Annotated in this window: 49 protein-coding genes and 1 pseudogene (1 of these 50 cut by a window edge); 29 read left to right on the plus strand and 21 right to left on the minus strand. The window is 71.1% G+C overall.

Annotation, left to right across the window (positions count from 1 at the left end):
• Positions 1-36: 36 nt before the first annotated feature.
• Complete coding sequence (locus AB0E94_RS24730; protein ID WP_360329906.1) at positions 37-837, plus strand: RICIN domain-containing protein; 801 nt, start codon at positions 37-39, stop codon at positions 835-837.
• An 852-nt stretch (positions 838-1,689) separates the two neighbouring features.
• Here AB0E94_RS24730 and AB0E94_RS24735 read toward each other — a convergent pair.
• Entirely contained in the window at positions 1,690-2,757 is a 1,068-nt protein-coding gene (locus AB0E94_RS24735; protein ID WP_360329909.1) for an alkene reductase, read from the minus strand.
• An 85-nt stretch (positions 2,758-2,842) separates the two neighbouring features.
• Between AB0E94_RS24735 and AB0E94_RS24740 the strand changes: the two genes are divergently transcribed.
• Positions 2,843-3,295 carry a MarR family winged helix-turn-helix transcriptional regulator gene (locus tag AB0E94_RS24740; RefSeq protein ID WP_360329912.1) on the plus strand — a complete coding sequence of 151 codons (453 nt, stop codon included), beginning with the start codon at positions 2,843-2,845 and terminating at the stop codon, positions 3,293-3,295.
• Here AB0E94_RS24740 and AB0E94_RS24745 read toward each other — a convergent pair.
• The 3 genes from AB0E94_RS24745 to AB0E94_RS24755 form a co-directional block, all read right to left on the minus strand.
• Entirely contained in the window at positions 3,240-3,848 is a 609-nt protein-coding gene (locus AB0E94_RS24745) for a DivIVA domain-containing protein (RefSeq protein WP_360329915.1), read from the minus strand. The two genes, AB0E94_RS24740 and AB0E94_RS24745, sit on opposite strands and share 56 nt — an antisense overlap.
• A gap of 164 nt (positions 3,849-4,012) precedes the next feature.
• Entirely contained in the window at positions 4,013-5,575 is a 1,563-nt protein-coding gene (locus AB0E94_RS24750) for a methyl-accepting chemotaxis protein (protein WP_360329918.1), read from the minus strand.
• Between the two features lie 88 nt (positions 5,576-5,663).
• Complete coding sequence (locus tag AB0E94_RS24755; protein ID WP_360329921.1) at positions 5,664-6,341, minus strand: NUDIX domain-containing protein; 678 nt, start codon at positions 6,339-6,341, stop codon at positions 5,664-5,666.
• Between the two features lie 62 nt (positions 6,342-6,403).
• Here AB0E94_RS24755 and AB0E94_RS24760 point away from each other — a divergent pair, with 62 nt between their 5' ends.
• Positions 6,404-7,462, plus strand: coding sequence for an SPFH domain-containing protein (locus AB0E94_RS24760; RefSeq protein ID WP_360329924.1), 1,059 nt, complete (start codon positions 6,404-6,406; stop codon positions 7,460-7,462).
• The gene (locus AB0E94_RS24765; RefSeq protein WP_360329927.1) at positions 7,459-8,343 is read left to right on the plus strand and encodes a hypothetical protein; all 885 of its coding nucleotides are present in this window, start codon (positions 7,459-7,461) and stop codon (positions 8,341-8,343) included. Before AB0E94_RS24760 ends, AB0E94_RS24765 begins: the two co-directional genes overlap by 4 nt.
• A 12-nt stretch (positions 8,344-8,355) precedes the next feature.
• Here the strand turns inward: AB0E94_RS24765 and AB0E94_RS24770 are convergent, their stop codons facing one another.
• On the minus strand, positions 8,356-9,042 hold the full coding sequence (locus AB0E94_RS24770; RefSeq protein ID WP_360329930.1) for a hypothetical protein: 687 nt from the start codon (positions 9,040-9,042) through the stop codon (positions 8,356-8,358).
• Between the two features lie 158 nt (positions 9,043-9,200).
• Between AB0E94_RS24770 and AB0E94_RS24775 the strand changes: the two genes are divergently transcribed.
• A complete protein-coding gene (locus tag AB0E94_RS24775; RefSeq protein ID WP_360329933.1) occupies positions 9,201-10,160 on the plus strand; it encodes an alpha/beta hydrolase in 960 nt (319 codons plus the stop codon).
• 45 nt (positions 10,161-10,205) lie between these two features.
• Here the strand turns inward: AB0E94_RS24775 and AB0E94_RS24780 are convergent, their stop codons facing one another.
• The 3 genes from AB0E94_RS24780 to AB0E94_RS24790 form a co-directional block, all read right to left on the minus strand.
• Complete coding sequence (locus tag AB0E94_RS24780; protein WP_360329936.1) at positions 10,206-11,132, minus strand: ATP-binding protein; 927 nt, start codon at positions 11,130-11,132, stop codon at positions 10,206-10,208.
• A gap of 114 nt (positions 11,133-11,246) precedes the next feature.
• Positions 11,247-13,742: a tetratricopeptide repeat protein gene (locus AB0E94_RS24785; protein WP_360329939.1), complete on the minus strand. Its 2,496-nt coding sequence runs from the start codon at positions 13,740-13,742 to the stop codon at positions 11,247-11,249.
• Positions 13,739-14,095, minus strand: a complete 357-nt coding sequence (locus tag AB0E94_RS24790) for a hypothetical protein (RefSeq protein ID WP_360329942.1) — start codon at positions 14,093-14,095, stop codon at positions 13,739-13,741. The genes AB0E94_RS24785 and AB0E94_RS24790 overlap by 4 nt, the downstream gene beginning before the upstream one ends.
• Positions 14,096-14,197: 102 nt before the next feature.
• On the opposite strand from AB0E94_RS24790, the gene AB0E94_RS24795 reads away from it, so the two are divergent.
• From AB0E94_RS24795 to AB0E94_RS24805, 3 genes are all read left to right on the plus strand, one after another.
• Entirely contained in the window at positions 14,198-14,800 is a 603-nt protein-coding gene (locus AB0E94_RS24795; RefSeq protein ID WP_360329945.1) for a hypothetical protein, read from the plus strand.
• Positions 14,801-15,047: 247 nt separating this feature from the next.
• Positions 15,048-16,583, plus strand: a complete 1,536-nt coding sequence (locus tag AB0E94_RS24800; protein ID WP_360329948.1) for an altronate dehydratase family protein — start codon at positions 15,048-15,050, stop codon at positions 16,581-16,583.
• A gap of 128 nt (positions 16,584-16,711) precedes the next feature.
• Positions 16,712-18,889, plus strand: coding sequence for a carbohydrate-binding protein (locus AB0E94_RS24805; protein WP_360329951.1), 2,178 nt, complete (start codon positions 16,712-16,714; stop codon positions 18,887-18,889).
• Between the two features lie 25 nt (positions 18,890-18,914).
• Here AB0E94_RS24805 and AB0E94_RS24810 read toward each other — a convergent pair whose 3' ends face one another.
• The gene (locus AB0E94_RS24810) at positions 18,915-19,889 is read right to left on the minus strand and encodes a LacI family DNA-binding transcriptional regulator (protein WP_360330274.1); all 975 of its coding nucleotides are present in this window, start codon (positions 19,887-19,889) and stop codon (positions 18,915-18,917) included.
• A gap of 91 nt (positions 19,890-19,980) precedes the next feature.
• On the opposite strand from AB0E94_RS24810, the gene AB0E94_RS24815 reads away from it, so the two are divergent.
• Positions 19,981-21,180 carry an NAD(P)-dependent alcohol dehydrogenase gene (locus AB0E94_RS24815; protein WP_360329954.1) on the plus strand — a complete coding sequence of 400 codons (1,200 nt, stop codon included), beginning with the start codon at positions 19,981-19,983 and terminating at the stop codon, positions 21,178-21,180.
• Positions 21,181-21,447: 267 nt separating this feature from the next.
• On the opposite strand, the gene AB0E94_RS24820 is transcribed toward AB0E94_RS24815, so the two are convergent.
• Both AB0E94_RS24820 and AB0E94_RS24825 read right to left on the minus strand, forming a co-directional pair.
• A complete protein-coding gene (locus AB0E94_RS24820; protein ID WP_360329957.1) occupies positions 21,448-23,280 on the minus strand; it encodes a protein kinase in 1,833 nt (610 codons plus the stop codon).
• Positions 23,281-23,449: 169 nt separating this feature from the next.
• Entirely contained in the window at positions 23,450-23,680 is a 231-nt protein-coding gene (locus AB0E94_RS24825; protein WP_360329959.1) for a hypothetical protein, read from the minus strand.
• A 96-nt stretch (positions 23,681-23,776) separates the two neighbouring features.
• Between AB0E94_RS24825 and AB0E94_RS24830 the strand changes: the two genes are divergently transcribed.
• On the plus strand, positions 23,777-24,832 hold the full coding sequence (locus AB0E94_RS24830) for a hypothetical protein (protein ID WP_360329962.1): 1,056 nt from the start codon (positions 23,777-23,779) through the stop codon (positions 24,830-24,832).
• A gap of 529 nt (positions 24,833-25,361) precedes the next feature.
• Here the strand turns inward: AB0E94_RS24830 and AB0E94_RS24835 are convergent.
• Both AB0E94_RS24835 and AB0E94_RS24840 read right to left on the minus strand, forming a co-directional pair.
• Positions 25,362-26,429 carry an LCP family protein gene (locus tag AB0E94_RS24835; protein ID WP_360329965.1) on the minus strand — a complete coding sequence of 356 codons (1,068 nt, stop codon included), beginning with the start codon at positions 26,427-26,429 and terminating at the stop codon, positions 25,362-25,364.
• 9 nt (positions 26,430-26,438) lie between these two features.
• The gene (locus AB0E94_RS24840) at positions 26,439-27,455 is read right to left on the minus strand and encodes an LLM class flavin-dependent oxidoreductase (RefSeq protein ID WP_360329968.1); all 1,017 of its coding nucleotides are present in this window, start codon (positions 27,453-27,455) and stop codon (positions 26,439-26,441) included.
• A 72-nt stretch (positions 27,456-27,527) separates the two neighbouring features.
• Here AB0E94_RS24840 and AB0E94_RS24845 point away from each other — a divergent pair, with 72 nt between their 5' ends.
• The 4 genes from AB0E94_RS24845 (at position 27,528) to AB0E94_RS24860 (ending at position 30,568) form a co-directional block, all read left to right on the plus strand.
• A complete protein-coding gene (locus tag AB0E94_RS24845; RefSeq protein WP_360329971.1) occupies positions 27,528-27,983 on the plus strand; it encodes a MarR family transcriptional regulator in 456 nt (151 codons plus the stop codon).
• A 149-nt stretch (positions 27,984-28,132) separates the two neighbouring features.
• Positions 28,133-28,603 carry a QsdR family transcriptional regulator gene (locus AB0E94_RS24850; RefSeq protein WP_360329974.1) on the plus strand — a complete coding sequence of 157 codons (471 nt, stop codon included), beginning with the start codon at positions 28,133-28,135 and terminating at the stop codon, positions 28,601-28,603.
• A 61-nt stretch (positions 28,604-28,664) separates the two neighbouring features.
• Positions 28,665-29,825, plus strand: a complete 1,161-nt coding sequence (locus AB0E94_RS24855) for an alkaline phosphatase PhoX (protein WP_360329977.1) — start codon at positions 28,665-28,667, stop codon at positions 29,823-29,825.
• A 17-nt stretch (positions 29,826-29,842) separates the two neighbouring features.
• Positions 29,843-30,568, plus strand: a complete 726-nt coding sequence (locus AB0E94_RS24860; protein ID WP_360329980.1) for a hypothetical protein — start codon at positions 29,843-29,845, stop codon at positions 30,566-30,568.
• On the opposite strand, the gene AB0E94_RS24865 is transcribed toward AB0E94_RS24860, so the two are convergent.
• The gene (locus AB0E94_RS24865) at positions 30,540-31,193 is read right to left on the minus strand and encodes a hypothetical protein (protein ID WP_360329983.1); all 654 of its coding nucleotides are present in this window, start codon (positions 31,191-31,193) and stop codon (positions 30,540-30,542) included. The two genes, AB0E94_RS24860 and AB0E94_RS24865, sit on opposite strands and share 29 nt — an antisense overlap.
• 49 nt (positions 31,194-31,242) lie before the next feature.
• Between AB0E94_RS24865 and AB0E94_RS24870 the strand changes: the two genes are divergently transcribed.
• Positions 31,243-32,004, plus strand: a complete 762-nt coding sequence (locus tag AB0E94_RS24870) for a hypothetical protein (RefSeq protein WP_360329986.1) — start codon at positions 31,243-31,245, stop codon at positions 32,002-32,004.
• A 177-nt stretch (positions 32,005-32,181) separates the two neighbouring features.
• Here the strand turns inward: AB0E94_RS24870 and AB0E94_RS24875 are convergent, their stop codons facing one another.
• Positions 32,182-32,808, minus strand: a complete 627-nt coding sequence (locus tag AB0E94_RS24875) for a phosphatase PAP2 family protein (RefSeq protein WP_360329989.1) — start codon at positions 32,806-32,808, stop codon at positions 32,182-32,184.
• Between the two features lie 443 nt (positions 32,809-33,251).
• On the opposite strand from AB0E94_RS24875, the gene AB0E94_RS24880 reads away from it, so the two are divergent.
• The 4 genes from AB0E94_RS24880 to AB0E94_RS24895 are packed head-to-tail and all read left to right on the plus strand — an operon-like array spanning position 33,252 to position 37,135.
• Positions 33,252-34,403 carry an MFS transporter gene (locus AB0E94_RS24880; protein ID WP_360329992.1) on the plus strand — a complete coding sequence of 384 codons (1,152 nt, stop codon included), beginning with the start codon at positions 33,252-33,254 and terminating at the stop codon, positions 34,401-34,403.
• Positions 34,403-35,422, plus strand: a complete 1,020-nt coding sequence (locus tag AB0E94_RS24885; protein ID WP_360329995.1) for an alcohol dehydrogenase catalytic domain-containing protein — start codon at positions 34,403-34,405, stop codon at positions 35,420-35,422. The genes AB0E94_RS24880 and AB0E94_RS24885 overlap by 1 nt, the downstream gene beginning before the upstream one ends.
• 37 nt (positions 35,423-35,459) lie before the next feature.
• Positions 35,460-36,398: an ATP-binding cassette domain-containing protein gene (locus tag AB0E94_RS24890; protein WP_360329998.1), complete on the plus strand. Its 939-nt coding sequence runs from the start codon at positions 35,460-35,462 to the stop codon at positions 36,396-36,398.
• Positions 36,395-37,135: an ABC transporter permease gene (locus tag AB0E94_RS24895; RefSeq protein WP_360330000.1), complete on the plus strand. Its 741-nt coding sequence runs from the start codon at positions 36,395-36,397 to the stop codon at positions 37,133-37,135. Before AB0E94_RS24890 ends, AB0E94_RS24895 begins: the two co-directional genes overlap by 4 nt.
• A 39-nt stretch (positions 37,136-37,174) precedes the next feature.
• On the opposite strand, the gene AB0E94_RS24900 is transcribed toward AB0E94_RS24895, so the two are convergent.
• Both AB0E94_RS24900 and AB0E94_RS24905 read right to left on the minus strand, forming a co-directional pair.
• A complete protein-coding gene (locus tag AB0E94_RS24900) occupies positions 37,175-40,429 on the minus strand; it encodes a BTAD domain-containing putative transcriptional regulator (RefSeq protein ID WP_360330003.1) in 3,255 nt (1,084 codons plus the stop codon).
• 12 nt (positions 40,430-40,441) lie between these two features.
• Positions 40,442-43,321 (minus strand): DUF4132 domain-containing protein, encoded by a 2,880-nt coding sequence (locus tag AB0E94_RS24905; RefSeq protein ID WP_360330006.1) that lies wholly within the window; start codon positions 43,319-43,321, stop codon positions 40,442-40,444.
• Positions 43,322-43,351: 30 nt separating this feature from the next.
• Here AB0E94_RS24905 and AB0E94_RS24910 point away from each other — a divergent pair.
• A pseudogene (locus tag AB0E94_RS24910) lies at positions 43,352-44,008 on the plus strand (carbon-nitrogen hydrolase family protein); the annotation flags it as partial.
• A gap of 202 nt (positions 44,009-44,210) precedes the next feature.
• Complete coding sequence (locus tag AB0E94_RS24915) at positions 44,211-45,293, plus strand: proprotein convertase P-domain-containing protein (RefSeq protein ID WP_360330009.1); 1,083 nt, start codon at positions 44,211-44,213, stop codon at positions 45,291-45,293.
• 1,019 nt (positions 45,294-46,312) lie between these two features.
• Here AB0E94_RS24915 and AB0E94_RS24920 read toward each other — a convergent pair.
• The 3 genes from AB0E94_RS24920 to AB0E94_RS24930 all read right to left on the minus strand — a co-directional run bounded on the left by AB0E94_RS24920 (position 46,313) and on the right by AB0E94_RS24930 (position 48,833).
• Entirely contained in the window at positions 46,313-46,831 is a 519-nt protein-coding gene (locus AB0E94_RS24920; RefSeq protein ID WP_360330012.1) for a GNAT family N-acetyltransferase, read from the minus strand.
• Between the two features lie 34 nt (positions 46,832-46,865).
• Entirely contained in the window at positions 46,866-47,228 is a 363-nt protein-coding gene (locus AB0E94_RS24925) for a DUF2203 domain-containing protein (RefSeq protein ID WP_360330015.1), read from the minus strand.
• A 69-nt stretch (positions 47,229-47,297) separates the two neighbouring features.
• Entirely contained in the window at positions 47,298-48,833 is a 1,536-nt protein-coding gene (locus AB0E94_RS24930) for a S8 family serine peptidase (RefSeq protein ID WP_360330018.1), read from the minus strand.
• A gap of 181 nt (positions 48,834-49,014) precedes the next feature.
• Between AB0E94_RS24930 and AB0E94_RS24935 the strand changes: the two genes are divergently transcribed.
• The 7 genes from AB0E94_RS24935 to AB0E94_RS24965 all read left to right on the plus strand — a co-directional run bounded on the left by AB0E94_RS24935 (position 49,015) and on the right by AB0E94_RS24965 (position 54,478).
• Positions 49,015-50,568, plus strand: coding sequence for an AAA family ATPase (locus AB0E94_RS24935; protein WP_360330021.1), 1,554 nt, complete (start codon positions 49,015-49,017; stop codon positions 50,566-50,568).
• Between the two features lie 34 nt (positions 50,569-50,602).
• On the plus strand, positions 50,603-51,049 hold the full coding sequence (locus tag AB0E94_RS24940) for a hypothetical protein (protein ID WP_360330024.1): 447 nt from the start codon (positions 50,603-50,605) through the stop codon (positions 51,047-51,049).
• Entirely contained in the window at positions 51,046-51,264 is a 219-nt protein-coding gene (locus AB0E94_RS24945) for a DUF2997 domain-containing protein (RefSeq protein WP_360330027.1), read from the plus strand. Before AB0E94_RS24940 ends, AB0E94_RS24945 begins: the two co-directional genes overlap by 4 nt.
• Before the next feature lie 28 nt (positions 51,265-51,292).
• Positions 51,293-51,898, plus strand: coding sequence for a helix-hairpin-helix domain-containing protein (locus tag AB0E94_RS24950; RefSeq protein WP_360330030.1), 606 nt, complete (start codon positions 51,293-51,295; stop codon positions 51,896-51,898).
• Positions 51,876-52,493 carry a 4Fe-4S single cluster domain-containing protein gene (locus AB0E94_RS24955; RefSeq protein WP_360330033.1) on the plus strand — a complete coding sequence of 206 codons (618 nt, stop codon included), beginning with the start codon at positions 51,876-51,878 and terminating at the stop codon, positions 52,491-52,493. Before AB0E94_RS24950 ends, AB0E94_RS24955 begins: the two co-directional genes overlap by 23 nt.
• A gap of 55 nt (positions 52,494-52,548) precedes the next feature.
• Positions 52,549-53,394, plus strand: coding sequence for a helix-turn-helix transcriptional regulator (locus AB0E94_RS24960; protein WP_360330036.1), 846 nt, complete (start codon positions 52,549-52,551; stop codon positions 53,392-53,394).
• A 517-nt stretch (positions 53,395-53,911) separates the two neighbouring features.
• Positions 53,912-54,478: a GNAT family protein gene (locus AB0E94_RS24965; protein WP_360330039.1), complete on the plus strand. Its 567-nt coding sequence runs from the start codon at positions 53,912-53,914 to the stop codon at positions 54,476-54,478.
• A 202-nt stretch (positions 54,479-54,680) separates the two neighbouring features.
• On the opposite strand, the gene AB0E94_RS24970 is transcribed toward AB0E94_RS24965, so the two are convergent.
• Positions 54,681-55,886 (minus strand): MFS transporter, encoded by a 1,206-nt coding sequence (locus AB0E94_RS24970; RefSeq protein WP_360330042.1) that lies wholly within the window; start codon positions 55,884-55,886, stop codon positions 54,681-54,683.
• A 357-nt stretch (positions 55,887-56,243) separates the two neighbouring features.
• On the opposite strand from AB0E94_RS24970, the gene AB0E94_RS24975 reads away from it, so the two are divergent.
• Positions 56,244-56,545 carry the 5' portion of a DUF6232 family protein gene (locus tag AB0E94_RS24975; RefSeq protein ID WP_360330045.1) on the plus strand. It continues 37 nt past the right edge of the window, so only the first 302 of its 339 coding nucleotides appear in the window; its start codon is at positions 56,244-56,246; the stop codon falls past the right edge of the window.

Below are 56,545 nucleotides of genomic sequence, written 5' to 3' on the forward strand. Positions count from 1 at the left end.
TCTCCTTCGTGATCTAGACAATCCGAAGGATCTGCGGTGGCTGCCTCCTTTGTCCCGGAAGTCCGGTTCATACACCACTTCCGTGGACGTGACCCCGATGCCATCAACTCAACGCATGCCATCAACTCAACCGATGCCGTCAGCTCAACGCGTGCCATCAACTCAACGCGTGCCATCAACTCAACGCGTACCGTCAACTCAACCGATGCCGTCAAGTCAACGCATGCCATTAAGTCGACGTATGCCGTCAAGTCAACGCGTGCCGTCAAGTCAACGCATGCCATCAAGTCGACGCGCGCCGTCTCGACGCGCGCCGTGCACCCGCTCCGCGCTCTGGGCCGGGTTGAGGTTGAGGTCGGGAGTTCAACCAATTGGGCCGATTTCGACAACCGGATGATCGTGAACCGGCTGCACCAGAAGTGCCTGACCACCGGCGGCGGCAAGGGCGACCGGATCACCCAGGCGGTCTGCGACCCGAACGACAAGCGGCAACTGTGGGACTTCGACGGCGAGCACGAGGACCAGCGATTCGTCAACGCGGCCACCAAGCGTTGCCTGACCGTCGCCGGCCGGGTCGACAGCCAGCCCGTCCGCGACCGGGCATGCGGCCTGTCCGGCGTCTCCAACCACTGGACCTGGGTCTGGACCTCAGACGACGAGGCCTACGAGTTGCAGCCCATCGACATTCGCACCTACTGCCTGGACGCGAACTCCAGCAACACCATCCAGCTGCGCAAATGCGGCGAACCCGACAAGAACCTAAACCAGCAGTGGATCTTCCACAGCCCGTCGTGGGGCCTACGTCGATCCGCCGCAGCGACGGCTAGCCGTCGCTGAGCCATCGAATCCCGCCCCCATGACCTGGCTGAGCTACGGCTGGTGCGGCACCCACCCTTCGCCGGGTCCCGCGCCCCCGATCTTGGCCGGTTCGACACCACTTCAGAAGCTTCTTCAAGGCTTTCGCTGCATCCGAGCTCAATCCCTCTGCCGGGCGATGACTTCGCGCCCGGCCTGCGGACTGTCGCACCGGTCACGCAGGCAACCGGGCCCTGGGAAGAAATGCCATGCTTGCAGTGGTTTCAGCCCCCGGCCAGCCGCTCGCCGGCCGCATAGATCTTGCACGGTTCTCCGCCTTCGCAGCGATCTTGCAACGGTTCTTCACGTCTGAGCATGGTTTGTCGTGCAAGGTCTACTGCGCCGCGGAGACCTTGCAGCCTTCTTCCCGTCGGGACATGGAGAAAGCTGCAAGATCGGCGCGAGGGTGAAGAATCGTGCAAGATCCGCGGCTATCGAGCGGCGAGCCACGGGCGACGAACCGGAGCGCCAAGCCGGAGCACCAAGCCGAGACGCCGAGCCGGGGGAAGCGTCACGGACCCCAAGCCGAGAAAAGCGCCACAGACCCCGAGCCGAGGGAAGCGTCGCGGGCGAGGAGATGTCGTCCGCCTGAGGGCTGTCCTTCTCAAGCTGAGGCGGCTTCGCAGAGGTCTCTTTCGGGTGGTCGATCGCTCAAGAACGGTTGGCGCGGCGGGCGCGGATGTGGTCGAGCAGGTAGGTGTTCATCTCGCGGATGGCCGACGCGACCCGGTTCATCGTGACCCGGCCGGCTTCCAGGACCGGATCGGACGGGCCGACGTCGTTCTGGTCGCTATTCCCGCTGGTCCCGCCGTTGCCGGCGGGACCACGGCGGGGTCAGCCCTCGAGGGCCGGGTAGTCGGTGTAGCCGCGGTGGTCGCCGCCGAACGCCGCCGCGAAGTCGGGGGTGTTGAACGGGCCCTCGGCGGCCAGGCGGGCCGGCAGGTCCGGGTTGGCCAGGAAGAGCGCGCCGTACGAGACCAGGTCGGTGGTGCCGTCGGCGATCAGGGCGAGCGCGTCCGGGCCGGTCGGCTGCGGGTGGGTGGCCGGGTTCAGGATGAAGGTGCCCGGCCAGGCGGCGCGCAGCGTGCGGGTGAACTCGCGGTCGCCCTCGACCAGGTGCAGGTAGGCGAGGCCGAGCGGGGCGAGCGCGGCGACCAGGGCGGGGTAGACCTCTTCGGCGCCGGTCTCGGTGATGTCGTTGTACGGGTTCGCCGGGGAGAGCCGGATGGCGGTCTTCTCGGCGCCGATGGCGGCGGCGACCGCGGTGGCCACCTCGACGGCGAACCGGATCCGGCCGTCGACCGAGCCGCCCCAGGCGTCGGTGCGCTGGTTGACGTTGTCGGAGAGGAACTGGTGGACCAGGTAGCCGTTGGCGCCGTGGATCTCGACGCCGTCGAAACCGGCCGCGACGGCGTTGCGGGCGGCGGCCGCGAAGTCGGCCACGGTGGCCCGGATCTCGGCGTCGGTGAGTTCCTTGGGCTCGACGAAGTCCTGCATGCCGTCGAAGGTGTGCAGTTGTCCGGCGGCCTTGACGCTGGACGGGGCGACCGGGATCAGGCCGTCCGGCAGCAGGCTCGGGTGGCCGATCCGGCCGCTGTGCATGAGCTGCGCGAAGATCACGCCTCCTTCGGCGTGCACGGCGTCGGTGACCTTGCGCCAGGCTTCGACCTGCTCGTCGGAGTGCAGGCCGGGGGTGTTTGTGTAGCCCTGGCCGACCACGGACGGCTGGGTGCCCTCGGTGATGATCAGGCCGGCCGAGGCGCGCTGGGCGTAGTAGGTCGCCATCAGGTCGGTGGGGGTGTTGCCCGTGCCGTACGCGCGGCTGCGGGTCATCGGCGCCATCGCGATGCGGTTGGCCAGTTTGGTGCCGGCCAGGTCGTACGAGTCGAAGGCGTCAGCCATCACAAAGCCCTTCCGAAAAGGAGAAGTTCGCGGCACGAACCAAAGTAGTTCGCGGCACGAACATACGCAAGGTAGGATGACGCTCATGACAGAGGGCCCGGGATTCGGCAACACCCTGGTGTGCCTGTCCGTGCTGATCCACCGGCGCTATGTCCAGATCTGCGCCGACCATGACCTCACCACCGCCCAGGCTCAGCTGCTGTGCCTGGTCAAGGACCAGCCGCGCGGCATGTCCGAGCTGGGTCATCTGCTCGGCCTGGCCAAACCCGGCATGAGTGGCCTGGTCGACCGCACCGAGCGGCGCGGCCTGGTGCAGCGTGGCACCCCCGAGCACGACCGGCGGGCCTGCACGATCTCCTGCACCGCGCTGGGCAAGGAGATCGGCGACGCGCTCTACGCCGACGTGTCGGCCCGGCTGCCCGACATCGTCGACCACCTGTCCCCCGCCGACCAGCGCCTGTTCCAGGAGCTGGCCGGCATGGTCACCGGCGGGACGGTTTCGGGTCCATGCCGTGGAGACGATCCTCCAGAACAGTGATCAGCGCGGCCCGGCGCTCGCGGGCCTCGCTGCACAGCGCGTCGATCCGGGCCAGGGCGTCGCGCCGCCGGACGACCAGCCCGGAGATCCGCTCGGCGTGCGCGTGCCGGGCGTCGGCCACCACCGTCGACGCGCGCAGCTCGGCGTCGCTGGTCAGGCGGGCTGCCTCGACCGACGCCTTGTAGAGCAGCTCCTCGGCGACCTGCCGGGCCTCGGTCATGTGCACCTCGGCGGTCTGCTCGGCCAGTTCGAGCAGGCGGGGTGCCTCACCGGCCAGCACCGGCGTCTCGGCGCGGGCCTTCTCCAGCTCGATCCGCAGCGACTCGACGCGCTCCAGCACCCGGTCCCGATCACGTTCCAGCCGGATCAGGTGCCCGGCCAGGTCGGAGTGCTGGAGCTGCTCGGCCAGGGCCTGGTTCTCGGTCTCCAGCCGGCGCATCTCCTCGGCCACCTCGGCCAGGAAGGCGTCGACCTGTCCGTCGTGATACCCGCGCGCGCCGTCGGCCGGCTCCGTGAAAACCGTGCTGCCGACCTGCGCTGCGGTAAGAGACATCGCGTACCTGTTACCTTCCCGGGCGGCTCGGACGGCCGGACTGTGCACGTTCCCACAGGCCCCGGGGAACGGGTCCGATCGACGTCAGGAAGTAGACGCGAACGCCCGTTCAATGTCAACACCGCGCTACGGTACGGACGTCCGACAGTAATCGGGCACCCGGATCAGGACAGCCGGAACGAGCTCACCAGGGCCCGCAACTCCTCGGCCGTACGCGCCACCTCGGCGCTCGCCACGTTGGTCTGACTGGTGCCGGCGTTGGAGATCGAGCTGGCCCGGGCCACCTCGGCGATGCTCACCGCGATCCGGCCGCTGCCCGCCGCCACCTCGCTGATGCTGCGGCTCATCTCGGCGGTCGTCGCGGTCTGCTCCTCGACCGCGCTGGCGATGGTCGTCTGATAGTCGTTGATCTTCGCGATGACCTCGCTGATCCGGCTGATCACCTCGACCACGCCACCGGTCTCCTGCTGGATCGCGGTCACCCGGCTGCTGATGTCCTCGGTCGCCCGGGCCGTCTCCTGCGCCAGGTCCTTGACCTCGCTGGCCACCACGGCGAAGCCCTTGCCCATCTCACCGGCGCGGGCCGCCTCGATGGTGGCGTTCAGCGCCAGCAGGTTGGTCTGCTCGGCGATCTGCGTGATCAGGTTGACCACGTTGCCGATCTCCTCGGACGACGCGCCGAGCTGCTCGATCTGCTTGGTGGCGAGCGCCGCCTCGGACACCGCCTCACCGGCGATCTGCACGGCCCGGTTGGTGTTCTCCGAGATCTCCCGGATCGAGACGCCCATCTCCTCACTGCCGGCCGCCACCGTCTGCACGTTGCGGGAGATCTCCTCCGCCTCGGAGGACGCCGCCGACGTCTGCTGGTCGGTCTGGTCGGCCGCGCCGGCGATCTCCTGACTGGTGGCGGCCAGCTCGGTGGCGGCGCCGGCGAGTGTGCCCGCGTTCTCGGCGATCCGCTGCATCGTCGTGCTGATGCTCTCCACCGCGGCGTCCAGCTCGGCGGCCATCACCCCGAGCTCGTCCTTGGCCGCGATCCCGGTCCGCTGGGTCAGGTCGCCGTGCGCGAGCGAGCCGACCACCGAGGCGACCCGGCGGACCGGGCCGAGGATCGAGCGGACCAGCGGCACCGACAGCGCCACCAGCAGAACCAGGCCGATACCGGCGACGGCGAGCATCCACCACATGGCCGCCGACTTGGTCGCCTCCATCTCGGCCTGCCGCTCGAGGATCTGGGCGTCCAGGGTCTCGTGGATCGCCCCGATCGCGTCGTCGACCACCCCGTTCTGCTCGGCGATCGAGTCGTACTCCTCGGCGGTGACGCTCTTCGGGTCCTGCACCGCGGCCTTCACGAAGTCGACGACGAAGACGTTGAACGCCTCGACCTTGCTGCCCAGCGCGTCGATCGCGTCGCTGATCGCGCCGATCTCCTGCTCGCTCGCCGCGGCCAGGGCCTCCTGCGCCGACACCACGTCGTCGTCGGCGTCCCCGATCACGTCGTCGCCGTGCGTCGACCGGTAGGCGTCCACCTTCAGCTCGGCCTCCCGGGTGTCCAGGTGGTTGAGCGCCGCCTTGGTGAGGGTGTAGCTGTTGAGCAGGGCCTGCTTGGCGCTCAGCTGATTCTGCGACCAGAGCCCGATGGCGGTCAGGGAGCCGGCGACGAGCACACCGGTCACCACGATCGACGACAGTCGCTGGGTGACGCTGAGGTCAGCTAGACGAGGCATGGGGACACTTCCCGGGCAGGTGGAATCGGGCGGGTGGAATACGGCCTTCACCACACGCTTCGGCCCGAACGTGCCGCGACTGAGGCAATCAGCTGGAAGCGGACCGCAACAGGGGCGGATGCAACAGGGTGGCCGGGCCGCGGCGGAAGAGCTGGGCCGGGCGGCCCCGGTCGCGGATCACGGTGCCCCCGGTGGGCTCGACGAAGCCGTCGGCGCCGGTCACCTTGCGGTGGAAGTTGCGGGGGTCGAGGCGGGTGCGCCACACCGTCTCGTAGACGGCACGCAGCTCGGCGACGGTGAACTCGGGCGGGCAGAACGCGGTGGCCAGCGGTGTGTACTCCAGCTTGGCGCGGGCACGCTCGATGCCGTCGGCGAGGATCCGGTCGTGGTCGAAGGCCAGTTCCAGGTCGTCGACCGGCTGCCAGGAGGCGCCGGCCGCGTCGCCGCCGGCCACCGGGGACGGCAGATCGGGCAGCAGCGCCAGATAGGCGACGGTGATCACCCGCCCGCGTGGGTCGCGGCCGGGTGCGCCGTAGGTGGCGAGCTGTTCGAAGTGCCCGGCGCGCGGGTCGAGCCCGGTCTCCTCGTGCAGCTCACGGGCGGCCGCCTCCTCCAGATCCTCGCCGGCCAGCACGAAACCGCCAGGCAAGGCCCATCTACCCAGGTACGGCTCGATGCCCCGCCGGATCAGCAGGGCCTGGAGCGCTCCTTGACGGATGGTCAGGAGCACCAGGTCGACGGTGACCGACACCACGCTTGTCGTCATGTTGACGATAATAGCCCCCTGGCTTTATCGTCATCGTGACGACAAAATGAAGGGACCCCATCATGGCCGACGTGACGCGACGCCTCCACCTGCGGCACCTGCGCGGCGCTCCGACGAGCTGGGTCAGCCACACCCTCAAGGGCCGGGAGAAGCGCTCGGGCACCGGGCTCTCGTTCTGGTACCGGCCGCTGACCGCCGTGCTGTCCGAGGTGCCGGTCGACGACCGGGAGCTGCCGCTGCTGTTCCACGCCCGCACCGAGGACTTCGCCGACGTGACCGTGCAGGCCACCGTCACCTACCGGATCAGCGACCCGGCCGCGGCCGCGGGGCGCCTCGACTTCTCCATCGACCCCTACAAGGGCACCTGGCGCGGCCAGCCCCTCGACCAGGTGGCCACGCTGCTCGCCGAGCTGGCCCAGCAGCCGGCCCTGGACCTGCTGGCCCGGGTGCCCCTGGCCGAGGCGCTGACCACCGGGATCGCCGGGATCCGGCAGTCGGTCGCCGACGCGCTGGCCACCGACCCGCGGCTGACCGAGACCGGCGTGTCGGTGGTCAGCGCCCGGGTGGTCGCCATCCGCCCGGAGCCCGACCTGGAGCGAGCCCTCCAGACCCCGACCCGTGAGCAGGTGCAGCAGGACGCCGACCGGGCGACCTATGCCCGCCGGGCCCACGCCGTCGAGCAGGAGCGGCAGATCGCCGAGACCGAGCTCCAGTCCAAGATCGAGCTGGCCCGCCGGCAGCAGGAGCTGGTGGAGCAGCACGGCGCCAACACCCGGCGTGAGGCCGAACTGGACGCCGAGACCCAGCTGGTCACGGCGAAGGCGGAGGCCGGCCGCAAGGAGGTGGCGAGCATCGCGGCCGCCGAGCGGGCCAAGCGGATCGCGGCCAGCGAGGCCGAGGGCACCCGGGTCCGCGACGAGGCCCGCGCGGCCGGCGCCCGGATCGTCGGCCTGGCCGAGGCGGAGGCCGAAGCCGCGCGCCTGGCCGCCTACCAGGACCTGCCGCCGGCCGTGCTGCAGGCGCTGGCGCTCAAGGAGCTGGCCGGCCAGCTGCCGTCGATCAACGAGCTCACCGTCACCCCGGACGTGCTCACCAAGCTGGTCGGACGGCTCGGGCAATGAGCACCCTCACCCCGCGGATCGTGATCGTGTCGCGGCGCAGCGAGCTCGACGAGCTGCTCGCCCGGCACGGCACGCTCGGCGCCGCGGCGTACTTCCTGCGCCAGCGGGGCCGCGACCTGGCCGAGGTGACGGCCCGGCACGAGGCGCTGAAGGCCGCGCTCACCGAGGTGGGCGCGGCCGTCCCGGCCGACTGGCGGCGCGGTCACGTGGAGCGGGGCGACCTGCCGCGGTTCCTGTTCGCGCCGGAGGACGTGATCGTGGCGGTCGGCCAGGACGGCCTGGTGGCGAACGTGGCGAAGTATCTGGACGGCCAGCCGGTGATCGGCGTCGACCCGGAGCCCGGCCGCAACCCGGGCGTGCTGGCCCGGCACCGGGCCGGCGGAGTCGCGGCCCGGCTGCGCGACCCGGCCGGGGGCAGCCAGGAGCGGACCATGGTGGTGGCCCGGCTGGACGACGGGCAGGAGCTGTACGGCCTGAACGAGGTCTACATCGGTCACGCCGGCCACCAGTCGGCCCGTTACGTGCTCACCACCCCGGAGGGCGTCCGGGAGCGGCAGTCGTCGTCCGGCCTGATCATCGGCACCGGCACCGGGGCGACCGGCTGGTGCGCGTCGATCGCCCGGGAGCGGTCCGCCACTCCCCCGCTGCCGGCCCCGGACGATCCGGCGCTGTGCTGGTTCGTTAGGGAGGCGTGGCCGTCCCCGGCGACCGGCGTCACCCAGACGTCCGGGCTGCTCAGCGGTGGCGCCGAGCTGGAGCTGACGAGCGAGTCGGAGCGGCTGGTGGTGTTCGCCGACGGCCTGGAGTCGGACGCCCTGGAACTGTCGTGGGGGCAGCGGATCCGGATCGGTGTCGCGGCGAAGAAGCTGCGGCTCGGCTGAACCCTCTCACAATCACGCCAACAGGGCCTCGCGCATGGTCCGGCCGGGGTTGAAGCCGCCGACGATCCGGTTGGCGGCCGGGTCCCACACGTCGACCGTGTTGTTGCGGCGCATCTGCTCGCGGATGCCGGACGGCAGCGGGGGCGCGTCGGACATCGCGGCCCGCAGCTCCCGGGCCGCCACGATCATGGCCTCGGCCAGGTTGGCGGTGTCGGCGTCGGGCACCACCCGGCCGTACTCCCAGGAGGCGGTGACCAGGTCGAGGATCTCCAGGATGTGCGCCAGGACCGGCCGCGGGTCGGTGATCTTGACGAGGCGGGCGGCCCGGAACACGGTGGCGTTCACGGCGGCCGCGACATGCACGTACGGATGAAGCGCGAAACCCGGACCACCGGCCAGCGGTGACCGCAGCCGCGGCCCGGCGCTCTGCCAGGCCCATCGGTAGTCCCGGCGATCCACCTGGAAGCCCTGGCCCGCGGTGGCCGCGAAGGCGGCGTCGGCGAACTCACGCAGCACGATCACCGCCACCAGGATCCCGTCGTCGCCGTCGAGCAGCGTGACCGCCTCGTCGACCTGGTCGGTGAACCGTCCCGGCACGTGCGGGCCGAACCGTTGCAGCAGCTCACGGTAGATCTCCTGCTGACGAGCAGGGTCCTGCCCGGTCTGCTGCCTACCCGACCCGAACCGGAACCACCGCATGTCGCCTCGTCTCAGCCGCCGAAAAGATCGCGCCACATGGTAGTTCGTCACCGGTGTTCACATTTAACCGGCGGGGGCGGGTTGACAGTTCACAATCGAGGCACGCTAATGGGAAACACTGTTTCGGAGAGCGTTACGACCGACCTACTGGGGGTCCCGTGTCTCTGTCCCTTCGCCATGCCCTCGCCGCGCTCGTGATGTCCGCGAGTGTCCTGTTCGCCACCGGCTCGACCGCGCACGCCGCCACCGCCGCCGAGGTGGACGGCGAGATCGCGGTGCCCTGCTGGATCTACACCTACAAGCCCGACGCCGACTGGTACTTCCCGGCCACCACCAGCCCGAAGGCTCTCGTCTACCTCCAGCACGGCTTCTCCCGCGCCAACGACAACGTCGCCGACCTGGCCCGGAAGTATCAGGCCGCCGGCTATCTGGTCTTCGCGCCGACGCTGCCGTCCGCCGACATCTACGGCTGCACGGTCAACAACCTGGGCAACAACACCGTCTTCCTGAACAGCGTGGCCGCCTGGATCGGCACCGCCACCACCTCGTCCGGCGCGCTCGCCACCAGCTACGCCTCGGCCGCGGCCAAGGCCGGCCGGTCCGGCAGCACCCTGCCCACGAGCTACGTGCTGGCCGGGCACTCGGCCGGCGGCGAGGCGGTCACCTACATCGCCAACCGGCTGCGCACCACCTATCCGGCCGCGTTCGCGAACCTGAAACACCTGCAACTGCTCGACCCGGTCAAGTCGATCTTCGGCAGCAACATGGCGACCGGGCTCACCGGGCTGGCCGGCACCTCGCTGCCGATCCTGACCATCTCGTCGCCGCCCTACCTGGCCAACAGCGACGCCAGCGGCACGGTGGCGCTCACCGACCTGATCGACCGGGACTTCCTCGGCGTCCGGCTCACCACCGGCTCGCACTGCGACGCCGAGGGGGCCAGCACCAACGCGCTGTGCACGCTGACCGCCGGGACCTCCCAGGCGGCCAACGTGACGGCGTTGCAGACCCTCGCGGTGAACTGGGCGCTCGGCACCGACCCGTCCTACCGCCCGGGCGGCGCCTACTACCAGAGCCTGCTGTCCGCGGGCGTGATCGAGACGCTCAGCGGCAACTGAGCGCGGTCCGGCGCCGCTCTCCACGGGAGCGCGGCGCCGGACCGATCACACCAGCTGCGTCGACACGTCACCGTGGGCGGCCCGCACCCACCCCTTGGCTGAAACGCGCAGGTGGAGCGTACGCATCAAAGATGCCCTGTCCTCCGGAGACAGTGACCGGACCGCGGCGTGTTCGGCAATGCGCGCCAGCGCGGAGGCGTCGTCCAGATCCTCCGGCCGTGGCGGCAGACCCGCCTGCCGCGCCCGGCGCAGCCCGGCCTGCATGCCGAGCACCGCGATCGGCGCCACCCCGAGCTCGTGCTCCAGATACTCCAGGTCGGCCGGGTCGGCGACCTTGTTGCCGACGATCGCGACCGTCTCCAGGACCCCGGCCGCGCCGGCCAGCTCACGGTAGCGGCGAGCCACCGACACCGACTCCGGAGTCGGCTCGGCCACCACCACGATCGTGTCGAACTGGGCGTGCAGCGAGTTCGCGAACGCGTCGGTCCCGGCCACCATGTCGCAGACCACCCAGCCGTCGTCGGCCGGGTCCACGTGCGACAGCAGGTTCTCCAGGATCGCCAGGTGCCCGTGGTAGCAGCCGGAACCGATGTCGCGGGTCTCGTAGGTGCCGACATGCATGACGTGCGTGCGCTCGTCGAGGGCGGTCGCGTGCCCGGCCAGCACCGGGTCGCCCGCGTCCAGCGTGACCAGCCGCGAACCCGGGCCCGGCGGTGTGGTCGCCACGAAGTGCTCGACCCCGTCGATCCGGGTGTTGCTCCCGATCAGGTGCGTGCGCACCCGCCGGACGTTGTCCGGATGCGACAGCGCGGCGCCGGCGTGCGCGGTCACCCCGAGCAGCGGCGCGAGATGCACGTTGACATCGGCGTCGACGGCCAGGACCCGATGCCCGGCCGCCCGCAGGTGCTGCACGAACAGCGCCGCGAGCGTGCTCTTCCCACTGCCACCCTTGCCAGTGAAAGCGATTTTCATTTGCAAGAAGATAGCACCATTCGGTACGGGACACGCCGAGCACCCGGGCCACACCGCGACGCGATCGGCCGGTCCCGGCCGACAGCGCGACCGCCGGGCGTATCCGGTGACCGGTCAGCCGCCGCGCAACGCCGCCAGGTGAGCGGCCGTCGAACGGGTAGCCGGATGCTCGTCCCCGAGCACCCGGCGATGCACCGCCAGCACGTCCGCCACCATCCGCGCCGCCCGATCCGGGTCGCCCGCGGACGCGTACATGCCGGCCATGTTGACGATCGACGCCAGCGTGTCCGGATGCTCGCCACCCAGCACCTCACGCTGCCTCGCCAGAACCAGCTCGCTGAGCGGCACCGCCCGGTCGGTGTCACCCGCCTGCCAGTACGCCATCACCAGCGTGGCCGCCGTCCGCAGCGTGCCCGGATGGCGCTCGCCGAGCACCCGCCGCCGGTCCACGGTCAACTGCTCCAGCATCGGCACGGCCCGCTGCAGGTCACCGGCCACCTGCAGGGCCGTCCCGAGACTCTGCCGGGTGCTCAGGGTGTGCGGATGGTCGTCGCCCAGCACCCGCCGGCGGGCCGCCAGCACCTGCTCGAACATCGGGATCGCCCGTTCGTGGTCGCCGGCCGCGTGGTACGCGAACGCCAGATTGTTGAGCGAGTTCAGCGTCTGCGGATGGTCCTCCCCGAGCACCCGCCGCCGGGCCGCCAGCACCTGCTCGTAGACCGGCCAGGCCCGGTCGGGGTGACCGGCCCGGCGCAGCGCGACCGCCAGATTGCTCATCGTCATCAGCGTCTGCGGATGGTCGTCGCCGAGGGCGCGCCGCTGGTCGGCGAGGGTCTGTTCGAGCAGCGGCAGGGCCCGCTGAACGTCACCGGCCTCCACCTGGTTGGTGGCGATGTTGTTCGCCGCGAGGAGCGCCGAGGCATCCTCCGGCCCGAGGGAGCGCCGCCGCCGGCGCAGCACCTTCGCGTACAGCCTCTCCGCCCGGCGCAGGTCACCGGCCGCCTTGTACGCGCCGGCCAGATTGGTCGTCGCCCGCAGCGTGTCCGGATGGTTGCGGCCGCAGGCCCGGCGGGTGCCCGTGAGCACCCGCTCGAACAGCGGCACTGCCCGGCCCAGGTCACCGGCGGCCAGGTAGGCCGACGCCACGTTGCCGAAAGAGCCCAGGGTGAGCGGGTCCTTCGCGCCGTACAGTGCCTCGAAATCAGCCGCGGTCCGCTCGTGGTAACGCGTGGCGAGCGCGACGTCGCCCTGCCCCTGGACGAAGTTGCCGGCATGGCCGCGCAGCAGAGCGACGAACCCCCGCGTGTCGTCGTCGGCGTCCTCCGGCGGGCGCCGCCCGGTGAGCGCGTCGACGTGCGGCAGCAGGGTCCGCCAGACCGGCCAGGCCGACGGGACCACATCACCCTCCTCCGGGACGGCCTCGATCAGGGCCTCCGTCGCGGCCGCGTACGCCGCGGTGATGTCCGCCGCCTGCCGATGCGGGTCGGCCGGATCGGGAGTGCGCGACACCGCCTGCACCAGCCGGTGCACCGTCACCGCGTCCCCGGACAGGGCGACCATGCTGTATGCCGCCAGCCGCCCGGTCGCCCGGACCACCTCCGGCTCACTGCCCAGCTCGCCGAGCCAGGCACGGGACGCCGCCTCCGGGCCCAGCCACGCCAGCACCCGCAGAATCCGGCCAGGCAACGGCTCACCGGCCAGAGCGTCCAGGGTGACCCGCCAGACCCGGGCGATCGTCCGCTCGGCGGCCCGACCCTCCTCCCCGTCCCGATAGACCTCGGCCGGGTACTCCGCCAGCAGCCGCAGATAATGCCCGGCATCCACCCCGGTCTGCGCCATGTACGCCCCGGCCTGCTCCACCGCCAGCGGCAGGTGCCCCAGCTCGGCGCAGATCAGTGCCGCGTGGGCCGGATCGATGCGGCCACCCAGGACGCCGGTCAGCATGGCGACCGCCTTCTCCGGCGGGAGGACGTCCAGCCGCAGCGCGGTCGTGCCGGCCCAGCCGGTCGACCGGCGGCTGGTCACCACGATCCGGCCCGCGGGCAGCCGGGCGACGAGCGCCGTCACATCCTCCGGATCGGTCACGTTGTCCAGGATCAGCAACCAGTCGCGATGGGCGGCCAGCCAGCGGATCGCCCTCTCCCGCAGCGTGGCCGACGGCAGCACCTCGGCCGCGGCGGGCTGCAACGCCACCGCGAGCGCGACGAGACCGGCGTCCAGAGCGGCCGGGCTGTCCGCGGTGATCCACCAGATCGGGGTGTACGCGTCACGGCAGCCATCCGCCCAATGCGCGACCAGGGCGCTCTTGCCGATGCCGCCGAGCCCGTGCACTGCCTGGACGACGACCCGCCCGGATTCGCCGAGCGCCTGGTCGAGCCGGCGCAGCTCCGGTTCCCGGCCGACGAACAGCCCGGGGCGCAGCGGCAGGTGGACCAGGCCGGGCGGCGGGTCCAGCCGCTCCGGATCACCGAGGTCAGGCAGATTCTCCACCCGGTACTGCACGTTCACCGCGTTGTCCCCGGTCGACACGATCCCGGTCACGTCGCCGTGGATGATCGCCGCCCGGTCCGGCCGTTCCTCCGGCTGCCGTCGCCCCGGCCATGCGCTCATCGGTGCTGGATGTTGGTCGTGCCGTCACCTGTCGAGACGATCCCGTCGACGCCGCCGTCCACCGTCACCGACCGGGCCGCCGGACCGTGGCCCTCCGGGGCCGGCGGCTGCGGGGCGGCTCCGCCCTCCGGGGCCGGCCGTTCCGGGGCGGCTCCGCCCTGCACGGCCGCCGGGCCGGCGCCGGCCGACGGCCACGTCACGATCATGACCGCCACCGCGACGACCAGTGAGGCGACACCCGCGATCCAGCTGACGGCCTCGACGCCCCGCAGCCCGAACAGGACCGCCGCCGTGATCAGCGCGGCCACCGCGACCGCTCCCGTGCCGATGATGACCCATCGCCGAGTCCGCATCGCTCCATCATGAACCCGCCGCGCCCGGGTCCGCGACACCGCTCGGGGATCGACGTCGGCCGGATCCCGGCGCACACCGGGCCACCCCTAACATCCACGATCATGAGCAACGAGGGCAGCGTGTCGCTGACGCCCAAACAGATCATCCGGCTCCTCGTCGTCGGGGCGCTGTTCGTGGCATTCATGGTCGAGATCGGTCAGCAGATCCGGGCACGACGCGAGGCCGCACCCCCGTTCGGCTCAGCGGCCGCCTCCGGCGCGCCGGCCAACGGGCAGCGGGCCGGCAGCGATGCCGACGCCCGCAACGCCGCCGCGATGGCAGCCCTCTTCGGTCCCCCGCAGGTCCGCTCCTACGACCCGAGCGCCCTCATGAAGTCCGCCGGCCAGCCGACCCGCCTGAGCAAGGGTGACACCGAGTGGCTGGTGACCCCGTCGAACCCCGCCACCACGACCGCGCCGTGCGCCGCTGGAACTCTGGTGACGATCGACCTCCAGGTCGAGACGACCGCCGGCACCGAGGCACTCCCCCTGGACGCGTTCCTGCTTCTGACCGGCGACGGCCCGGCCGCACCGAGCGTGGCCTGCTCGACCGGCTTCGGCGGAACCGCTGCACAGCGCACGCTGGCCTTCCCCGCAACCACCTACGACCAACTGATCGTCGGCCCAGACCCCGCCACTCCGGCCGCCATCTGGCACCTCCCCTGACCCGCAAGATCAGCTCCGGCTGGTCGTGGCCGCTGTCATCGGCGCTGCGAGACAGCGCTGACAGCCAGCCGGGTTCGCTGTGGCGTCTTGGGCCGCATCAGCCCGGCGGGCGCGCTTCGGTCCGGGGCACCGGCTGCGTCGCGGTGTAGCCACGGGGCTCTGCGTGGCCGTACCGAATGATTGAAGGCTTTGGGTGGTCGTGTCAGGATGTCTTGCAAACGTTCCCGCAAAACGTCAAGGACTCCCCATGCCGCAATCCGACCTGCGCGAAGTGGCACTGCTGCTGCGTGAGCACGACGACGTCGCCGTGGCGACCCGGGACCTGGCCGCCGGGGAGGTGCTGCGGCACGACGGGCGGGAGCTGACCGTCGCCGGCCCGGTGCCCCGCGGCCACAAGATCGCCCTGCGGGACCTGCCGAACGGGACGCCGATCCACAAGTACGGGCAGGTCATCGGCCGGACCACCACCGGCGTCCGGGCCGGGGACCACGTGCACGCGCACAACCTGGGGATGGCCACGGTCGACCACGAGTACGAGTTCGGCACCGCGCTCACCGAGATCCCGCCGGCCGAGTACGGGCGCACCTTCCAGGGCTACCGCCGAGCCGACGGCACCGTCGGCACCCGCAACTTCGTCGGCATCGTGACCTCGGTGAACTGCTCGGCGTCGACGGCCCGGATGATCGCCGACCAGTTCCGCGGGCCGATCATGGACGTCTACCCGAACGTGGACGGCGTGGTCGCGCTCGCCCACGACTCCGGCTGCGGCATGGTGCCGGCCAGCGAAGGCGGGCAGATCCTGCTGCGGACGCTGCGCGGCTACGCGAGCCACCCCAACATCGGCGGGATCCTCGTGCTCGGGCTGGGCTGCGAGATGATCGGTGTGGACACGCTGCTCGCCGGGCTGCCGGACGACTCGGACACGATCGTCGAGCGGCTCACCATCCAGGACACCGGCGGGGTCCGGGCGACCGTGCGGGCCGGGGCGGACGTGGTCCGTACCCTCCTGGAACGGTTGAACGAACGCCGCCGCGAGACCTTCCCGGCCTCGAAACTGGTGGTCGGCCTGAACTGCGGCGGCTCCGACGGGTATTCCGGGATCACCGCGAACCCGGCCCTCGGGCACGCCTCCGACCTGCTCGTGGCGCAGGGCGCGACGACCGTGCTGGCCGAGACGCCCGAGGTGTTCGGCGCCGAGCACCTGCTCACCCGGCGGGCGGTCAGCAAGGAGGTCGGGCAGCGGCTGCTCGACCGGATCGCCTGGTGGCACAGGTATGTCGAGGCGGGCGGCGGCACCCTGGACAACAACCCCTCCCCCGGCAACAAGGCCGGCGGCCTGACCACGATCCTGGAGAAGTCGCTCGGCGCGGTCGCGAAGGGCGGCTCGGCGCCGCTGACCGCCGTCTACGAATACGCCGAGAAGATCACCGACAAGGGTTTCACCTTCATGGACACCCCCGGCTACGACCCGGTGTCGGTGACCGGCCTGGTCGCCGGCGGCGCCACGGTCGTGGTGTTCACCACCGGGCGCGGTTCGGTGCTCGGCGGCAAACCGGCCCCGGTGCTGAAGGTCGCCACCAACTCGGAGACCTACCAGCGGATGAGCGAGGACATGGACCTCGACACCGGCGGCATCGTCACCGGCGCGCTGACCATCACCGGGGCCGGGGAACAGATCTTCGAAGCCATCCTGGCCGTCGCGTCCGGACAGCCGACCTGCAGCGAGGACCTCGACCTGGGCCGCGACGAGTTCATCCCATGGCAGCTCGGCGCGGTCACCTGAGATTCGCTGACGTGTTACATAGTTAGATACGCCGATCGGTTCCGGAACCGGCGGAGGATCATTGACGGGTCGAGCGGAGGCCCGGTTTCGTTCCTGTTGACGCGCAACAGGAAAGGGACACCCTCCGCATGCTTCGTAAGCCACTGGTCGCGGTCGCTGCTGTCGCCGCCGTCGTGCTCAACGGCACGCCGGTCGCGGCGTACCCCTCCCGGCCGCACGTGACCGGCACCTACTCGGCCGGCGCCGGTCAGGCCTGGCAGGCCCTGCCGCGGACGTCACCGGCGGCCCGGCCGGACGCGACCGTCGTGATCGATCCCAGCCAGACGCGACAGCGCTACACCGGGGTCGGCTTCTCCATCGACGAGACCAGCGTCTCGAACCTGTGGAAGCTCACCCCGGCCGAGCGGGAGCGGGCGGTCCGGCTCCTCGTCGACCCGCGGACCGGGGCCGGACTGGACCGCTTCCGGCTCACCATCGGCAGCCCGGACCTCATCGAGCACCTGCCGTTCTGGTCCTACAACGAGTTGCCCGAGGGCGTCACCGAGGATTTCGGGCTGCGGCATTTCTCCATCCAGCGCGACATCGACGCGCACATCATCGACACCATCAAGCTGATCCAGAAGTACAACCCGAAGGCCACGTTCCTCGCCTCGGCCTGGAGCGCACCGGCCTGGATGAAGACGAACAACAGGTTCACCGGCGAGGTCGCCCTCAAGCCCGGCAGCACCACCGACTACTACCAGGCCGGCCGGCTGCGCGACGACTGCATCGACGTGTTCGCCCGCTACTACGTCAAGTTCCTGCAGGCCTACGCCCGGCGTGGGATCCACGTCGACGCGCTGACGCTGCTCAACGAGCCCGGCATGGACGTGGTCTATCCGGCGATGGACATCACCGTCGAGCAGCAGAAGAAGCTGTCCGTCGCGATCAAGCGGGAGGTCCGTAAGGCGGGCCTGAACACTCAGCTCTACGTCCACGACTTCAACTTCTGGGACTGGCGCGACCCGAACAGCACCGCGACCAAGAACTATCACCGGATCTTCGAGGACCCGGCCACCCGGCGGGCCGCCGACGGCATCGCGTTCCACCCGTACTGGGGTGACCCGGCGGTGATGCGGGACGCCTACGAGGAGTTCGGCAAACCGGTGCACCTGACCGAGACCAGTGATCTGTCGCCGGCCACCGTGCTCAACGACTTCCGGCTCGACGCGAGCTCCTACATCCTGTGGGCGCAGGCCACCGACCAGGACGGCGGCACCCTGCACTGGACTCCGGCTCGGGACAACGACATCGACTGGGCGGAGGTCGGCCGCACCACGAAGTGGCCGGACCGCCTGGTCAAGGTCAACACCATCACCAAGACCTTCACGGTACGCGACGAGCTGTACCCGCTCGGGCAGTTCGCCCGCTACCTCGGCTCGCGGCACGTGCGCGTCGAGTCGAGTGCCGCCACGAACGGGGTCACCAACGTGGTGTTCCGGGACGGCGACGACTACGTCGCGATCCTGGGCAACGCCAACGCCGAGGACACCACGGTCCGGGTGACCATGGCCGGGCGGTCGTTCGTGCAGACGGTGCCCGCGAAGGCGTACGCGACCCTGAATTGGCACCAGAAGGTGCCGCCGTCCCGGCACAACCGCGCCCCGGTCTTCGGCGGTGTCGCCCCGGTGACCGCCGACCAGTACGCGACCAAGTCGTTCCCGCTGCGGGCCACCGACCGTGACCGGGACCGGCTCAGCTACTACGCCACCGACCTGCCCGGCGGTGTGCAACTCGACGCGGCGACCGGCGTGGTCACGGTGCGCCCGACCGTCGCCGGGCAGCAGGAGCTGACCTTCTACGTCACCGACGGCCACGCCCGGGACCGGGTCACCGTGCCCGTCACGGTGCGGCCGAAGGGTGCCCCGGTGGGAACCGTCATCGAGGCCGAGGGGTACGCCGCACAGTCCGGCTGGACCGAGGGCGGCGCCAACTTCATCGAGAACAACGCGGCCGCCAGCGGTGGGCGCAACATCGGCTGGACGGCGCCGGGCAACTGGCTCAAGTACCGGGTCGACGTCGCCGCCGGCGGCTACGACCTGGAGCTGCGGGTCGCCACTGGCCTCGGCGCGGCGGTTCCGGACGCCGTCTCGATCCGGGACGCGGCCGGTCAGGTGCTGGCCCGGGTCACCGTGCCGGACACCGGCGGCTGGGGCACGTACCAGTCGGTCCACGTGCCGCTCACCCTGCCGGCCGGTGACCAGCTGATCACCGTCCACTGCGAGGCCGGCGGATTCAACCTGGACTACCTGCGGCTCACCGTGTGAACACCGTCGTCCGGGTGCGCAGGCCCTAAACCGCCCCGGACGAGGCGCGGACGACCAGGGTGGTGGGCAGGATGACCTCGGCGCCCTGGGCCGCCGTCATGCTGCCCCGGCCCAGCAGCAGATCCAGGCCGATCGCGCCGGCCCGGTCCTTGGGCACGGCGACACTGGTCAGCGGCGGGTGGCTCATCGCGGCGAAACTTATGTCGTCGTAACCGACCACGCTCATCCGCTCCGGAACCACCGCGCCACGGGCCGCCAGCCGGTGCAGCAGGCCCATCGCGACCAGGTCGTTGTAGGCCAGCACCGCGGTCGCCGTGCTGGCCAGCACCAGATCACCGGCGAGCACCCCGCCGTCGAACGTGGGCGCCACCGAACCGACCGCCACGATCTCCAGGTCGTCGCCGGACGGGAACTCGGCCAGCCCGGCCAGCCGCTGCCGGGACGCCCACGAGTCCTCCGGGCCGGACACGTACGCGATCCGCCGGTGTCCGAGCGCACGCAGATGCCTGATCGCCTGCCGGGTGCCGTCCACGATGTCGGCCACCACCGACGACAGACCGGGCACCCGCCGGTGCAGCAGCACCGTGTTCTGCGGGTCGGCCGCTTTCAGCAGCTCGGCGTCCTTGGCCCGGGGCGAGCACAGCAGAATCCCGTCGGTGTTGTGCCGCAACGTGGCGATCGCCTCCAGCTCGGCGACCGGATCCTCGTCGGTGTCACTGATGAACACTCCGCAGTCGACCGCCCGGGCCCGCGCCGTGACCCCTTTGGCGACGTCGGCGAAGAACGGATTACGCAGGTCGGGGACGATCAACCCCAGGTTTCCGGTACGCCCGGTGATCAGCCCCCGGGCGGCCCGGTTGGGCTGGTAGCCGAGCCGGTGCGCAACCGCCATCACCGCCTCGCGGGTGGACGGGCTGACACTGCCGCCGGTCAGAGCACGGGACACGGTCGAGACCGAGACGCCGGCGGCACGCGCGACATCCTGCACGGTCGTGCGCACCAACCCGAACTCCTCACCCTGTGTCCTGCTGCCGCGCCAGCATAAGTCGCCACTCAGCACCGTCACAGCAGGGGCCACGCAGGATCACCGTATGCGAGCGATGGTCTACCGGCGTTACGGCCCACCCGAGGTGTTGCAGCAGGTGGAACTGCCCACCCCGGCACCCGGCGGCGACCAGGTCCTGATCCGGGTCCATGCCACCACCGTCACCTCCGCGGAGTCCGGGATGCGCCAGGGGCTGCCGCGGTGGGGCCGGATCATTCTCGGACCTTTCAAACCCCGCCGAGGGGTACGGGTACTCGGCCTCGAATTCGCCGGTGAGGTGGTCACGACCGGCCCCGGCACGCAGCGGTACCGGGCCGGGCAGCGGGTGTTCGGGTTCACCGGGTTCGCGCTGGGCGCCAACGCCGAATTCCTGTGCCTGCCCGAGACGGCGTCGATGACCACCATCCCGAACCGGGTCACCTATGCCGAGGCGGCCGCGAGCGTCGACGGGTTCACCACCGCGTGGCACTTCCTGCGGCGGATCGCCCGGATCGAGGCCGGCCAGAAGGTCCTGGTGATCGGCGCTTCCGGGAGCATCGGGACGTACGCCGTGCAGCTCGCGGCCCGGACCGGGGCGATCGTGCACGGGGTGTGCAGCGGGCGCAACGCGGCTCTGGTGGAGTCGCTCGGCGCGGCCCGGGTCTTCGACTACACCGCTGAGGACTTCACCGTGAGCGGGGAGCGCTATGACGTCGTGTTCGACACGGTGACGCGTAGCTCGTACCGGAAATGCCGTCCGGTCCTCGTCCCTCGGGGCGTCTATCTCCCGACCACCGGAATGATCAACAACGTCCTCGCGCTCGGCACCGCCCTGACCCGCGGCCCGCGCGTGCGCACCGGCATGTCGGTCCGCAAACATGAGGCCCTCGCCGAACTCCGCGACCTGCTCGACCACGACCGGCTACGGGTGGTGATCGACCGCACCTACCCGATCACCGACCTGGTCGAGGCCCACCGCTACGTCGACACCGGCCGCAAGACCGGCAACGTCGTCATCACCGTCGGCGGCTCACGACGGGCAGACGATGTCCTCGAGGATGTCCCCGGTGTCCTCGTTGATGACCACCAGATAGGCCGGGGCGTCGATGCCCGGCTCGACGTGGCAGAGGATCGCCGGCCGCACCAGCGGCGGGCCGGGGACGGGAACAGCGGGCTCGCCGGCCAGCCCGGCCAGCACCAGACCGGCCACCACCAGGATCAGGCGGCGCGGGCGGACGGCACGCGGGGCCGCCTCGGGTCGGGGTGAATCCAGATCGATGACCGGCACCACTCGATACTAGAGAACTTCCGGTTCCGGAAGGTACCGAGACCTCCCGTGGCCGAGCCCTGCCAGCTCGGTCACGGCCAGAACCGCGAGCCGTCGCCCAGCACTGGAATGCGGGCGGTTTCACCGTGCTGAGCGACGGCTGAGGCCGCCGGCCGTCGCTGACCGCTGGAATGCGGGCGGCATTACCGGGCTGGGCGACGGCCGGGGGTCTGCGGCTCGTTTGCAGCGGTGAGAGGGCCGGCCGGGTCAGTAGTCCCATTTCTGGTGCGAGGCGCCTGAGCACTCCCACACCTGGACCACCACACCGTTGGCGCTGCTGGCGTCCGGGATGTCGACACACTTGATCGCCCACAGGTTGACCAGGTCGTAGGAGTCGTTGTAGTTCCACTGCTGGGCCTGGGCGCCGGTGCAGGTGGCCAGGTCGAGGGTGGCGCCGTCGCCGGTGCCCGCGATCTGGACGCACTTCCCGCGGACGCGCAGCGTGCCGTCGGACGGGTGGGTGAACCGCTGCCCGGCGTCACCGTTGCAGGCCCACGACTGGATCCGGCCGGTCGTTCCGGGCGCGTAGAGGCAGGTCCCGGTGCTGTGACTGACGAACTGCCGCCCGGCCACCGCCGCCGCGGACGTCGTGGTCGGGGTCGCGGCGGCCGGCGTCGCACTGGCCGGCTTGGTCGGCTTGACCGAACCCGGGACCGAACCGTTCGTCCCGGTGGGATGTCCAGCGGCCGACGCCGACGGGCGCGGGCGGGTGGTCCGGACCGGCACGCTCGCGATCGGGTTGCCCACGCCACCGGCCTCACCCGCCGACGGCACGACGAGGGCGGCGTCCGGCTGCGGGTCCGCGGTGCTTCCGCCGGAGATCATCGGGTACGCGACAAGCCCACCCGTGACCAGCAGCGCAACCACCGCCGCGACGCCGAGGGCACGGCGCCTGGATCTGGGCTTCGCCACGGGCGAGGCGACCGTCGAACCGCTTCGCCCGTCCGGGTCCGGCGGCGGCCCCGCCTGCGCCGAGCCGCCGACCCCGTCCGGCGCTGCCGGGTTGCCGAGCGGCGGGCCGGACTCCGCGCCCGCGCCGGCCTGCCGGGGAGCCAGCACCGCGAGCGGATCGACAGGCTTGCGGGGTACCGGCTCCAGCACCGCGAGCGGATCACCCGAGGCAGCGATCGGCGGCGGGAGGACCGGGGCCGGGGTTCGCTGGTTGGGGACGGCGAAGGTCGGGCTTTCGTAGCGGGGCATCTGCGGCGGTGGGGCCGCGCCCGGCGACGTCGCCGCGAGCAGCAGACGCTGGGCGGTCTCGGCGTCGGCCCGCAGGGCCGGGTCCCGCTGGAGCAGCGCGGTCAGGGCGTGCCGGAGGACTCCGGCTCGTTCCGGTGCGGCCGGGAGCTCGGTGGCCAGGGCGGCCAGGGTCGCCATCGGGGACGAGCGGACGTACGGCGGCCGGCCCTCGACCGCGGTGTAGAGGGTCGCCCCGAGCGACCACAGGTCGGCGGGTGGGCCGATCTCCCGGTCGAGGGCGCGTTCCGGCGCCAGGTACTGCGGGGAACCGAGGACAATGCCGGTGCTGGTCATGCTGGCGTCGCCGGCCGCGGTGGCCAGGCCGAAGTCGGTGAGGACCACCCGCCCGTCGTGGGCGAGCAGCACGTTGCCGGGTTTGACGTCACGGTGCAGCAGCCCGGTCCGGTGCGCGGCACGCAGAGCGGCCAGCACGCCGAGTCCGACGCGGGCGACCCGGTCCGGCGCCATCGGCCCGTCGTCGCGGACGGTGTCGAACAGTGACCGGGACGGGACCAGCTCCATGACGATCCACGGTTCGCCACGGTCGAAGACGACGTCGAAGATGCGGACCACATTGGGGTGGTCGAGCATGGCGATGGCGCGAGCCTCACGGATGGTGCGTTCCCGGAGCGCGCCGAGTTCGGCCTGGGTGAGGCCGGCGGACGGGACGAGTTCCTTGATCGCCACGTCGCGGGCGAGCAGTTCGTCGCGGGCGGCCCAGACGCGGCCCATGCCGCCCTGGCCTATCTGGCCTACCAGGCGGTAGCGTTCGGCGATCAGATTCGGACGACTGTCGGGCACTGCGGCACGGTACCGGCACCAGCTGTGGCGGGATGTCCAACGGGGACGCGTGTCGGAGTCGTCAATCGGATGTCAACCGGTTCCGGTGGTCCGCGGTAACCACTGGTCAGCGGTGATCACCAGCGAACCGGGCACGCCCGGCCCGCCCACGATGTGGGAGCTGTGACATCTACCACGAGGTGATCCACGAGCGGGTCACCGCGGCCGGAACGCGGGGCCCGGCCACGATCACCCCACGGTCGGCGTGGACCGGCGCGGTCACCGGGCCGGGGCCCAGGTTGACGGCGAGCGCGGCCGCGAACTCGACACCACGCAGCAGCAGGCGGGGCTGTCCGGCCGGCGCGGCGATCTCGGTGCGACGGGTGGCCGGAAACGCGAGGGGGAACGTCATCTGAGTCATGACACGAGCTTGACCTGCCTTTTTCTGCCCACCCCGTGAGCGTCCTGTGGGATTGCTGTGGAGCCCCGCTGGCCGGGCCGTGGCAGGGTGTTGAGCATGACGATGCTGTCCGCCGGTGCGGCCCTGATCGCCGTGATGCTCCCGATGGCCGGTGTCCCGGCGCTTGCCGAACCGGAGGCGCTCTGCCGGGTCAAGGACGACCGGCTCGTGGAGATCTCCGGGCTGGTCGCGGACGGCGACGGCTATGTGGTCGTCAACGACGGGGCCGACGAGGAGTCCGGGCGGAAGATCTTCTACCTGAGCCGTAATTGCAAGGTGACCCGCACGGTGTCGTTCCCGTCGAAGCCGCAGGACACCGAGGACATGGCCCGCGGTGCGGACGGCACACTGTGGATCGGCGACATCGGCGACAACGACCGTGAGCGGGAGACCGTCGGGTTGTGGCGGCTGGCGCCGGGCGCGAAGTCGCCGACCCTGTTCCGGCTGTCCTACCCGGACGGCGCGCACGACGCGGAGGCGCTGCTCGTGGCCGGCGACGGGACCCCGATCGTGGTCACGAAGGATCCGCTGACCGCCGGGGTGTATGTGCCGGAGAAGGCGCTCGACGAGGACGCGACGGTTCCGCTGCGCCGGGCCGGCGACTTCCGGATCCCGGTCACGACCACCGACAACCCGTACGGCTTCAAGGGCCGTTTCGTGATCACGGGCGCCGCGACCAGCCCCGACGGGAAACGGATCGCGCTTCGCACGTACGCCGACGCGTTTGAGATCGATGTCGAAGCGGGAGGCGCCGCCGACGCCGTCGTCAAGGCGATCGGTGACGGATCGCCTCGCCGGATCGCCCTGCCGAACGAGCCGCAAGGCGAGTCGATCGCCTACACGCCGGACGGCACGGCGCTGCTGAGCATCTCGGAGATGGCCGACGGCGCCGACAGTGTGGACATGCTGCGGTACCCGCTTCCGGACGCGCCGGCGCCGCTCGCCACCTCGTCACCGACGACTGCGCCCGAGTCGAAGAAGGCGAACCGGCCGGTCGCGGCCGGGCAGTCCGACGAGGGCGGCATTCCGGTGGGCGCGCTGGCCGCCGGGATCGGCCTGGCCGTCGCGGCCCTGCTGCTCGGCCTGCTCATCGCGCGCCGCCGCACCCGCTGAACGGCCGGTGCGGCGTCCACCGACCTTTCGCCGGGTTGCCACTCCGCCGTTCTTGAGCGATCGACCACCGGAAAGAGACTTCTGCCCAGTCACGTCAGCCGGAGAAGGACAGCCCTCAGACGGATGACATCTGCTCGCCCGCGACGCCTTCCCACGGCTCGACGCTTTCCCACGGCTCCACGCCCTCCCACGGCTCGACGCCTTCCCACGGATCGTCGTCCCCGGCTCGCCGCTCGCGGATCTTGCACGGTTCTCCAGCCTCGCACCGATCTTGCAGCCCTTTCCACGTCCCAACGGGAAGAAAGCTGCAAGGTCTCCCCGGCCTGGTGGACCTTGCACGACAAACCATGCCCAGACGTGAAGAACCGTGCAAGATCGGCGCGAAGATGGAGAACCGTGCAAGATCTGCGGGTCGGCCGGCACGCGAACCGGTGAAGGTTGGTGCACGCCGCACTGGCCGTAGCTCAGACACCCGATCGGCGGCGAAGACCTGTCTGAGCTACGGCTAGCCGTAGCTCAGACACCTTTGTCAGCCGCGGGTGACCGGTCTGGACGACGGGCGGCGGGTCTTGACGACCGGATCGACCAGCGTCGGATGATCGAGGAGGTACGCGGCCACCCGATCCCGCTTGACCGCGGCGAAGAAGCTGGTCACGCCGGCGCCGAAACGCTCGCCCAGGTACTTGCCGTGTTCGAGGACCGGCCCGCCGGGCAACGTGACCGTGACGACAGCCGTGGTGTCGACGTCCTTCAGCGCGACCAGCCAGTCGGTGAGGTCGTGACCGCCGTCCTTGAAGGTGAGGTCGTCACCGACCGTGGCCATCACCTTGAGAAGCTGGGCCGGGTCGGTGATCTGCCGCGCCACCGCCCGCAGGAACTGCCGCTGGTGGCGCTGCCTGTCGTAGTCACTGCGCGGCAGGCCGTAGCGCTGCCGGACGAAGTCGAGCGCCTCCCACGGGCGTAGCCGTACCGCTGCGGTGCTCTTGGGGTAGATCTTCTGCGGTCCGGTGTAGGGCCGCAGGCACTTCCCGCCGATCCGGCAGCCGGGCAGCAGGTCGCGGCGGGTGCCGTCGGGTTTGAGGTGTTCGGAGACGACGTCCTGGTCGACTGTCATCTCGACGCCACCGAGGGTCTGGACCATCCGTTTGAACCCGCCGAAGTTGATCACCGCTCCGGCGTCGAACCGTTTGATGCCGGTGACCTGGCCGACCGTGGTGGCGAGCAGTTCCCAGCCCTGGCCGGGGTCGTAGCGGTCCGGGCCGGTCTCGCTGCCCAGCGCCATCGCCGCGTTGATCTTCGCGTAGCGGCCGGTGACGCCGTTCTTGGCGAACGGCGGGATCCACACCACCAGGTCGCGGGGCAGGGAGAACAGGTAGACGCCGCGGCGGTCGGCCGGGATGTGCGCCACGATGATCGTGTCCGACAGCGGCCGGGTGTGGGTGCCGCGCGGGTCGATGCCGGCCAGCAGGATGTTGAGCGGCCCGGACAGTCCGGCCCGTGGCGGGCCCGCCACGGACGGCAGGGTGACCGCGGCGGGCAGCAACAGAAGGATGCCAAGGGCGACGGCGAGCCGCGCCCACTTCCTAGGATCGGACATACGGTATATTTACCGCAGCTCCCGGACCATCGGGGCGACCTTCGACCCAAACAGCTCAACCGCGCGGGTACGGGCACTCACCGACTGCGCCCCCGCGGTGTAGATCAGGTCGAACCGCTCGACGCCGAGCGTCCGGATCGCGTCGGCCATCCTGCGGGCCACCGTCTCCGGCGCGCCGACGTACAGCGACCCCGACTCGACCTCGTGCTCGAACTCGGCCCGGGTGAGCGGCGGCCATCCGCGCAGCGCGCCGATCCGGTCCCGCTGGATCTTGTACGCCGGGTAGTACAGCTCCTTGGCCTCCGCGTCGGTGTCGGCCACGAAGCCCGGCGAGTGCATGCCGACCGGGTGGGCGACGGTGCCGAGCTGGTCGGCGGCCCGCCGGTAGAGGTCGATGTAGGGTGCGAACCGGGCTGCCGGGCCGCCGATGATCGCGAGCATCAGCGGCAGGCCGTGCCGGGCGGTGCGGACCACCGACTCCGGGGAGCCGCCGACCCCGACCCAGGTGGCCAGCCGCCCGGACTCGGTCTTGGGGTAGACGTCGGCGTCGGTGAGCGCGGCGCGGGTCTTTCCGGACCAGGTGACCGGCTTCTCGTCGAGCAGTTTCACGAACAGGTCGAGTTTCTCCTCGAAGAGCCGCGCGTAGTCGGCCATGTCGTAGCCGAACAGCGGGAACGACTCGGTGAACGAGCCCCGCCCGAGGATCACCTCGGCCCGGCCGTTGGACAGCGCGTCGACGGTGGCGAACCGCTGGAAGACCCGGACCGGGTCGTCGGAGCTGAGGACGGTGACGCCGGAGCCGAGCTTGATGCGCTCGGTGACGCCGGCGATCCCGGCCAGGACGGTCTCCGGGGTGGAGATCGAGTACTCCGGGCGGTGGTGCTCGCCGAGCGCGATCGCGTCGACGCCGAGCTGGTCGGCGAGGACCGCCTCGGCGACGACCTGCCGGATCGCGGCCGCCTGCGAGATCGGCTGCCCGGCGTCGTCGACCGGGACGTCTCCGAAGGTGTCGAGGCCGAGGATCATGGCGCTTCCTCCATACTGATTGACGTGTCAACTAGACTGATTGACACGTCAAACAGTGGAGGGCCGAGGTTTATGCCCAGGAGACTTCCGACATCCGCCGAGTTGCGGGTCTGGCGGGACTTCATCGAGACCGTCGAGGCGTTGCGGGGCGTGGTCGCCGGCCGCCTCCAGACCGAGACCGGCCTCTCCCCCGGCGACTACACGGTGCTGCTCGCCCTGACCGAGGCCCCGCAGACCAGGCTGCGCCCCTCCGACCTGGCCGTCGCGATCGGCTGGGAGCGCAGCCGGCTGTCCCACCACCTCGGGCGGATGGAGCGGCGCGGCCTGATCCGGCGGGAGGGGTTCAGCGGCGACAGCCGGGGCGCGTTCGTGGTCCTGGAGGAGGCCGGTTCGACGGCGTTCCACTCGGCGACCGTGCCCCACCTGACCGCCGTTCGCGAGCTGTTCGTCGACGCGCTCACCCCGGACCAGCTGAACGCCGTGGCGCTGATTTCCGGGGCGTTACGAGATCACCTGCCGGACCACTGAACCAGGGCGGCCCGCCAGGTGTATGCACTACCGCCAGGATGCATTTCGCGGGGAAGGAGAAAGCCATTCCCACGGCTCGGCGGGTGATCGCCCCGGATGTCCTTCTGCGGGGCGCGGCACACCATTATCTCCAGCATTCCACAATAGACATGGAAATGCTCGCCGGGGAACTGGCGATCAGCCGGGCGACGCTCTACCGGGCGGTCGGCAGCCGTGACGCCCTGCTCGGCGAGGTGTTCTGGGCGATCGCGAAGGTGCTGATCGCGGAAGCGGGCGAGGAGGCCGGCGGGAGCGGCCCGGACCGGGTGATCGCGGTGTCCCGGATCTTCACCGAACTGCTCGACTCGGCCCAGCAGATGCGGCAGTTCGTGGCGGCGGAACCGCAGACCGCAGCCCGGGTGCTGTTCACCGCGGCCGCCGAACTGCGGCAGCACGCGATCGACGCCCAGCTGCGGATCTTCGTGGAGTCCGGGATCACCGGCCATCCGGCCGACCTGCGCCACCGCGCCGCCCTCTACCTGCACACCCTGGAGGGGGTGCTCTACGGGCCATTACTGGGCAGCGGGCCGATCGCCTTCGAGGCGGCCGAACCGGCCCTGCGAGCGCTGCTAACTGAGTGAGAACAGACTCGACGCCTGCCGTTCAGCGATTGTCCTCAATGCATGAATACGGTCGGCGCCTATGGATCGGCGAACTCTTCTGCGCACCACCATGGCCGGCGCCGGTGGCCTGGCCCTGCCCTTCACCGCCTGGTCGGCCGCCTATGCCGCACCGGCTCAGAACGCGACCGGACCGTACGGCGCGCTCCAGGCCGCCGACGCCAACGGCATCCAGCTGCCGGCCGGCTTCACCAGCACCGTCATCGCCCGCTCCCGGCAGACCGTGCCGGGCACCTCGTACGTCTGGCACGACGCCCCCGACGGCGGCGCGGTCATCCCGAACGGCGCCGGCTGGATCTACGTCTCCAACTCCGAGGTCAGCTCGTCGGCCGGCGGCGGCGCCTCCCGCATCCTGTTCGACTCGACCGGCGCGATCGTCGGCGCGTCGCGCATCCTCGCCGGCACCAACCAGAACTGCGCGGGCGGCAAAACCCCCTGGAACACCTGGCTGAGCTGCGAAGAGGTGAGCCTCGGCCGGGTCTGGGAGACCTACCCCCTCGGCGGTACGGCAGTGGCCCGCCCGGCGATGGGCCGGTTCAAGCACGAGGCGGCCGCCGCCGACCCGGTCCGCAAGGTCATCTACCTGACCGAGGACGAGACCAACGGCCGGTTCTACCGGTTCGTCCCGACCACCTGGGGCGACCTGTCCTCCGGCACGCTCCAGGTGCTCGTCGCCGGCACCGCCACCTCCGGCTCGTTCACCTGGGCGAACGTGCCCGACCCGGACGGCTCCCCCACGGTCACGCGCAGCCAGGTGTCCGGGGCGAAGTCGTTCAACGGCGGCGAGGGCTGCCACTACGCCAACGACACGGTCTGGTTCACCACCAAGGGCGACAACCGGGTCTGGCAGGTCAACCTGCTGACCAGCACCTACGAGCTGGCCTACGACGACAACCTGGTCACCTCCGGCAGCGCGCCGCTCACCGGGGTCGACAACGTGACCGGGTCGTCGTACGGCGATCTCTACGTCGCCGAGGACGGCGGCAACATGGAGATCTGCATGATCACACCGGACGACAGGATCTCGGTGTTCCTGCGGGTCACCGGGCAGGGCTCGTCGGAGCTGTGCGGCCCGGCGTTCACCCCCGCGGGCAACCGCCTCTACTTCTCGTCCCAGCGGGGCACGACCGGCTCGTCCTCCGGAGGCATCACCTACTGCATCACCGGGCCCTTCCGGACATAAGCGCATATGCTCGGCGGATGGACCGGGTCGCGGAACTGCTGGACGGCTGGCGGCAACTGGCCGCCTGGCGGCACGACTGGACCGCGAGCCCCGGGCCCCGTATGTGGAACACCCTGGTCGACCGCCTCAACCGCGTCGCGGAAGAGGCGGTCGCCGACCCCGTTTCGGTCGCCGCGATCCGGGAGATCGCTTCAAACAACCCCGATGCTGAGGTACGGCGTAACGCCCGCCAGTGGATTCACCCCTGGGTGCCCCGCCCACCCTCGCGCGAAGATCTCGACAGGTGGCTGCGACATCCGCTGATCGCCCTCGGCGAGGTGCCCGCCGCCCACGCGATCATGCTGGTCCCGGGGGCGGAATCACTCACCTGGATCGGCGGCGGTGAGGTCCTGGTCCAGCTGGAGACGCCCGAACACCCGGCGGACAGCGACGCGTGGGCCGCACTGCCGAGGGGCGGTGCCCTCCAGTTCCTGCGCGACGGCACGATCCGTCACGTCGCCGAGCCTCAACCGGGTGAATCAGACTGGGACCCGGTCGACGTCTGGGTCTTCCCCGAGGACTGCCCCATGGCCAACGAACGGATGCTGGAAACCGTCCACTCCCAGTGGGGCCTGATCGAGGACTACTCCCCGGCCGGCCCGCTGCCACTGCTCCACGGGACGGGTTCCCGGCGGGTGTGGCACCTGCCCGGCCGCGCGCCCATCGAGTACGACCTCACGCCGGCCGGACTCCGGCCGTCCTGAGCAGGATCTCCCGGGTCGAGCCCATGCCCATCCGGTTCTCGGTGCCGGACATCGCAGCCACCTCCGCGAGAACCGGCACGACGTCCACGCCACCGGCCCGCGCCGCACGGACGAGCCCATCAAGCGCAACGATCATGTCCCGCGCATCACCGCCCTGATCCAACGCGGACAGATGAACCACCTCCCGCCGAAACCGATCCCCCGCCGTCTTCTCCCCCGGCGCTTTCTCCCCCGCTGCTTCCTCCCCCGCTCTTTTCTCCCCCGCTCTTTTCTCCCCCGCCGCGCTCGCCCCCGCCGCCGGCCGCTCCGTCGCCGCCGCGTTCTTCCCTGTGGCCGGCCGCTCCGTCACCGCCGCGTTCGCCCTCGTGGCCGGCTGCTCCGTCGCCGCCCACGCGAAATACGGATATTTACGGAATATGGTCCGCACGCTGGCTCGTACCGCATCCGGGCCTGTCTCGTAGGCGTCGAGCAGAAGGCTCAGCAGCATCGGCGCCTCGCCGGCCACCCCGGCCTCGGTCAGCGGATCGCCGAACCCCGCCTCGCCGGGCTCCACCCGCCGGGTGGCGATCGGCTTGATCGCCAGATCGATGACGGACACCAGCTTTTCGACCTCGGTCAGATCCACGCCTCGGACGATATCGACGCTCGCCACGGCCTCCTATGGTGGCATCGTGATGACCGTCGCGACTGTGGCGCTCTGCTTCGGCCTTCTTCTCGTGGCCGGGGCCGGAATCTTCGTCCTGATAATCCTCGGCGACCTTCGAGCTCTCTGGATCCTGCGCCGCCTGCGCCCGTCCCCGGTCGGCGCCCGGGGCCGGGTCGCCATGGAGGGCGCCACCGAGTACGGCGCCGTCGGCCCCCAGACGGCCCCGGTCACCGGCGAGGACTGCACCTGGTACCGGGTGGTCCTGCTCCGCGAGCCGAGCCGCTCACTCGCCACCGGTGACGACCCCGACCACGACGTGATCCTGGAGGCCGAGTCACCGTCCTGGCCGACGATCACCGACCGGGACCACCGCATCCCGGTCGATCCCCGTCTGGTGTCACCGAAGCGGGCCCTCTACGACCCGATCATGACCGGCCCACCGGCGTACACGGTAACCGAGTTGGTGCACACCGGCGCCAAGCCGGTTCCGCTGCCACCGATCGTCCCCACCGACGTGATCGACGGCCTCCGCAAGTCCGAACGCCTCCGCCTGACCGAGATCCGGGTCCCGCGCGGCCTGCCGGTGTTCGCCATGGGCCGGGTGACCGACGAGGGCCTGCTCCCCAACCGATCCGGCCTGACCGTCTTCACCACCGACTCCCGGACCAGAGCCATCTCCACCCGCCGAGACGACGTCCGAACCGGCCTGTACGGGGTCTTCTGGCTGACCGCGATCGGCCTCGTCCTGGCCGCCCCGTCAGCCCTCTACCTACTCACACTCACCGGCTAGCCCGGTATTCCGCGGGTTGGGGATCGTCAGTCCCGCCCGCGGAATACAGGGCTGGCCGACGGTCTCGGGGCGACGCCACGCGAAGCCACCGCCCGGCACCGTCAGGGTCACCGCTGTCATCAGCGCCGCGGGACCGCCGCAGCGCGCCGAGGCACCCGCTCAAGTGGTGAGTGGCGGTCAGCGGAGGGCTGGGTAGAGGAGGCCGGTGGCGCACGCGCCTATCAGGGCTCCGGCCAGGACCTGGGCGGTGGTGTGGTCGCGGAGACGCACGCGGGACCAGCCGACCGCAGCGGCCAGCGGCCAGGTGAACAGCAGCGCCCACCCGAAGACTTCAGTGAAGGTCACCGCTGTTCCGGCGGCGACCAGGGCGTGGATGGAGATCTTCCAGCGGGCCAGCAGCGTGATCGGGGTCGCGACCACCAGGGCGGCGGCCATGCAGGCGATCAGGGCCAGCAGGTCGCGGGGCGCACCGACCGCGGCCAGGGCCAGGGTGCCGGATGCGGTGGAACCGAGACAGACCAGCATCGGCAGGGTTCGCTGAGCACGGACGCCGACATGCCGATCGGTCCACGCGCCGCGGCGCACCCCGTGCAGGATGTAGGCGATCGGCAGAAAACTCGCCGCGGCCGCCGCGATCACGCCCATGACCAGCGCGGACATCGGCGACTCAGCGGACGCCCAGGCCACCACAAACAGCACCGCGGCCACGAGCACCGCCGGCGACAGCACTTCGGTGAACAACCGCGCCACCCGATCGGCGCCCGCGATCCGCTCGGCGCTCGACGCCGCCAGGATGTCGATCATCGCAAATCCCCGTTCCCCCGGGTTCGCCTCGCGCCCTCCACGATCCCGGACCGCCCTCCCGGCCTCCCCGTTTCCGTCGATCCGAAGACGCAGCCCCCACCACCTGCTACCGCCAGCCGTCGCCCACCACGGAAATACAGACCCCGAAAGCCACCTGAGCGACGGCCGACGGACTTGGGTCGGCCCGCAACAACGCCAGCCGTCGCCCACCACGGGAATACGGATCGCGAAAGCCACGTGAGCGACGGCCGACGGACTTGGGTCGGCCCGCAACAACGCCAGCCGTCGCCCACCACGGGAATGCGGGCCGCGAAAGCCACGTGAGCGACGGCTGGCGGTCTGTGGCGGGTGCGAACAGCCGGCAGGTGTTGTCGGCGAGGGCGGTGGCCGTACCGGAAAGGGGATCTTGACCTTGGGAAGCGGACCGTAAGAGGCTCGACCGCGTGAAGCGCTTACTTCCGGCCGCGTCAGCGGCTGCGGCGATCTTTCTCGTCGCTCTGTGTCTGCGGCCGGCGATCACCGCGGTGGGGCCGCTGCTTCCGCAGATCAGTGCCGATGTCGGGCTCGGTGAGGCGGCGCAGGGGCTGCTCGGTGCGCTGCCGTTGCTGGCGTTCGCGCTGGTGTCGCCGCAGGTGCACCGGCTGTCCGGGCGGGTCGGGATGGAACGCGCGGTGCTGCTGGCGCTGCTGGTGCTGGCCGGGGGAACCGTGGCGCGGTCGTATACGGGCACGGCGGGCCTGTGGGCCGGCACCGTCGTGATCGGATGTGCAATCGCGGTCGGCAACGTGCTGGTGCCGGCGATCGTGAAGCGTGACTTCGCGTCGAACGTGTCGCGGGCGACCGGGTTCTACACGGCGTTCATCACGGTCGCGGCGAGCACCGCGTCGGCGGTGGCGGTTCCGATCGCGGACGCCGTCGACTGGCGGCTGTCGCTGGCCGTCTGGGCATTGCTGGCGCTGGTGGTGGCGCTGGCGTGGGCGCCGCGGGCGCGTCCGGCGCCGACGGTCGAGGAGAGTCTGCCGGGTGTCGGCGCGGCGGTGTGGCGGCAGCCGCGGGCGTGGTTGATCACGGCGTTCATGGGTTTGCAGAGCACCTGCTTCTACGTCCTGGTGACCTGGCTGCCGACGATCGAGATCAGTCATGGTGTGTCGCAGCGGACGGCTGGTCTGCACCTGTTCCTGTTCCAGGGGATGGGCATTCTGGGTGGTCTGGCGGTTCCGTTGCTGCTGCGTGATCCGGCGACCCGGGCGCTGGGCGCGGTCGCGGCGAGCCTGCCGGTCGTGGTGGCGATGGCCGGGCTGCTGGCGCTGCCGGGGCTGGCGGTGCTGTGGGCGGCGGTCGCCGGGCTGGGTCAGGGCGCGTCGCTGGTGGCCGCGCTGACGCTGATCAGTTTCGGCGGCCGTACGCAGTCGGAGACGACCCGGCTGTCCGGCATGGCGCAGTCGTTCGGTTATCTGCTGGCGGCCGCGGGCCCGGTGGCGGCGGGTGTGCTGGCCGAACGGACCGGCGCCTGGGAGGCTACCCTCGTCATGATCATCGGGCTGGGCGTGTTGCAGGCGGCGGCGGGCGTGGCCGCCGGGCGGAAGGGGTCCTGATGCGTGCTCTGGTGCTGACCGGCCCGGGAAAGGCCGAGGTCAGGCAGGTTCCGGATCCGGTCGCGGGACCGGGTCAGGTGGTCGTCGAGGTGGCCCGGGCCGGGGTCTGCGGCACCGATGTGGAGCTGTTCACCGGCGAGATGAGCTACCTGCACAGTGGCGTGTCGTCGTATCCGCTGCGTCCCGGGCACGAGTGGTCGGGAACCGTCCGGGAGCTCGGTCCGGGAGTGGACCCGAGCTGGCTGGGCCGGCGCGTCACCGGGGACACGATGATCGGGTGCGGTCATTGCCGGCGCTGCAACCAGGGCCGCCACCACGTCTGCCCGGACCGGCACGAGCTGGGCATCCGGGACGGCCTGGCCGGTGCGCTGGCCGAGCGGCTGGTGTTCCCGGCGGCCTACCTGCACGCTCTGCCGGACGGCGTGGACGCCACCGCGGGCGCGCTCGTCGAACCGGCCGGCAACGCCCAGCGCTGTGTCGACGCGTCCGCCCTGTCCGCCGGGGAGCGGCTGCTGGTCCTCGGCACCGGCACGATCGGGCTGCTCACCGCGATGCTGGCGCGGGCCCGCGGCATCGAGGTGCATCTGCTCGGGCAGGAGCTGGAGTTCGCCCGTTCGCTGGGTTTCGCCGACGTGTGGACCCGGGAGTCGCTGCCGTCGCCGCCGTGGGACGCGGTCGTCGACGCCACCAACGCGCCGTCGATGCCGGGCCTCGCCGTGGAGCTCGTCGAACCGGGCCGGCGGCTGATCTATATCGGACTGTCCGGCACGCCGAGCACGATCGACACCCGTGATGTGGTGCTCAAGGACGTGACCGTCGTCGGGATCCTCGGCGCGTCGGCGGGGCTGGCGCCGGCGATCGCCGCGTTCGCGTCCGGGTCGGTCGACCCGCGTCCGCTGGTGGCCGCCACGGTCTCCCTCGAGGAGGCCGCCGACGTGCTGACCGGGCGCCGCCCACGGTCGTCCGGCGCCGGTCCCAAGGTGCTGATCAACCCTGTGGGCGCCGTGTCAGAGGCGTGACAGCGGGCTGTCAGCGCCGCCCGCGAACCTTCCGGGCATGAGTGATTCCGCGATCGAAGTCGCCGGCCTGCGCAAGGCCTACGGGACCAGGGTCGTGCTCGACGGCATCGATCTGCATGTCCCGTCCGGCACGATCTTCTCCCTTCTCGGCCCGAACGGGGCCGGCAAGACCACCACGGTCAACATCCTCACCACCCTGATCCGGGCCGATGCCGGTTCGGTCCGGGTGGCCGGTCGAGATCTGATCAAAAACGCCAGGGAGGTACGGGCACGCATCGGCGTGACAGGCCAGTTCGCCGCGGTGGACGACCTGTTGACCGGGCAGGAGAACCTGCAGCTGATGGTGGATCTGAAGCGCGCCGACAGCGCCGTCGTGGCCGGGCTTCTGGAGCGGTTCGACCTGACCGCGGCCGCACAGAAGCAGGTCGCCACCTACTCCGGCGGGATGCGCCGCAAACTCGACCTGGCGATGACTCTGGTCGGCGCCCCGGAGATCATCTTCCTGGACGAGCCGACCACCGGCCTGGACCCGCGCAGCCGCCGGACGATGTGGGACATCATCCGGGATCTGGTGGCCGGCGGGGTGACGATCTTCCTCACCACCCAGTACCTGGAGGAGGCCGACCAGCTCGCCGACCGGATCGCGGTCCTCGACCAGGGCCGCCTGGTCGCCCAGGGCACACCGGCCGAACTGAAGCGGCAGATCCCGGGCAGTCACGTCCGGCTCCGGTTCGCCGACCCGGCGTCGGCCTCGTCCGCGGCGTCGGCGCTTCCCGGTGCGACCCGCGACGAGGACGGCGTGACCCTGCGGGTTCCCGGTGACGGCGGCACCGCCTCGCTGCGGGACCTGCTGAACCGGCTCGACGAGCACGGCACCCACGCCGAGGAGCTGTCCGTGCACACCCCCGACCTCGACGACGTCTTCCTGGCCCTGACCGGCCGTTCCCACCACGCCGAGGAGGCGAGCACCCGATGAGCGACTCGACGATCATGCTGCGCCGCAACTTCAAGCACACACTGCGGAACCCGGCCGCGGTGTTCAACTCCGTCCTGTTCCCGATCGTGATCATGGTGATGTTCGTCTACGTGATAGGTGGGGCGTTCGACGTCGGCGTCGACTACGTGGACTACGCGACGCCGGGCATGATCCTGCTGGCCGTCTGCTATGGACTCAGCGCCACCGCGACGGCGGTGAACTCGGACATGACCAAGGGCATCATCAACCGGTTCAAGGTCATGGACGTCTCCCGGGGCGCGGTGCTGACCGGCCACGTCGTGGCGAGCATGCTGAACAACGTGATCGCGATCGCGGCGATCATCGGGGTGGCGTTCGCGCTCGGCTTCCGCTCGCCGGCCGGGCTCACCGGGTGGCTCGGGGTGATCGGGCTGGCGCTGCTGCTCAGTTTCTCGGTCGGCTGGTTCACGGTCGCGCTCGGGCTGTCCGCGAAGTCGCCGGAGACCGCCGGGCTGGGTTCGGTGCCGCTGGTCATGCTGCCGTTCTTCAGCAGCGCGATCGTCCCGGCCGAGAAGATGGGCACCGGCGTCGAGCAGTTCGCCGAGTACCAGCCGTTCACGCCGATCATCGAGGCGCTGCGGTCGCTGCTGGCCGGCACGCCCGACACCGGCGCGCTGATCACGTCGCTGGCCTGGTGCGCGGGGATCGCCCTGCTCGGGTACGTGTGGGCGATCCGCACCTTCAACCGGCGAGCGTGACGCCGGCTCTGTCAACCGGCCAGCGTGACGCCGGCTCTGTCAACCGGCCAGCGTGACGTCGGCCAGCTCCTGCCAGCCGGCGGTTGCGCCGTCCTTCGCCGCCTCGGTGAACTCCGGTTCGCCGAGGCGGTGGCGTGCGGTCTGCTCGATCCGGGCGGCGTCCGGGTGCGAACGATCAGGCAGGCCGCGGACCGCGTTGGCCGCCGCCAGCAATCGGACCGCACGCCCGGGATCGTCCCCACGCAACGCCAGGTCGGCCACACCGACGAGCACCCGGGCGATCAGCGTCGGATGTCCCGCCTCGGTCGCCGCCCGCAGGGCCGCCAGCCGGTGCGCCCGCGACCCGTCGAGATCGTCGGCCAGGTAGCCGAGCAGGTCGTGGGTGCTCGCCCGGATGTTCGGCCAGTCCGCCTCGTCACCGAGCAGCGCGGTCCCGGCGTCGACCTGCCGGTACGCCTCGGCCCGGTCACCGGCCCAGCGGGCCAGCTCCGCCTTGACGAACGCCAGCTCGGCCAGCGCGCCCGGCCAGGTGACCCCCTCGGCGAGCCGTTGCGCCTCGGCGAGGGCGGCGGCGCTCGCCTCCCGGTCACCGGACAGCCAGCACAGCTGCGCCTGCCGGCCCCGCCGCCGGATCACGTCCTCGGCCGAGCCGACCTCCATCAGCACCTCGGCCGCCTGCTCGTAGCTGTCGCACGCCGCACCGAACTCACCCCGGGTGGCGAACCGCTCAGCCAGCTCACTCAGCGCGAACGAGATCCCGAACCGCTCCCCCAGCAGCCGGAACTCGGCCAGCGCCGACTCCAGGTAGTCGTCCGCCGCACGGCCGCCGTGCCCGAGGACGATCCGCATCTTCCCCAGATGCAGCCGGGCCAGGGCACGCGCCCACGGGTCGTCGTCGGCCAGCATCGGCTCGAACGCGGACAGCGCGGCGCCCGGCTCGCGCAGCAGGCGTTCCAGCGGAACCACGAACCCGATCAGCGGATGCGAGCCGTCGACCCCGCGACTGAACCGGTACGCCTGATGGATCCACTCGGCGGCCTGGTGCTCGTCGCCCAGGCCGGAGTTCACGTAGAGGCTCATCAGCGCGTACACCGTGGCCCGGACCGGATCGGGCACCTCGCCAGGCATCGACAGGGCGGCGGCGATCAGCTCGTTGCCCTCGGTCTTGTGCCCGCTCAGCCACCAGTACCACCCGGCGCCGGCGGCGAGCCGCATCGCCGCCCCGGTCTCACCGGCGGCCAGCGCGCCCCGCATCGCCGTGCCGATGTTGTCGTGGTCGGCCTCCAGCCGGGCCAGCCATTCCAGCTGGTCGGCGCGGCGCAGCCGGGGTTCGGCGGTCTCGGCCAGCTCGGTGAAGTACGCCAGGTGCGCCCGACGAGCCGCCCCGGTCTGCCCGGCTTCGGCGAGGCGCTGCCCCGCGTACTCCCGGATCGTGCCGAGCATCCGGTAGCGCGGCACGTCCCCGCCCACCGTGACCAGCAGCGATTTCTCGGTCAGCGAGGTGAGCACGTCGAGGCCGGCGCCCACGTGTTCGGCCGCCTCCAGGCTCGCCCCACCGGCGAACACCGACAGCCGGCACAGGGCGGTCCGCTCGTCGGCGGTGAGCAGATCCCAGCTCCAGTCGACGACGGCACGCAACGTCCGGTGCCGGGGCAGGGCGGTGCGACTGCCGCCGGTGAGCAGCCGGAACCGGTCGTCGAGCCGGTGCGCGAGCTGGTCGAGGGTCATCGTGCGCAGCCGGGCGGCGGCCAGCTCGATCGCCAGCGGCATGCCGTCCAGCGCCCGGCAGACCCGGGCCAGCGTCGCCGGATCACCGTCGCCGGGCCGCCCGACCGCGGCCGCCCGGTCCCGCAGCAGCCGAACCGCCGACACCTGATCCAGCGGCTCGACATGCCACAGCGTCTCACCGGTGATACCGAGCGGCTCCCGGCTCGTCGCCATGATCCGCAGACGGTCGCACTCGCCGAGCACCCGGTGCGCGAACTCCGCCGCCTGCTCGATCACATGCTCACAGTTGTCCAGGATCAGCAGCATCTCCCGGTCACGGACGGCCGCGATGATCCGATCGGTCACATCGGCGTTCGGCGACGCGCCGAGCAGCGCGTCCCGCAGCCCCAGCCCGGTGACGGTCGCCTGAGCCACATCACCGCCGGCGCCGAGAGGAGCCAGTTCGACAAGCCAGACCCCACTGTCAAAATCTCCGACGAGGGTACGGCCGGACTCGGCGGCCAATCGTGTCTTCCCCGTCCCGCCCGGCCCGATCAGCGTGGTGAGCCGATTCCCGGTGACCAGCCCCCGAACCGCCTCGACGTCGGCTTCCTTTCCGACATAGCTGGTCAGCTCGGCCCGCAGATTGGTCCGGCGGGTCTCCGCCCGGCCGCCGGCATCCCCGCGCAGCAGAGCGACATGCAGCTCAGCCAGCTCGGCCGACGGGTCGACACCCAGCTCGGCAGCGAGCGCCTCCCGGGTCCGCTGATAGACCCGAAGCGCCTCACTCCCGCGCCCGGCGGTCACCAGTGCCCGCATGAGAGCCGCCACCAGCCGTTCCCGGAGCGGATGCTCGGCCACCAGCCCACTCAACTCCACGACAAGATCCCCGCCGGTCCCGACGCCGTGCCCGGATCCACCTGCCGCGCGGTCACCCGGCCCGCCGCCCAGATCAGCCCCGCCAGCCCCTGCATCTGAACCGGCGCCGCCGAGCCCTGCATCTGAATCGGCGCCGCCGAGCCCTGCGCCTGAACCGGCGCCGCCGAGCCCTGCGCCTGAGCTGGCGCCGCCGAGCCCGGAACCGGCCGGGTCGAGGCGGAACTCGGCCTCGAATCGCTCCTCCAGAGCGGTCAGCCGCAGCTCGGCCAGGCGCACGACCGGTGCGCTGTCGGGTAGTTCCAGGTCCTGGAGCGCGGCACCCCGCCACAGACCGACGGCCTCGCGCAGCAACCGCAGCCGCTCCGGGTCGTCCGGCGGGCAGGCCCGGCCCGCGGCGAGCAGCCGCTCGAACCGCACCGCGTCGACCGCGCCCGGCTCGACAGCCAGCCGGTACCCGTCGGGCAGCCCCTCGATCACCCCGTCGGGCAGCAGTCTGCGCAGCCGGGACACCAGGCGGTGCAGCGCGTTCGTGGCTTCGGCGGGCGGGTTCTCGCCCCAGATCCGGTCGACGAGCGCCGCTTTCGGGACCGCCCGGCCGGGTTCGAGAGCGAGCACGGCCAGCAGCCCGCGCAGCCGCGCGCCAGGCACGTCAGCGAGGACGCCCGCATCCGTGCGAACCTCGAACGGCCCCAGGATCCCGATCTGCACCCGCCGATTTTGTCATGGGCCCGTCAGGTACCGAATGTCCCTGACCACCTCGGAGAATCCGACCGGCCCGAGCCCCTCCAGACCGGTCACCCTCCCGAAGCTCTTCGGCGCGTCGGGCTCCTGCCAGTGGTAGCCGGGCGAGTAGTTGATCTCCACGGTCGCCCCTCCTGGGAAGTCACGCACCAGCGAATGATGGCCGTCGGAGAACCGCCACCCCCGCGCGCTGAGCACGAAGAGCCGCCGCCCCGAGACCGGCTGCCCGGCGAACGACTCGACGTCCACCTCGGACCGCCCGGTCAGCTCCCGGCCGACCTGCGGGAACGGCTGAATGATCGCGTAGTCGGCGAACAGCGCCGCCCACGCCTCCCGATCAGCGGTGAAATGCCACGGGTGGGCCACCCCGACGGTGCCGCCCGCCGGCAGTGTCCACTGTTTGTCGTCGAGATCCGCGAACGACCGGTCCTCGGCCACCCGGAAGACGGTCGTCTCCGAGTCTTCGAACGCCACCCACAACAGGCGCTGCGTCAACTGCCAGGTCAGCGGATGGTCGATCAGGTACCGGCGGAAATCCTCGGGCGTCCAGCGGCGGCCGGTGACCATGGCTGCCTCGATGGACCGGACCCGTTCGGTCCCGACGGTCTTCGCCTCCTTCTTCATCTCGGCGAACCGTCGCTGGGCGGCGGCTGAGACGTCATCGGCGGGCTTGGGCAGCCGGGTCAGGCGACGCCCGGTCTCGTCGGCGATCCACGGCTGCAGTTGCTCGTCGAAGCCGACGGTGAACCGGCGCGGACCGTAGTCGAGCTCGGTCCGCCCATCGGCGTCGAGCCCGAAGTCGGGCAGGATCCGGTCGGCGAGCTCCTCGGGCCGCAGCCCACGGGACTGGGCGACGGTGGCCAGCCGGTCGGCGGCCGTCCGGCGGGCGACCGACGTCTTCGCGGTGCGGCTGAGCCGGTCGAGCTGGGTGAGCGCGCCATCGGTGCCGATCGCCGCGAACACGTCCATGGCGGCTCGCACCCGGCTGCTGACCGACGACCACTCGGGAAGGAACCCGGCCAGCGCCCGAACCGTGCCGTCGTCACCGAACGCCGCCAGCGCCGTCATGGCCAGCGTGTTCTTCGGTGGGTACTCGGCGGCCCGCCACTGCTCGAAGATCTCCCACGCGAACCCGGCGAAGTCCCCGAGCGGCCGCACCCGGTCGATCTCGGGTTTGAGCGCCCCGACCCGCGAGGCGGCCAGCAGCTGGCACAGCCGCCGCACGTCCTCCGGGGACAGCGGCCCGGCCGGCAGGCGTGCGGGCACGAGCCAGTCCGGCAGTCCGACCGCACGGGCCGGCCGGGGAAGCACCCCACCCGCGGTTCCGGACCCGGACATCGCCGGGCCCGGCGTCGCAGAGCCCGGCCCCGTGGATCCCGGCGTCGCAGAGCCAGGCAGCGCGGATCCCGGCGTCACAGAGCCCGGCAGCGCGGATCCGGGCAGCGCCGAACCTGGTGCTGCGAAACCCGGCAGCGGGCCGGTGATGGCCAGCACGCGGGCCTGATCAGCCGGTTCGAGTGTGGACAGCGCGGCCGGAAAGCGCAGCACGTGGTCGCGCATCAGCTCGGACACCGCCGGATCGGTGTCACGCGACGCGAACACGCGCATCGCACGCTCCGGCGCCCGTTTCGCCGCGGCCAGCAGCGCCTGCCGGAAATACTTCTGCTCCACCCGGTCCAGCACCAGGCCGAACGCCTCCTCGGTCGGGATCGCGGCCAGCGCGCCGATCGCCCGTTTCCGGTCGTCAGCGCTGTCGAAGGCACTCGGCCGGTCACAGAGCGCGGCCCAGTCACGCCCGACCGCCCCCGAGGCCACGGCTGGGCCGAGGTCCGGCCGGTCGAGGCGGATCATGCCGGCCAGGTCGCGGGAGACGGCGTCGTCGCGCTCGTCGAGCATCCGCAACGCCCGGACCGGATAGCGTTTCAGCGCCCCGGACTTGAACAACCGGCCCGGCCGGATCGACCGGCCGTCGAGGGTCTCCCGCAACAGGATCCGCATCGCCTCGTCGTCGGGCGTCGCCGCCATGATCCGGATCGCCGCCTCGCCGAGCCGCTCCCGGTGCTCCCAGGCGTCGTCCTGCAAGCGGAACAGATTGCGGTAGAACGGCTCGGCGAGACTGGCGGCGGCGGACGGGCCGATCCCGTCGAGAACGGTGGCGACCGCCCCGACGTCGCGGTAGCCGAGCATCGCGTCGGTGATCACGAGACGCAACCGGTCCAGATGCTCGACCCGGCTCGCGGACAGCACCAGCGCACCCCGCAGGTGCCGGTGGTCGGCCCACTCCCACTCCTCCGGGCCCTCGCCCCAGCCGCCGGCCGCCGCGCAGTCCTCATCGACCCAGTCGACCCGGGTCGGCATCAGGTAGGACGACAGGATCCGCCCAGCCGGCCAACTGCGGAACCCGGCGAGGATCGGGTCGACGTCGTCGGGCACGACCGCGAGATGCCGCCGCACCGACCGGGCCGCCGCCCAGGCGCGCTTGAAGTCGTCGCCGCGCCACAACCGCTCGAACTCCCCGCTCCGGGATCGCCACAGCGCGCCCGAGTCGACCAGCCGGAACGCCTCCCCGACCGCCTGGACCACGAACGGGACCCCGGACCGCGTGACCCACCCGTCGACGAGGGACCCGTCACCCGTCGTCAGAACCGCGACCGCGGCCCCGAGCGGGGTGTCGTCGGCGGTGGCGAGCAGGCCCTCGTCATATTCGACGAGACGGCCCATGATCCGGTCACGGCGGGTCCGCACCTTGTCGGGCTCTGGCGCCACCACCACCTGTGGCACCGGGCGACCGCCACGGCGCGGATGGAGCCCGTGCCACCAGTCCTCCGGAAGCCCCCACGTGCCCTCGTCCACGATCATGCGGCCACCCTAGTGACCCGGTACGACAAGATGACGTTCGTGCAGCTCTCGGTCGTGATCGCCCAGGTCCCCACGGTGTGGGACGTCGAAACCAACCTGGCCACCGTGCGGGACGTCCTGGCGGAGACCCGTCCGGGCGAGGTGGTGGTGTTCCCGGAAGGCATGCTCTCCGGGTACGCCGAGGACCTCACACCACTGCGGACGCTGGACCCGGACCGGGTGCGCAAGGCTGTCGCCACGCTGGCCGCCACCGTCGACCGGCACGTGTTCCTCGGCTCCCTCTATCCGGCCGGGACGGGCTGGTGCAACGCCGCCGTCCTGCTCGCCCCCGGCCGTGAGCCACGGATCTACCGCAAGATCAACCTGGCGATGAACGAACGTGACCACCTGACGCCGGGCGACCGCCTGCCCACGTTCGAGATCGGCGGAGTGACCGCAGGGGTGCAGCTCTGCCGCGAGATCCGTTTCCCGGAACAGTGGCAGCATCTGGCCGCCGAGGGCGCGCGTTTCATCGCCTATCTGACCAACGCCGCCAATCCGCGCGAGCCGGCCGGGGTCTGGCGCAGTCATCTGATCAGCCGGGCCGCCGAGAATCAGCGTTTCGTCCTGGCCGCCAACATCCCCGACCCGCACCAGCACTGCCCCAGCATGATCGTCTCGCCGCGCGGCGAGGTGCTCGCCGAGTTGCCGACGGGCCGTTCGGGAATCCTTCGGCACACGATCGACCCGGCGGATTCCGGCACCTGGTACCTCGACCAGCGCCGGCAGGACGTCGTGGGCCTGACATACCACGGCAGCGATAACCCAGCTGGCATGACACATTGGCATTCGCAAATGCAACAGGTCCCCGAGAATCTCAGGAAACCCCCGAGGAACCCGGAGACCCCCCATGATCCGGAAACGCATAGCCCTGGCCACCGCGGCCGCGACAGCCATCGCCGGCGCCCTGATCGCCGTGGTGACGACGGCCGGACCGGCCAGCGCCGCGACCATCTCCCAGCCGCTGCGCACCATGGTCGCCAATCTGCCGGTCGCCACCGAGGTGCGCACCGGTTACGACCGCGACCTGTTCAACCATTGGATCGACGCCGACGGCGACGGCTGCAACACCCGCTACGAGGTGCTGATCGCCGAGGCCACCACGACTCCGAGCGTCGGTTCCGGATGCGCGCTCAGCGGCGGGCAATGGCTGTCCTATTACGACGGCGCCACCTGGACCGACCCCTCCGACCTGGATATCGACCACATGGTCGCGCTGGCCGAGTCGTGGGATTCCGGTTCCCGGAACTGGACGGCCGCCCAGCGTGAGGCGTACGCCAATGATCTGGGCGACGCCCGCGCCCTGGTCGCGGTGACCGACAACGTGAACCAGTCGAAAAGCGACCAGGACCCGGCCGAATGGGTGCCGTCGGTGACCAGCGTCCGGTGCCGTTACATCACCGAATGGACCGCGGTGAAGACCCGCTGGGCATTGACGGTGGACACCGCCGAGAAGAGCGCCCTGACGACCTATGCGGCCGCGTGCACGAACAGCACGGTGACCGTGGTGACGGCAATCGGATCCGGCACCACGACATCACCCACGACGTCGCCCACGGCCTCGCCGACGGCCACCGGCGGATCGTGCGCCGGCACCAATGCCACCGACGTCACGATTCCCGACGCCGGTTCCGCGGTGACGAGCACCATCACCATTTCCGGCTGCACGAAGACGACTCCGTCGACGACCTCCACCGCCTATGTGGAAATCATCCATCCGTTCCGCGGCGACATCTCGATCTACCTTTACGCCCCCGACAACACCTACTACATTCTCAAATCCGCGAGCAGCACCGACAGTGCCGCCAACATCACCGCGACCTACACCGCGAACCTGTCCGCCGAAACCACGAACGGCGCCTGGCGCCTCAGCGTGCGAGACAACTACTCCGGCGACACCGGCTACCTGAACACCTGGACCTTGACCCTTTAAACAATTTGGTACGGCCACGAAGAGCACCCTGGCTACACCGCGACGCGAGCCGGCCCGTCCGGGCCGACCCGCGACCGCCGGGCCGAATGCGTCCCTCACCGACAAACCCCACACCGCCATCCCAGACGTGCCCGATCCCAGCAACGGCCATCCCCCCACCCACCACCCGCTTCCCGCCACTCGCCGCCCACCACCCGCCACCCACTGCCCCACCACCCGCCGCGCGCCGCCCACCACCCGCTTTCCACGACCCGCCGCGCGCCGCCCACTACCCGCTTCCCGCCACTCGCCGCCCACCACCCACTGCCCCACCACCCGCCACTCGCCGCCCGCTTTCCACCACCCGCCGCGCGCCGCCCACCACCCGCTTCCCGCCACTCCCACCCGCCGCCCACCACCCGCTTCCCGCCACTCCCACCCGCCGCTCACCACCCACAGCCCGCCGCCCACAGCCCACAGCCTGCCGCCTGCCGCCTGCCGCCTGCCGCCTGCCGCCTGCCGCCTGCCGCCTGCCGCCTGCCGCCTGCGGATCTTGCACGAATATTCACCCTCGTGCGGATCTTGCAGCCCTTTCCACGTCCCGACCGGAAGAAAGCTGCAAGGTCTCCCCGGCGCACTGGACCTTGCACGAAAAACCACACCCAGACATGAACAACCGTGCAAGATCGCTGCCAACGTGGAGAACCGAGCAAGATCTACGAGGTCGACCGCGGACGAATGCACAGCGAATGCGACATTCCCGGCCTCGGTCCGGCGCCTCGGTCCGGTGCCTCGGTCCGGCGCCTCGGTCCGGTGCCTCGGTCGCATGCATGACCGGTGTGACAGCCCGCCGGCTGGATGGGCGCCCGTCGCAGGCGTGCTGCGACATCGGTGAAGTGCCGGACATCGGTGAAGTGTCGGGTTAACGGTGAGGTGTCGGGGTAACGGTGAGGGCCGGATTCAGCCCGGCGGCCGCGGTTCGGTCGTGCGCCGGGAATATGTCGCGGGGGCGCCACGGGGCTTTCGTAGGTCGTACTCGATCAGGGTTTTGAATAGATCAGGCAATCGTGGGGCGCGCCGGAATCCGGATTCCGGCAATGGTCGCGGATTCGGTTCTCGTAGCGGAAGCCGGCGCCGCCGGCGACCGACTGGGAGGCGGTGTTGGCCGGGTCGATCTCCAGCCAGACCCGGCGCAGACCGCCCGCCGAGAGGCTCCATGAAGTCAGGAATCGCAGGCCGAGGGTCGCGTAACCGTGGCGGCGATGCGGCGGCGGAACCCAGTAGGCGAGTTCGGCGGTGTCGCCGGGTTCGCGCATGAGACCGAAAGCGGCCAGCAGGACGCTGCCGTCGACCAGGGCGAAGGAGGTCTGGTCGCCGGACCAGGCGTGGAGGGCCTCGCGGGCCTGGGCAGGCGTGTAGGGGCCGGCCGGATACGGGCCCCAGACCGCCCGGCCGGTCTCCGTCGCGGTGGCCTCGACCAGCAGCGACGCGTCGTCGGGAGTGAGAGTGCGCAGCCGGAGACCGGGAGCGATCTCGGCGTCGAGCGGCGGCACGGTCATCGGTCCACCGTGCCAGACCGGCGTGGTGGATGGGTCAGGGCAGCGGGCGGCGGCCGGCGAAGCCGAGGTCGGCCCGGTGGTACCAGGTGATGTCCGGGTCGCCTTCCAGCCAGCAGAGCAGCACCGGGACGTCGTCGAGGGTGGCCGGGAAGTCGACCAGCAGCGGGGCGACGCCCTTGAGTTCGGCGCCGGTCTCCTGGACCGAGGTCATCAGCTCGTTGAGGCGGGCCTCGGCGGCTTTGCGCTCGGGAAGGCCGCCGAGCGGGGTGGGCGAGCCGCCCGGAGTGAGGGCGGCGGAGAGTTCCACCAGGTCGGCCCGGACGGTGACGATCTCGTCGAGGACCGGGCGGAGGCGGGTCAGCTCGGCGCGGGCCTCGGGCAGTGTGAACAACCCCATGTCGCAGAGTCTGCCAAATGTGCTGATCGGGCCCGGCGGAAGGCCGCCGGGCCCGATCAGGAGGGGATGTCAGACCGTGAGGGTCCAGCTGTTGATGGTGCCGGTGTCGGACGAGTAGACGTCCTGGACCGACAGCTTCCAGGCGCCGTCGGCGGCCTCGCCGGACAGGTTCGCGGTGTAGGTGGTGTTGACGTTGTCGGTGCTGTCCGAGCTGCTGCTGGCCTTCAGGCTGTAGCTGGTGCCGTCCGGCGCGACCAGGGCGATCACCAGGTCACCGCGGTAGGTGTGGGTGATGTTCACCGCGACCGTGGAGGCCGAGGAGGCCGAGCGGCCGCAGCCGGAGATGGTGATCGTGCTGGTCACCGCGGATCCGGCGTCGGGGATGCTGGTGGCGGTGGAGTTGGTGCCGGTGCAGCCGGTCGGGGTCGGCGTGGTGGTGCCGCCGGTGCCGACCTGGAGCAGCAGGTTCGGCGAGCCGGTGCCGGCGCTGGTGACCTTGCCGCTGACGGCGGCGCTGGTCAGGGCCGAGGCCACCTGGGCGGGGGTGTAGGACGGGTTGGCCTGGAGGATCAGGGCGGCCGCGCCCGCCACGTGCGGGGTGGCCATCGAGGTGCCGCTGATCGTGCTGGTGGCCGAGGTGCTGGTGTACCAGGCCGAGGTGATCGACGAGCCGGGCGCGAAGATGTCCAGCGTGCTGCCGTAGTTGGAGTAGCTGGCGCGGGCGTCGGTGCTGGTGGTGGCGCCGACGGTGATCGCCGAGGCGACCCGGGCCGGGGAGTAGCTGGACGCGTTGGCGTTGTCGTTGCCGGCCGCGACGGCGTAGGTGACGCCGGCCGCGATCGAGTTGGACACCGCGGTGTCGAGGGTGCTGCTGGCGCTGCCGCCGAGGCTCATGTTGGCGACCGCCGGCTTGATGGCGTTGCTGGTCACCCAGTTGATGCCGGAGATGACGCCGGCCGTGGTGCCGCTGCCCTCACAGTCGAGGACCCGGACACCGACCAGCTGGACGGCCTTGGCCACACCGTAGGTGGTGCCGCCGACGGTGCCGGCGACGTGCGTGCCGTGGCCGTTGCAGTCGGTGGCGTTGCTGTCGCTGTCGACGAAGTCGTAGCCGCTGACCGCGCGCCCGCCGAACTGGGTGTGCGTGGTCAGGATGCCGGTGTCGATGATGTACGCGTGCACCCCCGAAGCCGTGTTCGGGTAGGTGTAGGTGGTCGACAGCGGCAGGCTGGCCTGGTCGATGCGGTCGATGCCCCAGGTCGCGTTGGTCTGCGTGTCGGCGAGCCGGATGATCTGGTTCTGCTCGACGTAGGCGACCTTCGAGTTCGCGGCCAGTCGCTTGGCCTGCGTCTCGGTGAGGGTGGCCTCGTACCCGTTGACGGCCTTGCCGAAGCTGCGCTTGACCGCGCCGCCGTAGGACTTGGTGATCCCGGACTCGGTGGCGCCGTCCTTGAGGACCACGATGTAGCTGCCTGCGATGGCGTCGGCCGAACCGGCTTCACGGATGGTCCCGGTCGGTTCGGCGGCCAGCGCCGGGGTGATGGCGCTCAGGCTCAAGCCCAGCGCGAGGGCGGCCACGCCGGCTGACTTGCGGTGGAGTCTCACGTCCCCTGATCCCTTTCGGTAGGAGCCGTCGCCCCCAACGGCTTGCTTCCCGACGGACGCTACTGATCGGTAGATCGAAATAGGTAGATCGCAGGTGAGTCCTCAGGTCGTGATATGCCCGCACATTCCGGCCGAACGGCACAAGCGGGGTTTCCCTTGCGCACCCCGCTACCCTCGGCGCGTGGAGAGGTCGTTCCCGGAGACACTGGCACAACTGCTCAAGGCCCGCTTTCCGGTGCTCTATCTGGAGACGTACGAGGAGCAGCGGGCCCTGCACAAGATCGGTTCGGTGGCCGGCCACCCGGATCTGGTCCGGGTGCCTCGCCAGGTGTGGTCGTGGACGCGTACCGGCGGTCTGATCCAGCCGGACGGCACGGCCCGCACCGGCACCCAGCGGGCCACCGACGCGCTGCGGGCGGCCCAGCGGATCGACGAGCCGGCCGTGCTGGTCTTCCGTGACCTGCACCCGGGCTTCGCCGACCCGGAGACGGTCCGGCTGCTGCGCGACGTGGCCGAGGCGTTCCGCAGCGGCCGGCACCCGCGCACCCTGATCCTCATGTCGCCGGTCCTGGACCTGCCGCCCGAGCTGGCCAAGGACGTCACCATCGTGGACTTCCCGCTGCCCGGGGCGGCCGAACGACGGGCCCTGCTGGACGCGATGATCAGGTCGAACACGGCCGGCGGGCGGCTGCGGGTGGATCTCGACGAGGCCGGGCTGGAACGGTTCGCCACGGCGGCGGCCGGCCTCACCATGCAGGAGGCGGAGAACGCGTACGCGCGAGCCATGGTGAGCGGCCCGGTCCTGGACGCGAGCGCGCTGGACGTCATCCATGACGAGAAGCGGCAGACCGTACGCAAATCGGGTCTTCTGGAATTCGTCTCGTCGGACCTCGGCCTGGACGATGTCGGCGGCCTCGCGAAGCTGAAGTCCTGGCTGGTCAAACGCAACGGTTCGTGGCTGGCCGACGCCGCCGACTACGGGCTGCCGGCCCCGCGCGGGGTGCTGATCACCGGCGTCCCGGGCTGCGGCAAGTCGCTGACCGCGAAGGCGATGGCCGCCGCCTGGAACCTGCCGCTGCTGCGGTTCGACGTCGGCAAGGTCTTCGCCGGACTGGTCGGATCGAGCGAGCACAACATGCGCACCGCACTGCGGACCGCCGAGGCCCTGGCCCCGTGCGTGCTCTGGATCGACGAGATCGAGAAGGGGTTCGCCGGGTCGGCGGGCGGCGACTCGGGCACCGGCGCCCGGGTGTTCGGCACGTTCCTGACCTGGCTCCAGGAGAAGCAGCTGCCGGTGTTCGTGACCGCGACCGCGAACGACTTCCACGGCCTGCCGTCGGAGTTGCTCCGCAAAGGACGGTTCGACGAGACGTTCTTCGTCGACCTGCCGACCCGCACCGAACGGGCCGCGGTCTGGCGGGTCCATCTGCGGCGGGCGCTGAGCCATCCGCGCGCCGCCGGGGCCCTGCCGCTCACCGACGGCCTGCTGACCGAGTTGGCCGGGCTCACCGACGGCTACGCGGGCGCCGAGATCGAGCAGGCGGTGACCGTGGCGCTGTTCGACGCGTTCTCCGAGCGGCGGCCGCTGGGCCGCGACGACCTGGTGCGTGCGGTGATGAGCATCGTCCCGCTCAGCGTCACCCAGGCCGAACGCGTCGGCGCGCTCCGCGACTGGGCGCGCAATCGGGCGGTTTCCGCGACCGGCAACGACGACTGGGACCTCACCGAGCGATAGGGTATGACCCACCACACGGGAACGGGGGTTCACGGTGAGTGTCACGATGCTTCTGGTGCCGCTGGCGATGGCCGGCGCCGCCGCGATCAAGGCCGCCGCCGACCGCCGGGCCGACGGTGTCTGCCGGGTCGGCACCCGCATGCGCGACGCCGACATGCTCGGCGACGCCCTGCGCGACACCGGCGCCGACGTCCGCCTGACCGGCGAGAAGACGAAGGTCCGCTGGGCGGATGGCGTCACCGCGGCCTTCTCCCGCGAGGCCGATGGCCTCTGGTCAGCCCATTTCAGCGGTACGGATGAGGCCGGCGCGACCCGGAAGGTGTCCGAGGTGGACGCCGCCTATGGCCGCCGGGTCCAGCAGGTGGTGCTGGAACGCCTTCGCGAGCAGGCCCCGGCCGCCGGGCTGCGCCTGGAGTCGGAGACGGTCGGCGAGGACGCCTCGGTGCGGATGGTCTTCGAGATCGCCCGGGAGCGGGCATGAGCCAGCGCCCGCGCATCGAGGTCACGGTCCACCCGGACGGCACCGTCACTGCCGAGACGCTCGACATCCTCGGCGACCGCTGCCTCGACTGGATCGCCGTGCTGGAAGACCTGGTCGACGGCCGGGTCGAGGACAGCGCCTACACCGCGGACCACACACGCGAGCACAACAGCGCGTGGCAACAGCAGGTGAACCGTGACGTGGACCCCGCCTGAGCCCACGCCTCCGAGCCGCGGATGGAAAGTGGCGAACAGCGCCTGGCTGCTGACGCCGATTCTCTCGTTCGGCTGCGCCAGCGTCGCCGGGTACCTGTATGTCGGGCTGCGCGCCCGCCGGCCGGGGTGGTGGATCGCCGGCATCGGCTACAGCGTGGGCGCCAACGTGTTCCTCTTCATCGGGGAGAGCCAGCCGACCGAGTCGGCCGCGTCGACCGTGTTGGCGTTCCTCTGGATCTTCACCTGGATGGCGTCGGTGGTGCACGCCGTCGTGATCAACATCAGCTGGCTGGATTGGCTGGCCGGGCAACGGCGGCCGCCGACTCAACCGTGGACGTATCAGTCGGCGCCGCAGGTGGAGCCGGCTCCGGCCGTACCGCTGCTGCTCGATGTCAATGCCGCGAACCTGGACGAACTTGCCTCGCTTCCGGCGATCGGACCGGAACGGGCCGCCCGCGCCGTCGCCGCCCGCGAGGACCGCAACGGCTTCGCGACGGTCGCCGAGTTCGCCGCGGCCGCCGGGCTGGCGCCGCATCAGTTCGCCGCCGTCCGGGACCGGCTGACCTGCCGGCCTCCGGAGCCGGCGCCCCAGCCGCAACAGGACCTGCCGTATGGCCGCATCGTCGACATCTGACCCGATCGTCCGGGTCGCCCGGTTCCTCGACCGCACGGTCGCCGAGGGGCCGGGCGTACGCAGCGCGATCTGGGTGCAGGGCTGCTCGATCCGCTGCCCGGGCTGCTTCAACCCGCACCTGTTCACCACCCGTGGCGGCACCCCGGCCAGGGCGAGCGAGCTGGTCTCCCGGGTCGTCGCGGCCGGCACCAGCGGCGTCACCCTGCTCGGCGGCGAACCCTTCGACCAGGCGGCGGGCCTCGCCGCGGTCGCGTCCGGCGTCCGGCGGGCCGGCCTCACCGTCATGACCTTCAGCGGGTACGGATACCAGCACCTGAAAAACGGCGACAGTGCCGTGGCGGCCCTGCTGGCAGCGACCGACCTGCTGGTGGCGGGCCCCTTCGAACAGGACCGCCTGGACCACGACCGCCCGTGGGCGGGCTCGGTGAACCAGGAGTTCGTGCACCTCACCGACCGGCTGCGGGACGTGACCGGCCCGGACCGGCTGGAGGTGACGGTGACCACGTCAGGTGACGTGGCGCTGAACGGCTGGGCCGACCCGGAGACCCTGGACGCCCTGTTGGACGGCCTCCCGGTGCGCCGCTCACGGCGGTGAGGGGTGGTAACGGCAGTACCAGGCTGACGCGGCCCGGCGTGGCAATACTTGACTGATGAGTGGATCGCGGGAGTTGGGCCGGGCGCTGCGGGGCTGGCGCGACCGCACCACACCGCAGGCCGCGGGAGTGCCGGCCGGTGGGGTGCGGCGGGCCGCCGGGCTGCGGCGCGAGGAGCTGGCACAGCTGGCCGGCCTGTCCGTCGACTACGTGGTGCGGCTGGAGCAGGGCCGGGCCACGTCGCCGTCGGTGCAGGTGCTGTCGGCGCTGGCCCGGGCGTTACGGCTGTCCACGGCCGAGCGTGAGCACCTGTTCGTGCTGGCCGGCCAGACCGCCCCCGGCGCGGGCCGGATCCCGGACGGCATGCCACCCGGGGTGCGCCGCCTGCTCGACCAACTCGACGGCGTAGCGCTCACCGTGTGTGACGCCGCCTGGAACATCATCGAGTGGAACTCGCTGGCCGCCGCCCTGATCGGTGACCTGTCGATGTACCGCGGGCGCGAACGCAACGTCGCCTGGAAGGAGTTCACCGGCATGCCCAGCCGGATCCACTGCACTCCCGAACAGAACGCGCAGTTCCGGGCGATCCTGGTCACCGACCTGCGGGCGGCAACCGCCCGCTACCCGGCCGACCCCGGCCTGCGCGATCTGGTGGCCGCGCTGCGGGCGGCGAGCGCCGACTTCGGGCGGCTCTGGGACAGCGGAGCGGTGGCCGTCCACGAGTCGAACAGCAAGACCGTGCGCCATCCGTCGGTCGGCACGTTCGTGGTCGACTGCGACGTGCTCACCGCGCCCGGCAGCGACGTGAGGGTGGTCGCCTACTCGGCGCCGGTCGGCAGCGACGCCGCCGACCGGCTCAAGCTGCTCACCGTGATCGGCACGCAGAGCATGAGCGCCACCTAGGAACCGTCGCGTGCGTGGTCTGCATCGAGGCCGGGTCAACGCTCCAGCAACGGCACCGCCCGCCGACCCGAGGACAGTAATGTCCCATTCGCGGGGTATTCGTCCCCGACCAGCCCTGTAGATCTTGCAGGGTTCTCCGCCTTGGCGGCGATCTTGCACGGTTCTCCATGTTGGCGCTGATCTTGCACGGTTCTCCACGTTGGCAGTGATCTTGCACGGTTCTTCACGTCTGGGCATGGTTTATCGTGCAAGGTCTGCTACGCCGGGGAGACCTTGCAGCTTTCTTCCTGTTGGGGCATGGAAAGGGCTGCAAGATCGTCGCGAGGGTGAATATTCGTGCAAGATCCGCGAGCGGCAAGCGACCAGCGGCAAGCGACCAGCGGCAAGCGACCAGCGGCAAGCGACCAGCTCAATCTCACGAGGTCGGCGGGCGCCTCGGTCGTACCGTCGCTGATCTTGGAGGGTTTGGGGTGGTTATTGCTTTGACGCCCTGGGCGGCAGCTCGGAGGATCGGCGGATGTCCGATTTCTTGACCAAACCGGTCCTCACCGGTGATCTGGTGATCCTGCGGCCGTTCGTCGACACCGATGTGGCGGTGTTCCTGGAGGCGATCGCCGATCCCGAAGTGGCCCGTCTGACCGGCAGTTCGCCCGACGATGCGCCGGACGAGGAGCGGACCCGGGCCTGGTACGGCAGCCGCAACGCCCAGGACGACCGCCTCGACCTGGCCGTGGTGGACCGGGCCACCGGCGAATGTGTGGGCGAGGTGGTCCTGAACGAATGGGATCCGGACAACCGCAGCTGCAACTTCCGGACGCTGTTCGTGGCCGCCGGCCGTGACCGCGGGCTGGGCACCGAGGCGATTCGTCTGATCGTCGGCTACGGATTCGAGAAGCTGGGCCTGCACCGCATCTCGCTCGAGGTCTACGCCCACAACCCACGGGCCCGGCACGTCTACGAGAAGGTCGGCTTCGTGGCCGAAGGTGTGCTGCGCCAGGCGCTGCGCGACGGCGACGACTGGATCGACGCCACGGTCATGTCGATCCTGGCGCACGAGTGGCCCGCGCCAGCACCGACTGAATGAACGGCGCCTTGCCCGCCCGGTAGCGTGGCCGGTCGTGTTCGTCGGCGGCAGCCCAGCCGGCCCGGTGGGCCACCATCCGAATCGGATCCCGTCGCACGTCGGCCTCCCCGAAAGCGGCGCCGGCCGAGCATAGCCGGAAGCCGCCTGTCGCTTGAATCCAAGCTGTCCCGCGGAACTCGACAAGATCGGCAGGAGATCGCGGTCAGGCGGCGACCGGGCGGCGGCCGACGGAGAGGACGTCGAGCAGTAGAGCGGCCAGGGCGACGGCTCCGAGGAGGGCGAGGCCCAGGGCGTACGACTGGAACTCGCCGTAGATCACGCCCATCACCAGCGGCGGGACGAAGCCGCCGAGACCGCCCGCGGCGCCGACCACGCCGGTGACCGCGCCCACCTGGTTGGCCGGGGCGACCTGCGCCACCAGCGCGAACGTGGCGCCGCTGCCGGTGCCGAGCGCGGCCGCCATGGCGAGGAACGCGATCGTGCCGACCGGCGCCAGCCCGGGTGTGAACGACTGCACGACCGCACCGAGGACGACGACACCGAGCGCGACGGCGAGGACGCGGCTGGCGGCGAACCGGTCGGACAGCCAGCCACCGACCGGCCGCATGATCACGGCCAGCAGCACGAAACCGGCCATCCGGTTGGCCGCGTCGGTCTGGGTCAGCCCGTAGGCGGTCTTCAGGTAGGCGGGCAGGTAGACCGAGAACGCGACGTAGCCACCGAAGGCGACGGCGTACAGGGCGGACGCCTGCCAGGTGATCTTGAGGCGGAGCACCGCGCCGAGACGCTGCGCGAGCGGTGCGGTGGGCACCGGCCGTCCGGGCGCGTCGCGGAGGAGAATCCAGGAGATCATGGCGTACGCGGTGAGCACTCCCGCGGTGATCAGGAACGGGGTGGCGGTCCCCCCGGCGTCGACGAGCTTGACCGTGGTCAGGGCGCTGATCGCGGTGCCGCCCATGCCGACACCGAACACGCCGACGGCCAGACCACGCCGCTCCGGCGGGAACCAGGCGCTGACGAACGGGACACCCACCGCGAACGCGGTTCCGCCGATCCCCAGGAAGAACCCGCCGACCAGCAGCGATGTGAGCGCGTCGTGGCCGAACAGGCCGAGGTAGAGGACCGGCACGATGGTGGTGAGCGAGATCAGCGGGAACATGATGCGGCCGCCGTAACGGTCGGTGAGCGCGCCGACCGGGATCCGCCCGACCGAGCCGACCACGACCGGCACGGCGACGAGCAGCGCCTGCTGGAACGGGGTCAGGTGCAGCGCCGCCTGGAACCTGCTGGCCAGCGGGCTGAGCAGCGCCCACGCCCAGAAGTTGACGGCGAACCCGACGGTCGCCAGGCCGAGCATCAGTCCGGCCCGGCCCCCGGCTCGGGCGGTCGGGGTCTGCGGTGTGCTCATGGTTCCACTCCATCGTCCGGTGGTGGCCCGGTCTGCGGGTCACCACCAGCCTGTCCGCCGGGCGGGCCCCGCGGACAGGGACGTTGGACCCGTCCCCGGTCCCCGGCCGGCCCGGCCTCGGCGGCGGATCGGCGACCGGTTCCGGTCCGGGATCGGCCTCGGCGGCGGATCGGCGGCTGGTTCCGGTCCGGGATCGGCCTCGGCGGCGGATCGGCGGCCGGTTCCGGTCCGGGGTCGGCCCGGCCTCGGCGGCGGATCGGCGGCTGGTTCCGGTCGCGGGTCGGCCGTCCCACGGATTGAGGACCTTCGACGGCCGTGTGAACATGACCTGCGGGGGCCGTTCCGAGAGGAGTCCTGGTGAGGAGGGTGTACTACCGCAGCTACGACGCCGAGATCAGCAGCGAGGCGTTCATCCGGGAGACGGGCGGGGATCCCGAGACCTACGCGATCGCCGACATCGGTGACGTGGCCATCAAAGTCGTCGAGCGCAGCTGGTGGGAGCCGTGGCGCGCCAAGCAGGTCTGGGTCCTGCTGGCCCGTTACCAGGGGCGGTCGGTCACCCTCTACGAGAGCCGGGAGCCACGCGTCTTCAACATGGTCACCCGGGCTCTGCAGAGGGCCCTCGAGGAACGCCCCAAACCGCCACCGCGCCACCACGA

The sequence above is a fragment of the Actinoplanes sp. NPDC026670 genome (assembly GCF_040638175.1).
In the GTDB taxonomy this organism is placed as follows: domain Bacteria; phylum Actinomycetota; class Actinomycetes; order Mycobacteriales; family Micromonosporaceae; genus Actinoplanes.

What these genes read in the sequence shown, in the direction of transcription:
- AB0E94_RS24795 (WP_360329945.1), top strand. Translation starts at nt 14,198, where the DNA reads ATGAGCAACGAGGGCAGCGTGTCGCTGACGCCCAAACAGATCATCCGG.
- AB0E94_RS24875 (WP_360329989.1), bottom strand. Translation starts at nt 32,808, where the DNA reads ATGATCGACATCCTGGCGGCGTCGAGCGCCGAGCGGATCGCGGGCGCC.
- AB0E94_RS24970 (WP_360330042.1), bottom strand. Translation starts at nt 55,886, where the DNA reads ATGAGCACACCGCAGACCCCGACCGCCCGAGCCGGGGGCCGGGCCGGA.
- AB0E94_RS24925 (WP_360330015.1), bottom strand. Translation starts at nt 47,228, where the DNA reads ATGGGGTTGTTCACACTGCCCGAGGCCCGCGCCGAGCTGACCCGCCTC.
- AB0E94_RS24805 (WP_360329951.1), top strand. Translation starts at nt 16,712, where the DNA reads ATGCTTCGTAAGCCACTGGTCGCGGTCGCTGCTGTCGCCGCCGTCGTG.
- AB0E94_RS24800 (WP_360329948.1), top strand. Translation starts at nt 15,048, where the DNA reads ATGCCGCAATCCGACCTGCGCGAAGTGGCACTGCTGCTGCGTGAGCAC.
- AB0E94_RS24885 (WP_360329995.1), top strand. Translation starts at nt 34,403, where the DNA reads ATGCGTGCTCTGGTGCTGACCGGCCCGGGAAAGGCCGAGGTCAGGCAG.
- AB0E94_RS24840 (WP_360329968.1), bottom strand. Translation starts at nt 27,455, where the DNA reads ATGATCCTCGGCCTCGACACCTTCGGAGACGTCCCGGTCGACGACGCC.
- AB0E94_RS24770 (WP_360329930.1), bottom strand. Translation starts at nt 9,042, where the DNA reads ATGCGGTGGTTCCGGTTCGGGTCGGGTAGGCAGCAGACCGGGCAGGAC.
- AB0E94_RS24960 (WP_360330036.1), top strand. Translation starts at nt 52,549, where the DNA reads ATGAGTGGATCGCGGGAGTTGGGCCGGGCGCTGCGGGGCTGGCGCGAC.
- AB0E94_RS24815 (WP_360329954.1), top strand. Translation starts at nt 19,981, where the DNA reads ATGCGAGCGATGGTCTACCGGCGTTACGGCCCACCCGAGGTGTTGCAG.
- AB0E94_RS24755 (WP_360329921.1), bottom strand. Translation starts at nt 6,341, where the DNA reads ATGACGACAAGCGTGGTGTCGGTCACCGTCGACCTGGTGCTCCTGACC.
- AB0E94_RS24965 (WP_360330039.1), top strand. Translation starts at nt 53,912, where the DNA reads ATGTCCGATTTCTTGACCAAACCGGTCCTCACCGGTGATCTGGTGATC.
- AB0E94_RS24860 (WP_360329980.1), top strand. Translation starts at nt 29,843, where the DNA reads ATGGACCGGGTCGCGGAACTGCTGGACGGCTGGCGGCAACTGGCCGCC.
- AB0E94_RS24915 (WP_360330009.1), top strand. Translation starts at nt 44,211, where the DNA reads ATGATCCGGAAACGCATAGCCCTGGCCACCGCGGCCGCGACAGCCATC.
- AB0E94_RS24870 (WP_360329986.1), top strand. Translation starts at nt 31,243, where the DNA reads ATGACCGTCGCGACTGTGGCGCTCTGCTTCGGCCTTCTTCTCGTGGCC.
- AB0E94_RS24735 (WP_360329909.1), bottom strand. Translation starts at nt 2,757, where the DNA reads ATGGCTGACGCCTTCGACTCGTACGACCTGGCCGGCACCAAACTGGCC.
- AB0E94_RS24845 (WP_360329971.1), top strand. Translation starts at nt 27,528, where the DNA reads ATGCCCAGGAGACTTCCGACATCCGCCGAGTTGCGGGTCTGGCGGGAC.
- AB0E94_RS24945 (WP_360330027.1), top strand. Translation starts at nt 51,046, where the DNA reads ATGAGCCAGCGCCCGCGCATCGAGGTCACGGTCCACCCGGACGGCACC.
- AB0E94_RS24765 (WP_360329927.1), top strand. Translation starts at nt 7,459, where the DNA reads ATGAGCACCCTCACCCCGCGGATCGTGATCGTGTCGCGGCGCAGCGAG.
- AB0E94_RS24920 (WP_360330012.1), bottom strand. Translation starts at nt 46,831, where the DNA reads ATGACCGTGCCGCCGCTCGACGCCGAGATCGCTCCCGGTCTCCGGCTG.
- AB0E94_RS24760 (WP_360329924.1), top strand. Translation starts at nt 6,404, where the DNA reads ATGGCCGACGTGACGCGACGCCTCCACCTGCGGCACCTGCGCGGCGCT.
- AB0E94_RS24895 (WP_360330000.1), top strand. Translation starts at nt 36,395, where the DNA reads ATGAGCGACTCGACGATCATGCTGCGCCGCAACTTCAAGCACACACTG.
- AB0E94_RS24855 (WP_360329977.1), top strand. Translation starts at nt 28,665, where the DNA reads ATGGATCGGCGAACTCTTCTGCGCACCACCATGGCCGGCGCCGGTGGC.
- AB0E94_RS24745 (WP_360329915.1), bottom strand. Translation starts at nt 3,848, where the DNA reads ATGTCTCTTACCGCAGCGCAGGTCGGCAGCACGGTTTTCACGGAGCCG.
- AB0E94_RS24905 (WP_360330006.1), bottom strand. Translation starts at nt 43,321, where the DNA reads ATGATCGTGGACGAGGGCACGTGGGGGCTTCCGGAGGACTGGTGGCAC.
- AB0E94_RS24890 (WP_360329998.1), top strand. Translation starts at nt 35,460, where the DNA reads ATGAGTGATTCCGCGATCGAAGTCGCCGGCCTGCGCAAGGCCTACGGG.
- AB0E94_RS24825 (WP_360329959.1), bottom strand. Translation starts at nt 23,680, where the DNA reads ATGACTCAGATGACGTTCCCCCTCGCGTTTCCGGCCACCCGTCGCACC.
- AB0E94_RS24780 (WP_360329936.1), bottom strand. Translation starts at nt 11,132, where the DNA reads ATGAAAATCGCTTTCACTGGCAAGGGTGGCAGTGGGAAGAGCACGCTC.
- AB0E94_RS24740 (WP_360329912.1), top strand. Translation starts at nt 2,843, where the DNA reads ATGACAGAGGGCCCGGGATTCGGCAACACCCTGGTGTGCCTGTCCGTG.
- AB0E94_RS24790 (WP_360329942.1), bottom strand. Translation starts at nt 14,095, where the DNA reads ATGCGGACTCGGCGATGGGTCATCATCGGCACGGGAGCGGTCGCGGTG.
- AB0E94_RS24785 (WP_360329939.1), bottom strand. Translation starts at nt 13,742, where the DNA reads ATGAGCGCATGGCCGGGGCGACGGCAGCCGGAGGAACGGCCGGACCGG.
- AB0E94_RS24750 (WP_360329918.1), bottom strand. Translation starts at nt 5,575, where the DNA reads ATGCCTCGTCTAGCTGACCTCAGCGTCACCCAGCGACTGTCGTCGATC.
- AB0E94_RS24955 (WP_360330033.1), top strand. Translation starts at nt 51,876, where the DNA reads ATGGCCGCATCGTCGACATCTGACCCGATCGTCCGGGTCGCCCGGTTC.
- AB0E94_RS24850 (WP_360329974.1), top strand. Translation starts at nt 28,133, where the DNA reads ATGGAAATGCTCGCCGGGGAACTGGCGATCAGCCGGGCGACGCTCTAC.
- AB0E94_RS24830 (WP_360329962.1), top strand. Translation starts at nt 23,777, where the DNA reads ATGACGATGCTGTCCGCCGGTGCGGCCCTGATCGCCGTGATGCTCCCG.
- AB0E94_RS24835 (WP_360329965.1), bottom strand. Translation starts at nt 26,429, where the DNA reads ATGTCCGATCCTAGGAAGTGGGCGCGGCTCGCCGTCGCCCTTGGCATC.